This window comes from Rhodoferax bucti, from assembly GCF_005876985.1.
GTDB classification, from domain to species: Bacteria; Pseudomonadota; Gammaproteobacteria; order Burkholderiales; family Burkholderiaceae_C; genus Allorhodoferax; species Allorhodoferax bucti.
In genome coordinates this window covers 113131-170426 of sequence record NZ_VAHD01000003.1, presented here as the reverse complement: position 1 = coordinate 170426, position 57296 = coordinate 113131, and the positions used below count along the sequence as shown (strand labels likewise).

General features: G+C 59.4%; 55 protein-coding genes and 2 tRNA genes (2 of these 57 only partly in view). 29 read left to right on the top strand and 28 right to left on the bottom strand.

Features of this window, described 5'->3' with window-relative positions:
- On the top strand, window positions 1-789 hold the final stretch of the coding sequence (locus FDM28_RS11865) for a [protein-PII] uridylyltransferase (protein ID WP_138515396.1). It extends 1809 nt beyond the left edge of the window; the window shows 789 of its 2598 coding nt (coding positions 1810-2598); its start codon lies beyond the left edge, outside the window; the stop codon is at window positions 787-789.
- A gap of 5 nt (window positions 790-794) precedes the next feature.
- Window positions 795-1040 carry a hypothetical protein gene (locus FDM28_RS11860; RefSeq protein WP_138515395.1) on the top strand — a complete coding sequence of 82 codons (246 nt, stop codon included), beginning with the start codon at window positions 795-797 and terminating at the stop codon, window positions 1038-1040.
- A 19-nt stretch (window positions 1041-1059) separates the two neighbouring features.
- Here FDM28_RS11860 and def read toward each other — a convergent pair whose 3' ends face one another.
- The 6 genes from def to FDM28_RS11830 form a co-directional block, all read right to left on the bottom strand.
- Window positions 1060-1599, bottom strand: coding sequence for a peptide deformylase (def, locus tag FDM28_RS11855; RefSeq protein ID WP_138515394.1), 540 nt, complete (start codon window positions 1597-1599; stop codon window positions 1060-1062).
- Window positions 1596-3668 (bottom strand): NAD-dependent DNA ligase LigA, encoded by a 2073-nt coding sequence (gene ligA, locus FDM28_RS11850; RefSeq protein ID WP_138515393.1) that lies wholly within the window; start codon window positions 3666-3668, stop codon window positions 1596-1598. Before ligA ends, def begins: the two co-directional genes overlap by 4 nt.
- 14 nt (window positions 3669-3682) lie before the next feature.
- Window positions 3683-4720, bottom strand: coding sequence for a cell division protein ZipA C-terminal FtsZ-binding domain-containing protein (locus FDM28_RS11845; protein ID WP_138515392.1), 1038 nt, complete (start codon window positions 4718-4720; stop codon window positions 3683-3685).
- Window positions 4721-4742: 22 nt separating this feature from the next.
- The gene (gene smc, locus FDM28_RS11840) at window positions 4743-8258 is read right to left on the bottom strand and encodes a chromosome segregation protein SMC (RefSeq protein WP_138515391.1); all 3516 of its coding nucleotides are present in this window, start codon (window positions 8256-8258) and stop codon (window positions 4743-4745) included.
- Between the two features lie 123 nt (window positions 8259-8381).
- Complete coding sequence (locus tag FDM28_RS11835) at window positions 8382-8768, bottom strand: response regulator (protein ID WP_138515390.1); 387 nt, start codon at window positions 8766-8768, stop codon at window positions 8382-8384.
- A 9-nt stretch (window positions 8769-8777) separates the two neighbouring features.
- Window positions 8778-9149 carry an Hpt domain-containing protein gene (locus tag FDM28_RS11830; protein ID WP_138515389.1) on the bottom strand — a complete coding sequence of 124 codons (372 nt, stop codon included), beginning with the start codon at window positions 9147-9149 and terminating at the stop codon, window positions 8778-8780.
- An 85-nt stretch (window positions 9150-9234) separates the two neighbouring features.
- Between FDM28_RS11830 and dapC the strand changes: the two genes are divergently transcribed.
- The 13 genes from dapC (at window position 9235) to FDM28_RS11755 (ending at window position 22842) form a co-directional block, all read left to right on the top strand.
- Window positions 9235-10446 carry a succinyldiaminopimelate transaminase gene (gene dapC, locus FDM28_RS11825; protein WP_138515388.1) on the top strand — a complete coding sequence of 404 codons (1212 nt, stop codon included), beginning with the start codon at window positions 9235-9237 and terminating at the stop codon, window positions 10444-10446.
- A gap of 48 nt (window positions 10447-10494) precedes the next feature.
- On the top strand, window positions 10495-11319 hold the full coding sequence (dapD, locus tag FDM28_RS11820) for a 2,3,4,5-tetrahydropyridine-2,6-dicarboxylate N-succinyltransferase (protein WP_138515387.1): 825 nt from the start codon (window positions 10495-10497) through the stop codon (window positions 11317-11319).
- Window positions 11320-11343: 24 nt separating this feature from the next.
- Window positions 11344-12510, top strand: coding sequence for a PilT/PilU family type 4a pilus ATPase (locus FDM28_RS11815; protein WP_138515386.1), 1167 nt, complete (start codon window positions 11344-11346; stop codon window positions 12508-12510).
- The gene (gene dapE / locus FDM28_RS11810; RefSeq protein ID WP_138515385.1) at window positions 12510-13697 is read left to right on the top strand and encodes a succinyl-diaminopimelate desuccinylase; all 1188 of its coding nucleotides are present in this window, start codon (window positions 12510-12512) and stop codon (window positions 13695-13697) included. The genes FDM28_RS11815 and dapE overlap by 1 nt, the downstream gene beginning before the upstream one ends.
- Window positions 13694-14584 carry a 50S ribosomal protein L3 N(5)-glutamine methyltransferase gene (gene prmB, locus FDM28_RS11805; protein ID WP_138515384.1) on the top strand — a complete coding sequence of 297 codons (891 nt, stop codon included), beginning with the start codon at window positions 13694-13696 and terminating at the stop codon, window positions 14582-14584. The genes dapE and prmB overlap by 4 nt, the downstream gene beginning before the upstream one ends.
- A gap of 363 nt (window positions 14585-14947) precedes the next feature.
- A complete protein-coding gene (locus tag FDM28_RS11800; RefSeq protein ID WP_138515383.1) occupies window positions 14948-16900 on the top strand; it encodes an ABC-F family ATP-binding cassette domain-containing protein in 1953 nt (650 codons plus the stop codon).
- Between the two features lie 335 nt (window positions 16901-17235).
- Window positions 17236-18621, top strand: coding sequence for a tyrosine-type recombinase/integrase (locus tag FDM28_RS11790; protein WP_138515382.1), 1386 nt, complete (start codon window positions 17236-17238; stop codon window positions 18619-18621).
- A 34-nt stretch (window positions 18622-18655) separates the two neighbouring features.
- Complete coding sequence (locus FDM28_RS11785; RefSeq protein WP_138515381.1) at window positions 18656-18934, top strand: type II toxin-antitoxin system RelE/ParE family toxin; 279 nt, start codon at window positions 18656-18658, stop codon at window positions 18932-18934.
- A gap of 10 nt (window positions 18935-18944) precedes the next feature.
- On the top strand, window positions 18945-19256 hold the full coding sequence (locus FDM28_RS11780; protein ID WP_138515380.1) for a HigA family addiction module antitoxin: 312 nt from the start codon (window positions 18945-18947) through the stop codon (window positions 19254-19256).
- An 80-nt stretch (window positions 19257-19336) separates the two neighbouring features.
- Window positions 19337-20131, top strand: a complete 795-nt coding sequence (locus FDM28_RS11775; protein WP_138515379.1) for a hypothetical protein — start codon at window positions 19337-19339, stop codon at window positions 20129-20131.
- A 783-nt stretch (window positions 20132-20914) separates the two neighbouring features.
- On the top strand, window positions 20915-22012 hold the full coding sequence (locus FDM28_RS11765; protein WP_170211733.1) for a plasmid recombination protein: 1098 nt from the start codon (window positions 20915-20917) through the stop codon (window positions 22010-22012).
- Between the two features lie 9 nt (window positions 22013-22021).
- Window positions 22022-22495 carry a hypothetical protein gene (locus tag FDM28_RS11760; protein ID WP_138515376.1) on the top strand — a complete coding sequence of 158 codons (474 nt, stop codon included), beginning with the start codon at window positions 22022-22024 and terminating at the stop codon, window positions 22493-22495.
- A 68-nt stretch (window positions 22496-22563) separates the two neighbouring features.
- Entirely contained in the window at window positions 22564-22842 is a 279-nt protein-coding gene (locus tag FDM28_RS11755) for a hypothetical protein (RefSeq protein ID WP_138515375.1), read from the top strand.
- Between the two features lie 545 nt (window positions 22843-23387).
- On the opposite strand, the gene FDM28_RS11750 is transcribed toward FDM28_RS11755, so the two are convergent.
- The 7 genes from FDM28_RS11750 to FDM28_RS11720 form a co-directional block, all read right to left on the bottom strand.
- A tRNA-Lys gene (locus FDM28_RS11750) sits at window positions 23388-23463 on the bottom strand.
- 7 nt (window positions 23464-23470) lie between these two features.
- Window positions 23471-23546, bottom strand: a tRNA-Lys gene (locus tag FDM28_RS11745).
- Window positions 23547-23585: 39 nt separating this feature from the next.
- Window positions 23586-24395, bottom strand: a complete 810-nt coding sequence (locus FDM28_RS11740) for a tRNA threonylcarbamoyladenosine dehydratase (RefSeq protein WP_138515374.1) — start codon at window positions 24393-24395, stop codon at window positions 23586-23588.
- On the bottom strand, window positions 24395-25189 hold the full coding sequence (gene ybgF / locus FDM28_RS11735) for a tol-pal system protein YbgF (RefSeq protein ID WP_138515373.1): 795 nt from the start codon (window positions 25187-25189) through the stop codon (window positions 24395-24397). The genes FDM28_RS11740 and ybgF overlap by 1 nt, the downstream gene beginning before the upstream one ends.
- 2 nt (window positions 25190-25191) lie before the next feature.
- On the bottom strand, window positions 25192-25734 hold the full coding sequence (gene pal, locus FDM28_RS11730) for a peptidoglycan-associated lipoprotein Pal (RefSeq protein ID WP_138515372.1): 543 nt from the start codon (window positions 25732-25734) through the stop codon (window positions 25192-25194).
- A gap of 28 nt (window positions 25735-25762) precedes the next feature.
- Window positions 25763-27022, bottom strand: a complete 1260-nt coding sequence (gene tolB, locus FDM28_RS11725) for a Tol-Pal system beta propeller repeat protein TolB (RefSeq protein WP_138515371.1) — start codon at window positions 27020-27022, stop codon at window positions 25763-25765.
- 10 nt (window positions 27023-27032) lie between these two features.
- The gene (locus FDM28_RS11720; protein ID WP_138515370.1) at window positions 27033-27887 is read right to left on the bottom strand and encodes a glycosyltransferase family 2 protein; all 855 of its coding nucleotides are present in this window, start codon (window positions 27885-27887) and stop codon (window positions 27033-27035) included.
- Between the two features lie 97 nt (window positions 27888-27984).
- Between FDM28_RS11720 and FDM28_RS11715 the strand changes: the two genes are divergently transcribed.
- The 5 genes from FDM28_RS11715 (at window position 27985) to FDM28_RS11695 (ending at window position 33474) form a co-directional block, all read left to right on the top strand.
- Window positions 27985-28782, top strand: a complete 798-nt coding sequence (locus FDM28_RS11715; protein WP_138515369.1) for a glycosyltransferase family 2 protein — start codon at window positions 27985-27987, stop codon at window positions 28780-28782.
- Entirely contained in the window at window positions 28769-30502 is a 1734-nt protein-coding gene (gene msbA / locus FDM28_RS11710) for a lipid A export permease/ATP-binding protein MsbA (RefSeq protein ID WP_206021963.1), read from the top strand. The genes FDM28_RS11715 and msbA overlap by 14 nt, the downstream gene beginning before the upstream one ends.
- Window positions 30499-31215 carry a polysaccharide deacetylase family protein gene (locus FDM28_RS11705; RefSeq protein ID WP_138515368.1) on the top strand — a complete coding sequence of 239 codons (717 nt, stop codon included), beginning with the start codon at window positions 30499-30501 and terminating at the stop codon, window positions 31213-31215. Before msbA ends, FDM28_RS11705 begins: the two co-directional genes overlap by 4 nt.
- Window positions 31212-32099, top strand: a complete 888-nt coding sequence (locus FDM28_RS11700) for a DUF6492 family protein (RefSeq protein WP_138515367.1) — start codon at window positions 31212-31214, stop codon at window positions 32097-32099. Before FDM28_RS11705 ends, FDM28_RS11700 begins: the two co-directional genes overlap by 4 nt.
- Before the next feature lie 112 nt (window positions 32100-32211).
- Window positions 32212-33474, top strand: a complete 1263-nt coding sequence (locus tag FDM28_RS11695; protein ID WP_170211731.1) for an O-antigen ligase family protein — start codon at window positions 32212-32214, stop codon at window positions 33472-33474.
- Here FDM28_RS11695 and FDM28_RS11690 read toward each other — a convergent pair.
- Window positions 33419-34450, bottom strand: a complete 1032-nt coding sequence (locus FDM28_RS11690) for a glycosyltransferase family 10 domain-containing protein (protein WP_170211729.1) — start codon at window positions 34448-34450, stop codon at window positions 33419-33421. The two genes, FDM28_RS11695 and FDM28_RS11690, sit on opposite strands and share 56 nt — an antisense overlap.
- 4 nt (window positions 34451-34454) lie before the next feature.
- Between FDM28_RS11690 and FDM28_RS11685 the strand changes: the two genes are divergently transcribed.
- On the top strand, window positions 34455-35402 hold the full coding sequence (locus FDM28_RS11685) for a glycosyltransferase family 2 protein (RefSeq protein WP_138515364.1): 948 nt from the start codon (window positions 34455-34457) through the stop codon (window positions 35400-35402).
- Here the strand turns inward: FDM28_RS11685 and FDM28_RS11680 are convergent.
- The 11 genes from FDM28_RS11680 to FDM28_RS11630 form a co-directional block, all read right to left on the bottom strand.
- Entirely contained in the window at window positions 35399-36427 is a 1029-nt protein-coding gene (locus FDM28_RS11680) for a hypothetical protein (RefSeq protein WP_138515363.1), read from the bottom strand. The genes FDM28_RS11685 and FDM28_RS11680 overlap by 4 nt on opposite strands.
- Before the next feature lie 150 nt (window positions 36428-36577).
- Complete coding sequence (locus tag FDM28_RS11675; RefSeq protein WP_138515362.1) at window positions 36578-39028, bottom strand: glycosyltransferase family 4 protein; 2451 nt, start codon at window positions 39026-39028, stop codon at window positions 36578-36580.
- Between the two features lie 9 nt (window positions 39029-39037).
- Window positions 39038-40513: a ribonuclease G gene (gene rng, locus FDM28_RS11670; RefSeq protein WP_138515361.1), complete on the bottom strand. Its 1476-nt coding sequence runs from the start codon at window positions 40511-40513 to the stop codon at window positions 39038-39040.
- A complete protein-coding gene (locus FDM28_RS11665; protein ID WP_138515360.1) occupies window positions 40495-41115 on the bottom strand; it encodes a Maf family protein in 621 nt (206 codons plus the stop codon). Before FDM28_RS11665 ends, rng begins: the two co-directional genes overlap by 19 nt.
- A gap of 2 nt (window positions 41116-41117) precedes the next feature.
- Complete coding sequence (rlmH, locus tag FDM28_RS11660; protein WP_138515359.1) at window positions 41118-41585, bottom strand: 23S rRNA (pseudouridine(1915)-N(3))-methyltransferase RlmH; 468 nt, start codon at window positions 41583-41585, stop codon at window positions 41118-41120.
- Between the two features lie 8 nt (window positions 41586-41593).
- Window positions 41594-42310, bottom strand: a complete 717-nt coding sequence (rsfS, locus tag FDM28_RS11655) for a ribosome silencing factor (RefSeq protein WP_138515358.1) — start codon at window positions 42308-42310, stop codon at window positions 41594-41596.
- Window positions 42310-42927 carry a nicotinate (nicotinamide) nucleotide adenylyltransferase gene (gene nadD, locus FDM28_RS11650; RefSeq protein WP_138515357.1) on the bottom strand — a complete coding sequence of 206 codons (618 nt, stop codon included), beginning with the start codon at window positions 42925-42927 and terminating at the stop codon, window positions 42310-42312. The genes rsfS and nadD overlap by 1 nt, the downstream gene beginning before the upstream one ends.
- On the bottom strand, window positions 42924-43847 hold the full coding sequence (gene hemF / locus FDM28_RS11645) for an oxygen-dependent coproporphyrinogen oxidase (RefSeq protein ID WP_138515356.1): 924 nt from the start codon (window positions 43845-43847) through the stop codon (window positions 42924-42926). The genes nadD and hemF overlap by 4 nt, the downstream gene beginning before the upstream one ends.
- Window positions 43840-44529: a 1-acyl-sn-glycerol-3-phosphate acyltransferase gene (locus tag FDM28_RS11640; protein WP_138515355.1), complete on the bottom strand. Its 690-nt coding sequence runs from the start codon at window positions 44527-44529 to the stop codon at window positions 43840-43842. The genes hemF and FDM28_RS11640 overlap by 8 nt, the downstream gene beginning before the upstream one ends.
- On the bottom strand, window positions 44498-45790 hold the full coding sequence (purD, locus tag FDM28_RS11635) for a phosphoribosylamine--glycine ligase (RefSeq protein ID WP_138515354.1): 1293 nt from the start codon (window positions 45788-45790) through the stop codon (window positions 44498-44500). The genes FDM28_RS11640 and purD overlap by 32 nt, the downstream gene beginning before the upstream one ends.
- Window positions 45791-45797: 7 nt before the next feature.
- On the bottom strand, window positions 45798-46517 hold the full coding sequence (locus FDM28_RS11630; RefSeq protein WP_138515353.1) for a YebC/PmpR family DNA-binding transcriptional regulator: 720 nt from the start codon (window positions 46515-46517) through the stop codon (window positions 45798-45800).
- Window positions 46518-46575: 58 nt separating this feature from the next.
- Here FDM28_RS11630 and FDM28_RS11625 point away from each other — a divergent pair, with 58 nt between their 5' ends.
- The 4 genes from FDM28_RS11625 (at window position 46576) to FDM28_RS11610 (ending at window position 50743) form a co-directional block, all read left to right on the top strand.
- Window positions 46576-48156: a helicase HerA-like domain-containing protein gene (locus FDM28_RS11625; RefSeq protein ID WP_138515352.1), complete on the top strand. Its 1581-nt coding sequence runs from the start codon at window positions 46576-46578 to the stop codon at window positions 48154-48156.
- A gap of 19 nt (window positions 48157-48175) precedes the next feature.
- Window positions 48176-48829, top strand: coding sequence for a uracil phosphoribosyltransferase (upp, locus tag FDM28_RS11620; protein ID WP_087493997.1), 654 nt, complete (start codon window positions 48176-48178; stop codon window positions 48827-48829).
- A gap of 99 nt (window positions 48830-48928) precedes the next feature.
- Window positions 48929-50215 carry an amidohydrolase family protein gene (locus FDM28_RS11615; RefSeq protein ID WP_138515351.1) on the top strand — a complete coding sequence of 429 codons (1287 nt, stop codon included), beginning with the start codon at window positions 48929-48931 and terminating at the stop codon, window positions 50213-50215.
- A gap of 54 nt (window positions 50216-50269) precedes the next feature.
- Complete coding sequence (locus FDM28_RS11610) at window positions 50270-50743, top strand: EVE domain-containing protein (RefSeq protein WP_138515350.1); 474 nt, start codon at window positions 50270-50272, stop codon at window positions 50741-50743.
- Between the two features lie 19 nt (window positions 50744-50762).
- Here the strand turns inward: FDM28_RS11610 and FDM28_RS11605 are convergent, their stop codons facing one another.
- Window positions 50763-51161: a hypothetical protein gene (locus FDM28_RS11605; protein ID WP_138515349.1), complete on the bottom strand. Its 399-nt coding sequence runs from the start codon at window positions 51159-51161 to the stop codon at window positions 50763-50765.
- Window positions 51162-51368: 207 nt separating this feature from the next.
- Between FDM28_RS11605 and FDM28_RS11600 the strand changes: the two genes are divergently transcribed.
- The 3 genes from FDM28_RS11600 (at window position 51369) to FDM28_RS11590 (ending at window position 53802) form a co-directional block, all read left to right on the top strand.
- Window positions 51369-52205 carry an oxidoreductase gene (locus tag FDM28_RS11600; RefSeq protein WP_138515348.1) on the top strand — a complete coding sequence of 279 codons (837 nt, stop codon included), beginning with the start codon at window positions 51369-51371 and terminating at the stop codon, window positions 52203-52205.
- Between the two features lie 27 nt (window positions 52206-52232).
- The gene (locus FDM28_RS11595) at window positions 52233-53249 is read left to right on the top strand and encodes an AraC family transcriptional regulator (protein ID WP_138515347.1); all 1017 of its coding nucleotides are present in this window, start codon (window positions 52233-52235) and stop codon (window positions 53247-53249) included.
- A gap of 61 nt (window positions 53250-53310) precedes the next feature.
- Window positions 53311-53802: a heme-degrading domain-containing protein gene (locus FDM28_RS11590; RefSeq protein ID WP_138515346.1), complete on the top strand. Its 492-nt coding sequence runs from the start codon at window positions 53311-53313 to the stop codon at window positions 53800-53802.
- Between the two features lie 26 nt (window positions 53803-53828).
- Here FDM28_RS11590 and FDM28_RS11585 read toward each other — a convergent pair whose 3' ends face one another.
- Complete coding sequence (locus tag FDM28_RS11585; protein WP_138515345.1) at window positions 53829-56144, bottom strand: RelA/SpoT family protein; 2316 nt, start codon at window positions 56142-56144, stop codon at window positions 53829-53831.
- Window positions 56145-56168: 24 nt separating this feature from the next.
- Window positions 56169-57056: an alpha/beta fold hydrolase gene (locus FDM28_RS11580; RefSeq protein WP_138515344.1), complete on the bottom strand. Its 888-nt coding sequence runs from the start codon at window positions 57054-57056 to the stop codon at window positions 56169-56171.
- A 70-nt stretch (window positions 57057-57126) separates the two neighbouring features.
- On the opposite strand from FDM28_RS11580, the gene FDM28_RS11575 reads away from it, so the two are divergent.
- Window positions 57127-57296 carry the 5' portion of a 3-hydroxybutyrate dehydrogenase gene (locus FDM28_RS11575; RefSeq protein ID WP_138515343.1) on the top strand. 601 nt of this gene lie beyond the right edge of the window, so the window shows 170 of its 771 coding nt (coding positions 1-170); it begins with the start codon at window positions 57127-57129; its stop codon lies beyond the right edge, outside the window.

Genomic DNA, 57296 nt, shown 5'->3' with positions numbered 1-57296 from the left:
CGCGCGCTGGGCGGACGCGCACCGGATACCGATGCGGAGGTGGAACTGCGCAAGCGCGAAGCGCTGGTCATGATCGCACTTTATGCCCTGCCCTTTGAGGCGCACAAACCTTTGTGGGACACGCTGGATGTGGGCTACTTCATGCGCCACGATGCCGGAGATATCGCCTGGCACACCAAGCAACTCTCCCGCCTGGTGGGTACCGAGCAACCCATTGTGCGGGCACGGCGCTCCCCGGTCGGTGAAGGCTTGCAAGTGCTGGTCTACACCCAGGACCAGCCGGACCTGTTTGCCCGCATCTGCGGCTACTTTGACCAGGGCGGCTTCAGCATTCTGGACGCACGCATCCACACCACCAAGCAAGGCTATGCGCTGGACACCTTTCAGGTGGTCACCACGGCCGACATGGACGAGCACTACCGCGAAATCACCAGCCTGCTGGAAAACGGACTGGCACAAGCCATTGCCGAAGCAGGCCCGCTGCCCGCCCCGAGCCGGGGCCGGGTGTCGCGCCGGGTGAAGAGCTTTCCGATTGCGCCGCGTGTTTCGCTCAAGCCCGATGAAAAAGCGCAGCGCTGGTTGCTCAATATTTCGGCCAGTGACCGTTTGGGCTTGCTCTACAGCATCGCCCGGGTGCTGGCGCGCCACCAGATCGTGGTGCAACTCGCCAAAGTTGCCACCTTGGGCGAGCGGGTGGAAGACACCTTTCTGATCCACGGGGCGCAATTGCAACACAACCGGGCGCAAATCGACATCGAAACCGAAATATTGGACGCCCTCGCGTCCTGACCGCCATGCCCGCTACCGAAATTACCGTGACTGCGGCCGGCATGGTGGCCGGCAAAGAACTGCTGATTCCCACCGGCCAGCAGTTTGAGACCTTGCCCCACATTCAAGACTGGGTGACTGCGCAGTTGAGCGCCAAAAAGCCTGTGAAAGACGTGAGCAACCAGGTGCTGGTCAAAGGCATCAAGCAATGGGCTGCGTACGAGCGCAAGGCAGGCGGCAAGCGCGTCCTCACCGTGTTCAAAATCACCTGAGGGCTGCCTGCCCCAAGCCTCAGTCGTCTTCTGCTGCCGCGATACCCGGAAATAACACCTCGGTGTAGCCGAATTGGCTGAAGTCGCGCATGCGCATGGGGTAGAGCTTGCCCCAGAGGTGGTCACATTCGTGCTGCACGACCCGGGCGTGAAAGCCCTCCACCGTGCGGTCAATCGGGTCGCCATACGGGTCAAACCCGGTGTAGCGGATGCGCGACCACCGCGGCACCTTGCCCCGCAAACCGGGCACAGACAAGCAGCCCTCCCAGTCGCTTTCTTCGTCCTCACCTAGCGGGGTGATGACCGGATTGCAGAGCACCGTGGGTGGAACGATGGGGCGGTCCGGGTAACGGGGGTTGCGGTCGTGGGAGCCAAAAATTACCACCTGCAGGTCTACACCGATCTGCGGCGCTGCCAAGCCGGCCCCATTGGCAGCACGCATGGTGTCCAGCAGGTCGGTGATCAGCAGGTGCAGTGCATCGCTGTCAAAGTCCACCACGGGCTGCGCCGTACGCAGCAGGCGTGGGTCGCCCATTTTGAGGATGTCTCGCACGGTCATTTCAGTAACTCCAGCAGGCCGGCCTCATCCAGCACCGGCACCCCCAACTCTTGGGCTTTGTCCAGCTTGCTGCCGGCTTCCGCACCGGCAACCACGTAGTGGGTTTTCTTGCTGACCGAGCCACTGACTTTTCCGCCGGCCGCTTCAATCAGGTCCTTGGCCGCATCCCGCCCCAAAGTGGGCAAGGTGCCGGTGAGCACCAGGGTCTTGCCGGCCAAGGGCTTGGGGCCGGCGTCGGCAGGAGCCCCCTCGGGCCAGGTGACGCCGCAGGCGCGCAATTGCTCCACCACTTCCCGGTTGTGCGGCTGGGCGAAAAAGGTGTGCAAGCTCTTGGCCACGATAGGGCCTACGTCGCTAACGCCAGTCAGGGCCTCCTCAGAGGCATCCATGATGGCATCCAGGGTGCCGAAGTGGCGCACCAACTCCTTCGCAGTGGCTTCTCCCACGTGGCGAATACCGAGCCCAAACAAGAAACGAGGCAAAGTGGTTTGCTTGGATTTTTCCAGCGCGGCCACGATGTTCTGCGCCGATTTCTCGGCCATGCGGTCCAGCGCGGCCAAAGTGCTCAGGCCCAGTTTGTACAGATCGGGCAGCGTGCGGATGGTGTTGCTCTCCACCAGCTGGTCCACCAACTTTTCGCCTAGGCCCTCCACCTCCACCGCACGGCGCTGCGCGTAGTGGAGGATGGCCTGCTTGCGCTGGGCCGGGCAAAACAGACCGCCGCTGCAACGGTGATTCATCTCAGTCTTCTCGCGCACCACGGCGCTACCGCAAATGGGGCAGCTACGGGGCATACGGAAGTTGGGCACATAAGCCGGGCGGGTTGCCACCACGATGCCCACCACCTCAGGAATCACATCGCCCGCACGGCGAACAATCGCCCTATCCCCCACCCGCACCCGTTTGCGCCGCAGCTCAAACAAGTTGTGCAGCGTGGCGTTGGACACCGTGGTTCCCCCCACAAACACCGGGTCGAGGCGCGCCACCGGCGTGAGTTTGCCGGTGCGGCCGACCTGCACATCAATGCCCAGCACCTTGGTAATTTGCTCTTGGGCCGGGTATTTGTGCGCCACGGCCCAGCGTGGCTCGCGGGTGATAAAACCCAGCTGGCGCTGCAAAGCCAGGCTGTTGACCTTGTAAACCACGCCGTCAATGTCGTAGGGCAGCTGGTCACGTGCAGCGCCGATACGCTGGTGGTACGCTATTAATTCAGGAGCACCTCGCGCAATATCCACCTGCGCTGCAACCGGAAAACCCCATGATTTGAGCGTTTGCAGCATGGCGTAATGCGTACTAAATGCCGGGCCGCCCTGCTCTGTCGGTGTTACCTCGCCCAGGCCATAGGCAAAAAAGCTCAAAGGGCGCTGGGCGGCAATGCCGGGGTCGAGCTGGCGCACCGCACCGGCAGCGGCATTTCGCGGGTTCACAAAGGTTTTTTCACCCTTCTCGCGCTGCTTTTCATTCATCGCCTCGAAATCGTCGCGGCGCATGTACACCTCGCCACGCACCTCCAGCACGGCGGGTACGCCCGCTGGCAGCTTGAGGGGAATCTGTCCGATCGTGCGGATGTTTTGGGTCACATCCTCGCCGTACTCGCCGTCCCCGCGCGTAGCGGCCTGCACCAGCACGCCCTGCTCGTAACGCAGGCTCATGGCCAGGCCGTCGAATTTGAGTTCGGCCACGTACTCCACGGGTGCATCGCCCGCGTCCAGCTCTAGCTCTTTGCGCACCCGGGCGTCAAAGGCCTCCGCGCCGGTGGACTCGGTGTCGGTCTCGGTGCGGATGCTCAGCATGGGCACGACATGGCGCACGGTGGCAAAGGCATCCAGCGGCTTGCCACCCACGCGCTGGGTCGGCGAATCGGGTGTCAACCATTCCGGGTGGGCGGTCTCCAGCGCCTGCAACTCCTGGAACAGGCGGTCGTACTCGGCGTCCGGCACCACCGGCGCATCCAGCACGTAGTAGGCATGGCCGTAGGCATGCAGCCATTCGCGCAAAGCCTGCACCCGTTGGTGGGCAGCACTATCCGGCTGTGCCGGCTCGGATGAAAACAAGTCCAGCGTAGCCATAAAACCTAAAAAATTTAACTGAAGAGGCGGCGGGCAATCGGGGAGCCGGCGGCGATGTCCCGCTGCTCCAGGGTGTCGTAGAGCACCTGCAAGTCAGCGGCAATGATGTCCATGGTCTGGGCAGGCAAGGGCTGGCCGTTGTCATCGGTGACCACGCCTTCCATGGCCGTGGCGAGCGCATCGGCCGTTTCACGCATGCGTTCAAACGGACGCTCAGCCCGGTCGACCTGTGCCACATCCAGGTGCAAAGACAGTTCGCGGATAGCGCTCTGCGCCGGATCGTCCGCTAGGGCGGCCTGGGAATCAAAACCGAGCACTAGCACAGGCGGCAGCCCTTCTACCGACGCGGGCAGCACCATGCGACCAGGGATGACCCCGGCCACAAAGCCCAAACGGGCCGCATTCTGATGGATGTAGCCGGGGCTCCAGGATGCATTGCGGGCCCGAATGGTGAAGCCCAGCTGGGCATCGTGGGCGCTAGCAAAGTGGTCCAGCTCGCGGGCGCGCGCCACTTCGTCCAGCATTTCAGGGAATTCCGGGGTGGCGTTGATGGCATCAGCAAACGCCTGCGTTTTCACCACGAACTCGGAATATTCAATCTCGTTGAGCGCGCCCGAGCGGTTGGCCAGCTGCACGCCGGCTTGAAAACCACCGTAGCGCTGGCTGGGGGCAGGCACTTCCCACACCATCGATTGCAGGTTATAGCCCTCTACCGAGAAGGGCTTGGTCCCTGCGCGGCGGGTGCTGGGCATGGCGGCCAACGCGGCCTCGCCAGACACGGCAGGCGTAGCCGGGTCCAGCGCTACCGTGGCGATCACGTCAATCAGCGAGTCCATGGCCGGCCGTGCCGGCGGGCGTGGCAGGTTGAAGGCGGGCGTTTCTGCATCCACCTCGGTCAACACCGGCTCCAAAGGTGCCTCATCCCCCACAGGCTCTTGTTGTGGCAAGGCCTGGCGCGGCGCATTGCGACGCGAAGACCAAGCTCCGTGGGCAACCACCGCCGCCAGCACCACGCCACCTGCGATGGCCAATCCGATTTGTAAATTACTCATGTTGGTTTTGCTTGTGCGGTGTTCAGGCGAGTTCGGCCAGGCTGACGGCGGACTCCATGTCCACCGCCACGATGCGCGACACGCCCTGCTCTTGCATGGTGACACCGATCAATTGTTCTGCCATTTCCATGGCGATCTTGTTGTGACTGATAAACAGGAACTGGGTTCCCTTGCTCATGCTGGCCACCAATTTGGCATAGCGCTCGGTGTTGGCGTCGTCCAGCGGCGCATCCACCTCATCGAGCAAACAAAATGGCGCGGGGTTGAGCTGGAAGATGGCAAACACCAAGGCAATCGCGGTGAGCGCTTTTTCGCCGCCCGAAAGCAAGTGGATGGTCTGGTTCTTCTTGCCTGGCGGCTGCGCAATCACTTGCACGCCGGAGTCCAGAATTTCATCCCCCGTGATCACCAAGCGCGCATTGCCGCCGCCGAACAGCTCAGGGAACATGCGGCCGAAATGCGCATTCACCTGGTCAAAGGTGCCGGACAACAGCTCGCGGGTTTCTGCATCAATCTTGCGGATGGCGTCTTCCAGCGTGTTCATGGCCTGGGTCAGGTCCACGTTTTGCATGTCCAGGAATTGCTTGCGCTCACGAGCCGCAGTCAGCTCTTCCAATGCCGCCAAGTTCACGGCGCCCAGCGCGGCGATCTCGCGGTTCAAACGGTCGATATCGCCCTGCATGCCGAACAGGCGCACATTGCCGTCTTTGATGCTTTGCTCAATGGCGGCCAAGTCCGCTTGGGCATCGGCAAGTTGGGCTTCAAACTGCTCAAATCCGAGGCGGGCGGCTTGTTCTTTCAGCTGAAACTCGGTGATGCGCTGGCGGAGCGGATCGAGCTCACGCTCCAGTTGCAAGCGGCGTTCATCGCTGGCGCGCAGCTTGGCAGTCAAGTCGTCGTACTCGCTGCGCTTGGCCCCCAAAGCCTGTTCACGCTCCAGCTTCAACGCCAAGGCATTTTGCAAACCCGCTTGCGCCGCAGCGTCGGTGAGCCGGGTCAACTCGTCCTGGGCGCGCTGCTCTTCAGCCTGAATGCTTTGATTTTGCTGAATGGCAGTTTCAATCGACCGGGCCAACTCCGCATTGCGAGCCTGCAAACTGCGCTGGGCAAACACGGCCTCCTGGGCCTGGCGCTCCAGGCTGCGTTGCTGCTCACGGCATTGGCTGAGCTTGTTTTGCACCTCGATCACCCGCTCGTCCAGCTGGGCATGGCGCTCCTGGCTGTCTGCCAGCTGCATGTCCAGCGACTCGAAGCGGGCCTCGGCCTCTACGCGGCGCTCCTGCAGGTCGTCCAGTTGGGTATCCACCTCGGCCATGTCGGCCTCAATCTGGGCGCTGCGTGCACGCATTTGCTCCAGCATTTGCGACAAGCGCAGCGTTTCCACCTGCAGCTCATGCACACGGCTTTGGCTCTCGGCGGCCTCACGGCGCGCACTCACCAGGCGTTGCGCACTCTCAGCATAGGAGCTCTCCGCGCGGCTCAGCGCCACACGGGATTCGTCAGCAATCAGAACCTGGGCACGCAGTTGCTTTTCCAGGTTTTCAATTTCCTGGGCACGCGCCAGCAAACCGGCCTGCTCGGAGTCCTGGGCATAAAAGCTCACACTGTGGGCGGTGACCACATGCCCACTTTTGACGTAAATGCTCTCCCCGGCCTGCAACTTGTCGCGCTGGGCCAAGGCGTCTTCAAAACTGGAGGCGGTGTAGCAGCCCTGCAGCCACTCCGTGAGCACTGCCTTTTGCCCAGCATCGTGCACCCGCAACAAGTCGGCCAGGCGCGGGAATGCGGCCGCACGCTCCGGTGCCGAGGCGGGTGACGGGCTGTAAAACGCCAATTTGGCCGGCGGAGCATCCACCGCAAATGCGCGCAGCATGTCCAGGCGGGAGACTTCCAGCGCCCCCAAGCGCTCGCGCAGTGCGCCTTCGAGTGCGTTTTCCCAGCCTTGCTCGATATGGATGCGGCTCCACAGCCCCTGCAAATGGTCCAAGCCATGCTTGGCCAGCCAAGGTTGCAGCTTGCCGTCGGTTTTGACTTTTTCCTGCAAAGCCTTCAGCGCCTCCAGGCGTGCCGACAAATCGGCCTGCTTGGACGACTCTGCGTTCACATGGAGCTGCTGCTCCTTGCGGGCCTCGTCCAGCTGGGGCACCGACTCCTGCAAATCCTGCAAGCGGGCCTCGGCAACTGCATTGTTTTCTTGTGCCACGTCCAATTGCTCTTGCAGATGGAGTAAGCGCGCCTCGTCCGGGGCCGACAAGGCATTGCGGTCGGCCAGCAGCCTGTCACGGCGGGTGCCGAGTTGCCGGCTTTGCTCCTCAATGCCGCGTTGCTCGGCAGCCAAGACCTGAATCTGCTGCTGCACCTGCGCCACCAGCCCGCGCTGCTCATTGGCAGTGCTTTGGGCTTTGACCAAGGCGTCTTCGAGGTCCGGCAATTGCTGGGCCTGCTCTTCCACCTGCGCCGCCAGGAGTTCGGTCTGCTCTTCGCCCATGGCTGCCAGCTCGGCAAGGCGCTCTATTTCAGCCTGGGCATCGTCTTTGCGGGTAGCCCACTGGGCGATTTGTTCTTTCAGGGTGATCAGGCGCTGCTCGACCCGCTGGCGCCCCTCCACCACAAAACGGATTTCGGCTTCCAGACGGCCCACGTCCGTGCTGGCCTCGTACAACAGGCCCTGCGCCTGGTTGACCTGGTCACCGGCCGCGTAGTGCGCCTGGCGCACAGTTTCCAAATCTGCCTCGATGTGGCGCAAATCCGCCATACGCGCTTCCAGGGCATTGACGGCGGCCAGCCCTTCGGATTGCACTTTGGCCTGGTCTGCCAGTGCCTCGGCGCGCTTCAAGAACCATTGCTGGTGTTGTTTCAGCGTGACTTCGGCTTGCAGGGCGTTGTACTTCTGCGCGACCTCGGCTTGCTTCTCCAAGCGCTCCAGGTTGGTGCCCAGCTCACGCAGGATGTCTTCCACGCGGGTAAGGTTTTCGCGGGTGTCCGAAAGACGGTTTTCGGTTTCGCGGCGGCGCTCTTTGTATTTGGAGACGCCCGCGGCTTCTTCGAGAAACAAGCGCAACTCTTCCGGCTTGGATTCGATGATGCGGGAAATGGTGCCCTGCCCGATGATGGCGTAGGCCCGGGGGCCGAGGCCGGTGCCCAGAAACACGTCCTGCACGTCGCGGCGGCGTACCGGTTGGTTGTTGATGAAGTAGCTGCTGGTGCCGTCGCGGGTCAGCACTCGCTTGACCGCGATTTCGCCAAACTGGCCCCACTGCCCGCCGGCGCGGTGGTCTGCATTGTCAAACACCAACTCCACACTGCTACGGCTGGCGGGCTTGCGGGTGGTGGTGCCGTTAAAAATCACGTCCTGCATGGACTCGCCGCGCAACTCGCTGGCTTTGCTTTCGCCCAACACCCAGCGCACTGCATCCATGATGTTGGATTTGCCGCACCCGTTCGGCCCCACCACGCCGACCAGCTGACCGGGCAGCAGGAAGTTGGTGGGTTCGGCAAAGGACTTGAAGCCGGAGAGCTTGATGGAGTTAAGACGCACAGGAAAACGTAGACGAAGCTAAGTAGTTGATTTTATTGAAGTTTGCCCCTCTGGAGCGGCACTGCGACAGCGGGGAATCATACCGTGCACCCCCGGCCCTCCCTGCGCAACCCCTGAGAGACGCTAAGTGCCGAGCGCCGCCTCGATTTTTTGGCCCAAGGTCTGCCAGTTCGGGGGCTTCACGATGTAGCCCTGCACCCCGAGCAAAACGACTTGAGACACGGTGGCGGAACTGGCATCTGCCGTCAAAAAAATCACCGGTGTTCGCGACACCAGGGAGTTGCCGTGGCCCCGCAAGGTCTCCACCAGCTCCACGCCACCCATGGGTTGCATGTGCACATCGGTAATCACGATATCGGGGCGCAACTCCACCATGCGGGCCAGTGCGGAAGACCCATCGGCAAAGGCAAAAATGTCCTGGATACCCAATCGACGCAAACAGGCCATCACGAATGCCTGCATGGTCTTGTCGTCTTCCACCACGAAGACGCGGGTTTGCAACAGCCCCATGCAGAACCGTCAGGCCGGCGCGCCCAGGTAGCGGGCCACCTCGGCCTCAAACACCCTCAACTCAGGCGCCAGCAAGGCATAGGCGGCACCTACCGTGGGGGCGTCCCCCTTTTTGCTCATCTGCTCCACCTCAGACACCCGGGCGTACAAGTCCGGAGTGCAAAAAATGGGAATAAAGCCTTTGAGCGGGTGCAGCAGGTGGTTGGCACCGGTCACATCCCCTTGGGCCAACAGGTTGGCAATGGCCGGCACATCGCGCTGCAAGGAGTCCAACACCATGGGCAGCATTTCGCGCAGAGCGCCTTCGTCCCCAATCTGCTCCAAGGCGCCGGCGATATTCAGGTATTGCGGGGAATCGCCTTGGGGCGCAGCTGCTGACATGGAGGACTCCTGATAAACAAGCGGTGCAGCCCCTGGGGGCCGCGGACCCCTGAGTTTAACGACGACTCAGGGATAATGCCTCCCCATGAACCCGAATTTGTCACGCCTGCAGGCGTACCCGTTTGAGCGCCTGCGCCAGTTGTTTGCCGGTGTGGTGCCCAACCCCGCTTTCAGTCCCATCAGCCTGGGCATTGGCGAGCCACGCCATCCGACACCCCAACTCATCAAGGATGCGTATTGCCACGCCATCCAGTCCGGCGACAGTGGTTTGGCCAGTTACCCGGCAACGGCCGGAGATGTGAAGCTGCGCCAATCCATGGTGAACTGGGTCCAGCGCCGCTACGGTCTGGCACTGGATGTCGCCACCCAGGTCTTGCCCATCAACGGTTCCCGCGAAGCTTTGTTTGCGTTTGCGCAAACGGTGATCAACCCCGCAGCGCAAGCAGGCACCGTGCAAGTGGTGTGCCCTAACCCGTTTTACCAAATTTACGAAGGTGCAGCCCTCCTGAGTGGCGCGCAGCCTTACTTTGTGCCCTCGGTGCCTGCGCGCAACTTTGCGCAAGACTGGGACAGCGTGCCCGAAAGCGTGTGGGCCGCCACCCAGCTGATGTATGTGTGCTCCCCGGGTAACCCGGCAGGGGCCGTGATGCCCTTGTCCGAGTGGGACAAGCTGTTTGCATTGAGCGACCAGCACGGCTTCGTGATTGCCTCGGACGAGTGCTACAGCGAGATTTACTTCCGCGACGAAGCGCCCTTGGGCGGCCTGGAAGCCGCTGCCAAACTGGGCCGCACCGACTTTAAAAACCTGGTGTCCTTCACCAGCCTGTCCAAGCGCAGCAATGTGCCCGGCATGCGCAGCGGCTTTTGTGCCGGCGATGCCCATTGGATCAAGCAGTTTCTGCTGTACCGCACCTACCACGGCAGCGCCATGAGCCCGGTGGTGCAGGCTGCCAGCATCGCGGCGTGGGATGACGAGGTCCACGTAGTGGATAACCGCGCCAAGTACCGCACCAAATTTGCGCAGGTCACCCCCCTGTTGGCCGAGGTGATGGATGTCACCCTGCCAGATGCCGGCTTTTACTTGTGGGCGGATATTCAAGGCAGCGACACGGAGTTCGCCCGCGACCTGCTCGCTCAATACAATGTGACGGTGCTACCCGGCAGCTATCTGGCACGCGAAGCCCACGGCCACAACCCCGGTGCCGGCCGCATTCGCATGGCCTTGGTCGCCGAAACCGACGAATGCCTGGAAGCCGTGCAGCGCATCGTTCAATTTGTCAAAGGTCGCAACGCGTAAAGCGCTGCCCCACCCCGCTATTCACCCACTTACTACCCTGAAGAAACCATGAGCCAACAACTGCAAACTGTGATCGAAGCCGCGTGGGAAGACCGCGCCAACATCTCCGTCGCCTCAGCCTCCGCCGAAGTGTGTGATGCCGTGGAACATGTGCTCAACGAACTGGACGCCGGCCGCCTGCGCGTGGCAACCCGTGAAGGCGTGGGCCAGTGGACGACCCACCAGTGGATCAAGAAGGCCGTGCTGCTGAGCTTCCGCCTGAAGGACAACGAAATCATCCAGTCCGGCGACCTGGGCTTTTACGACAAGGTGCCCACCAAGTTTGCCGGCATGAGCGCCGAAGCCCTGAAGGCCACCGGTGTGCGCGTGGTGCCGCCCGCTGTGGCGCGTCGCGGCAGCTTCCAGGGAAAGGGCGTGATCCTGATGCCGTCTTACTGCAACATCGGCTCCTTCGTGGACGAAGGCACCATGGTCGACACTTGGGCCACCGTGGGCTCCTGCGCACAAATCGGCAAGCATGTGCACTTGTCCGGCGGCGTAGGCATTGGCGGTGTGCTGGAACCCATGCAAGCAGGCCCCACCATCATTGAAGACAACTGCTTTGTGGGCGCGCGCTCCGAAGTGGTTGAAGGCGTGATCGTGGAAGAGAACTCGGTCATCTCCATGGGCGTGTACATCGGCCAGAGCACCCCGATTTATGACCGCGCGACCGACACCGTGAGCTACGGCCGCGTGCCGGCCGGCTCGGTGGTGGTGAGCGGCAGCCTGCCCAAGGGCGATGGCAAATACAGCATGTACGCTGCCATCATCGTCAAGAAGGTGGACGCCAAGACGCGCTCGACCACCAGCTTGAACGACCTGCTGCGCGACTAAGCACGGCACCCCCGGGAGGCAGCCATGGCGACGACCACACCCCAAGCATCCGGCACGATGGAGCGCATTCTTCGCTTGATGAGCGAGAAGAAGGCCTCCGATGTGTACCTGTCCGCACACGCGCCGGCGCTGATCAAAATCAATGGCCAGTGTGTGCCGATCAACAGCCAGGTGCTGCCGTCTGACGCTCCCAAAAACCTGCTGGCCGAGGTGCTGACCCCGCGCCACTTGGAGGAGCTGGAGCAGACCGGGGAACTCAACATCGGCTTTCCCTTGGCGGGTGTGGGCCGCTTCCGGGTGAGCGCCATGCGCCAGCGGGGCACGATTGCAGCGGTGATTCGCTACATCAGCGTGGATGTGCCGCCGCTCAACAGCCTGCAGTTGCCGGAGGTGCTCTCAGACCTGATCATGGAGAAGCGTGGTCTGATCCTGATGGTGGGGGCCACCGGCGCGGGCAAGAGCACCACGCTGGCGTCCATGCTGGACTACCGCAATGAAAACATCTCCGGGCACATCCTGACCATCGAGGACCCGGTGGAATTCTTGTTCAAAAACAAGCGCTCGGTCGTCAACCAGCGTGAGGTAGGGACCGACACCGAGTCCCTGCATATTGCCCTCAAGAACGCCCTGCGCCAGGCTCCGGATGTGATTCTGATCGGCGAAATCCGCGACCAGGAAACCATGTCGGCAGCCATTGCCTACGCCCAATCCGGGCACCTCTGCCTGGCCACCATGCACGCCAACAACAGCTACCAGGCGTTGAACCGGATTTTGAGTTTTTATCCGGTAGAGGTGCGCCCCACCATGCTCGGTGACCTGGCCGCTGCACTGCGTGCCATCGTCTCGCAACGCCTGTTGCGCACGACCTCGGGCTTGCGCACACCGGCGGCCGAGGTGCTGCTCAACACGAAGCTGACCGCCGAGCTGATTGAAAAAGGCGACTTCTCCGGCATCCGGGAGTCCATGGAGCAGTCCATGGCAGAGGGCTCGCAAACCTTTGAGCACGACATTGCTCGCCTGATCAAAGACGGCCTGGTGGACCGCAAAGAAGGCTTGGCCCACGCCGACTCGCCCACTAACCTGATGTGGCGCCTGCAAAACGACTTCAGCCGCACCGCCAAGGCGGCTGCGGTACCGGAGGAGGATGACGAAGCCTCCTTCACCGAAATTACCCTGGACGTGAAACACTGATGACAGCGACCCTGCAGCTCACCGAGCAGCTGATCTCCATGGCCTCGGTCACACCGCTCGACGGTGGCTGCCAGGCCCTGATTGCCGACCGCTTGCGCCCCTTGGGCTTTGTGTGCGAAACCATAGAAAGCGGCCCGGCAGACTTCCGCGTCACCAATTTATGGGCAAAACGGGCTGTAGCGCCCGTAGATAGTGCGCAAGCCGCTCCTGAAAAAGTAGCAAAAACACTGGTTTTCGCTGGCCATACCGACGTGGTCCCGACCGGCCCTGTGCAACAGTGGGACAGCGCCCCCTTTGTGCCGACCCACAGGGACGGCAAGCTCTTCGGCCGTGGCGCCAGCGACATGAAAACCTCGCTGGCCGCCTTTGTGGTGGCGATTGAAGAATTTATCGCCGCGCACCCCGCTCCAGCGCTGAATATCGCCTTGCTGCTCACCAGCGACGAGGAAGGCCCTGCGCTGGACGGCACCGTGGTGGTATGCCAGCAGTTGCAAGCGCGTGGCGAGGTGCTGGACTACTGCATCGTCGGCGAGCCCACCTCGGTGGAGCGCACGGGCGACATGATCAAAAACGGCCGCCGCGGCACCATGAGCGGCAAGCTCACGGTCAAGGGCGTGCAAGGTCATATTGCCTACCCGCACTTGGCTAAAAACCCCATCCATTTGGCGGCGCCCGCGCTGGCGGAGCTGGTGGGCATTGAGTGGGACAAGGGCAACGACTTTTTCCCGCCCACCACCTGGCAGGTGAGTAACATCCACGGCGGCACCGGCGCGAGCAACGTGATCCCGGGGCAGGTGGTGATTGACTTCAACTTCCGCTTCTCCACCGAATCCACCCCGGACAGCCTGCAAAAGCGTCTGGCAAGTGTGCTGGCCAAACATGAGCTGGACTACGACCTCGCATGGACCATAGGCGGCCTGCCCTTTTTGACCACGCCCGGCCCGCTGGTCGATGCGGTGCGGGATGCCATCCGCGCAGAAACCGGACTGGAAACTCAGCTCTCCACCACCGGCGGCACCAGCGATGGGCGCTTTATCGCGCAGGTGTGCCCCCAGGTGATCGAATTGGGCCCGCCCAACGCCACCATCCACAAGATCAACGAACATGTGAAGCTCGCCGATATCGAGCCTCTGAAAAACATTTACCGCCGGGTACTTGAGAACCTGAACCAGGCGGCACGCGCATGAATCTGAAAGAACTGGTCTCAGAGGCCACCGCACAGCTCACCGCAGCCGGTGTGTCCTTCGGCCACGGCACCACCAACGCAGCAGACGAGGCGGCTTGGCTGGTGTTGCACGCGCTGGGTTTGCCGCTGGACACGCCGCTCTCTGATGACGATTCAGAGTCAAAAAGACTTGTAGCGCCCGAGGAGTATGCGCAAGCAGCTACGCTTTTAGGAGCGCGCATCAGCACCCGCAAGCCTGCGGCCTACCTGACAAACGAGGCCTGGTTGCAAGGCGTGCCGTTTTATGTGGATGAGCGGGTCATCGTGCCGCGCTCGCTGATTGCCGAGTTGCTGGTGGATGGCAACATCGACTACTGGCTCACGGAGAGCACCCACCGCGTGCTGGACCTGTGTACTGGCAACGGCAGCCTGGGCATTCTGGCCGCCATGGTCTATCCGGATGTGGCGGTGACTGGCGCTGATATCTCTGCGGATGCGCTAGCCGTCGCCCGCATCAATGTGGACAAGCACCAGTTGCAGGACCGGGTGCAGCTCATTGAATCCGATGGTTTGCAATCGGTGCCGGGCATGTTCGATCTGATTCTGTGCAACCCGCCCTACGTGAATGCTCAAAGCATGGCCGCCCTGCCCGCTGAGTATTTGGCAGAGCCTTTTATTGCGTTGGACGGCAACCAAGCCGGCGGTACGGGCGATGGCATGGACTTCATCCGGAGCCTGTTGAAGGCCGTGCCTGCGCATCTCGCCGATGGCGGGGTGTTGGTGCTCGAAATTGGAAATGAACGCGCCTTCTTTGAGGCGGCGTTTCCGGAGTTGGAAGTGGTGTGGTTGGAAACCAGTGCCGGAGAAGATCAGGTGTTGCTGGTGACCAAAGAGGCGTTGTTGCTTTAGCGCCTTTCTTGTCGGGCCTTGGTGCTGGGCTCGCAGCGGACGCAGGGTATGGGGCTCCGTTCGTGTCCCCCGCCCTTTGGGCTCCTCCTTGACCTCACTGCGCCCCACACCCTACGCCCGCTGCTGCGAACGAGTGTTTCTGGATGCACGCAATCAAGCCACTTCGGGCTGGTGGATGGGGTGTCCGGTAGCAGGCGCTGTTTGCGGTTGCCACAGAGCAAGCCCACCCACCAAGCCCTTAATGACATAACCATGGCGAACCCAAATTGTTCGCCCGCGAGATGCGCCGGATACCCAGTTCACCAGCCCTCGCCAACCCACAGGCCTGAAACGGCCTAACGAATTGATAACTGAGCCTCTCACATGATTACCTTAAAAAACGTCACCCTTCGCCGCAGCGCCAAGGTGCTTCTGGAAGGTGCTTCCGTCACCCTCAACCCCGGTGAAAAAGTCGGCTTGGTGGGGCGCAACGGTGCCGGCAAATCCTCACTGTTTGCGTTGCTCAACGGCAACTTGCATGAGGATGCGGGTGAGTACTACATCCCTGCCCAGTGGCGCATGGGCCAAGTCGCCCAGGACATGCCGGAAACCGAACAAGGCGCAACCGACTTCGTGGTCGAGGGCGATACCCAGCTGGGTGCTGCGCGCGCCGAAGTCACAGCCGCTGAGGCTACCGAGGACTACGAGCGCATGGCCAATGCCTACACGGCACTGCATGACGCGGGCGAATACGACGCCGCTGCCCGCGCACAGGCCTTGATTCTGGGCCTCGGCTTCAAAACTACAGAGCTGGACAAGCCGGTAAACAGCTTCTCCGGCGGCTGGCGTATGCGCTTGCAACTGGCCCGCGCCCTGATGTGCCCCAGCGACTTGCTGCTGCTCGACGAGCCCACTAACCACTTGGACTTGGACGCGCTGGTCTGGCTGGAGGCTTGGCTCAAAAAGTACGAAGGCACCATGGTGGTGATCAGCCACGACCGTGAGTTTCTCGATGCGGTGACCAACGTCACCTTGCACATCGACATGGGCAAGCTGGTCCGTTACGGCGGCAATTACAGCAAGTTCGAAGACATGCGCGCCGAGCAGATGGAGCTGCAACAAAACGCCTTCGCCAAGCAGCAGGACAAGATCGCCCACTTGCAGAAGTTCATTGCCCGCTTCAAGGCCAAGGCCAGCAAGGCCAAGCAGGCGCAGAGCCGGGTGAAGGCCTTGGACCGGATGGAGAAAATCGCCCCGCTGATGGCTGAGGCCGAATTCACTTTTGAGTTCAAGGAACCCGCCAACCTGCCCAACCCCATGCTGTCCATGCAGGGCGTGAGCTTTGGCTACCCTCCGCCGGAAGACGCGCCCAAAGGCACACCGCCCACCACCATCGTGCACAACGTCAGCAAATCAGTGCTGGCAGGCCAGCGCATTGGCATTTTGGGTGCCAACGGCCAAGGTAAATCGACGCTGGTGAAAACCGTGGCGCGCGACCTGGCACCGCTGGGTGGCGACGTGACCGAGGGCAAGGGCCTAAACATCGGCTACTTCGCGCAGCAGGAGCTGGATGTGTTGCGGCCCGACGAGTCGCCGCTCGAGCACATGATCCGCCTCGTGCGCGAAATGACGGCAGCCGGCAAAATTGCGGGCCAGCAAACACGCGAGCAAGACCTGCGTAGCTTCCTAGGCACCTTCAACTTCAGTGGCGATATGGTGAAGCAAGCCGTAGGCAGCATGAGCGGCGGCGAGAAAGCGCGCTTAGTGCTGTGTATGATTGTCTGGCAGCGCCCCAACCTCTTGCTGCTGGACGAGCCTACCAACCACTTGGACTTGGCGACCCGCGAAGCCTTGGCCATGGCACTCAATGAATTTGAAGGCACCGTGATGCTCGTCAGCCACGACCGCGCGCTCCTGCGTTCGGTGTGTGACGAGTTCTGGATGGTGTCGCGCGGTGGCGTGGAGCCGTTTGATGGCGATCTGGATGACTACCAACGCTACCTGTTGGACGAAGCCAAGCGCCAACGCGAGTTGGTCAAAGAGGAAGCAAAAGCCCATGCAACCCAACAGGCGGCACCCGTAGTGGCAGCCCCGGCGCTCACAGTAAAAGCAGGCCCATCCTCCGACGCCATCAAAAAATGGAAGAAAGAACTCAGCGCAGTCGAAACCCGCATGGGCGTGCTGAATGCAGAAGGCGCTGAACTGGAGGCCAAGCTATCGACCAACCCACATCCCGCAGAGATCGCAGAAGCCGGCAAGCGCTTGAAAGCGGTCAACGCGGAACTGCAGACTTTGGAAGAACAATGGCTGGAACTGACCGCTTTGCTGGAATCGTAAGTCGCTAAGCTGCGGACAGCTTGCGACTACGGTTGCGAGCTGTTTGCGTGTTGCCTACAGAGGCAAAAATAAAAAACCCCGCTACCAATTTGATAGCGGGGTTTGCAGTATCTACGGTGAGTAGATGGTGGGAACTGAGAGATTCGAACTCTCGACCTACGGATTAAGAGTCCGCTGAAAATAGTATTCCGAACCATTCGGCATTGTTGCTAGAATCCATATAAATCAACGACTTGCAAGACTTTCGCGACAAAGAAGCAAACCGGATTATTGATTGATATTCCCCAAAATAGGGCAAAAGTGGCTACATGGTGGCTACATGGAGAGGAAAAGCGATGGCAAGGCCGAGAAAAGTAGACACGCCAGACCTAGGCGAGGCGAAAGACCTGACCGCTGGGTTAATCGAACGCCTGACCTGTCCGGCAGACAAAGCCCAGGTATTCCTACGAGACACTAAAGCCCTCGGCCTGCGCGTTCGTGCGACAGCCCTCAGCGCCAAGAACCCCAAAGGCGTAAAGGCATTCGTGTTTGAGGCGAAGTTGAACCGGCAGAATATCCGGCGCACCATCGGAGATGTGCGAGTGCTGGACATTGAAGCCGCCCGCACGGAAGCCCGCCGCCTTGCCGTGGTAATCCGAAGCGATGGCGACGACCCCCGCGAACTTGAGCGCCTGAAAGACGCCGCAAAAGCCGCTGCACTCGCTGCCAGTGCTGCCAAACTGGAAGCCGCCAAAGTGGCCGCTGTAACAGTGGGCGAAGTCTGGAGCGCCTACCTAGAGGAGCGCCGCCCGCATTGGGGCGAGCGCCACTACAAAGACCACCTGAACCTATCAAAAGCCGGGGGCAAGGTCATAAAGCGGGGAACTGATGGCCGGGGGGTGACCATTGATATGCCGCTCTACCCGCTTATGACCCTCCCACTGCGTGACCTGACCGCAAGCGTTATCGAGGCATGGGCCGCGCGCGAAGCCAAGACCCGCCCTACTTCTGCCCGGCTGGCGTGGCGCTGCCTGAAGGTGTTTCTAGGCTGGTGCTCAGAGCAGCCCGCATATGCCGGCCTGCTAACTGGCAACCCGGCCAAAACCAAGAAAACCCGCGAATCACTCGGAAAAGCTGGCGTTAAGTCTGACGTGTTGCAGCGCGCACAGCTAGCCGCATGGTTTGCCGCTGTGCAACAGATTCAAAACCCCGCCATTGCCGCCTACCTGCAAATCCTGTTACTGACCGGAGCAAGACCGGGCGAAGTGATGACACTGCGACGGGATGATGTGAACACCCAATGGAAGGGCATCGCCATACGGGACAAGGTAGAGGGCGCGCGGGAAATCCCTTTAACACCCTACGTGTCGCACCTACTGGCCAGCCTGCCAAAGCGCAATGAATGGGTGTTTGCCAGCCCCACCAGTGCGACAGGACACCTAACCGAGCCAACAACCCCACACGGCCGCGCCTGCAAGGTGGCGGGATTGGAGGGCCTAACCCTGCACGGCCTGCGGCGCTCCTTCAAATCCCTGTCAGAGTGGCTGGAAATACCCGCTGGCGTGGTTGCGCAACTCATGGGACACAAACCCAGCGCCACGGCTGAAAAGCACTACACAGTGAGGCCGCTGGAGCTACTGGCGATTCACCACAACCGCATAGAGGCTTGGATTTTGGAGCAGGCCGGGGTGAAGTTTGACGCCAAAGCAGAGCCGGGCAAGCTACGCGCAGTGGCTAGTTAATTGCAAAGCGTAACGCTACAAGATACAATCAATCATGATTAAGTCATTCGGCCACAAGGGGCTTCAAGCGTTCTTTGAACGGGGCACCAAAGCCGGCATCCGGCCTGACCATGCACCTAAGTTGTCTCGCTTGCTGGCGCGTCTGGATGTGGCTACAAGCGCCCCAGATATGAACGTGCCGGGCTGGAAGCTGCACCCGCTATCAGACGACCTGAAGGGCCATTGGGCCGTGTCGGTAAACGGTAACTGGCGAATGACGTTTACCTTTGAAGGCACAGACGCTGTGCTGGTTGATTACATGGATTACCACTAGGAGCACCACTATGACCCGTATGCATAACCCACCACACCCAGGCCTGACCCTGCGTGATGACGTGTTGCCCGCATTGGGGTTGGGTGTGACCCAGGCAGCAGAGCAACTAGGCGTATCCCGTGTGACCCTCTCGCGCACGTTGAATGGCCGTGCTGCCATCTCGCCTGATATGGCGCTACGCCTTGAGGCATGGCTGGGGGTCGAACGTGGTGGAGATGCTCGTGCATGGCTGGCGGAGCAATGCGCCTACGACGTGTGGCAGGCCGAACAGCGATTCAAGACCAGCCCCATGCGTGTGAAGCCAGCGCCTGAGCACGCCTAAGAGTTTTGCCCCTGTCTAGCCAGCGCTTAATTACCGCTGGCGAAAAGTCGGACACCTTCACCGGCAGGCAGGGGTTCCCAATGAAGCGACACCTTGAAGGGGTGGCAAAGTTGAATCACGACAACAGATTGCGCAAGCTCGCTTTACACGAGCTAAAAAGGTTTGTCTCACCGGAGCATTTCCTGCATCGACAAAACGACCCAGTAGCAGACCGGGAACTGGCAGAGCCGCTACTTAGAGACCATGTCGGATTGGATGTAACCCCGAGGGAGAGTGACGCAGCGTTAGCGCTGGCCGATTTAGCAACTTACCGAATTACGAGCCGCACCATTTGGGCGAAGTATCAGGGGCCTGTTACAACTTCAGACCTCAATAATGCAACAGAGCCGATATTCAATGAGCAGCGGGAGATATGGGGGCGGTATGAAGTTTTCCGCCAACACGCATACAGTTATGCCCGCGTTCTCAACGACGCGGAGTTGATAGAGCACTACGCAACACCTACCCCGGCCCCAGAGCAAGACAGAGCGGCGCACGTGGTTGATGTAGTACCCTCCGGGCCAGTGTTGGATGTGGTCGAACTAGAGGCTGTGAGTGTTGTCAAGACTGGGCCTAAATTCAGCATGACAAAGGCGTCAATGTTGGAGCAACACAAGCACCAATGGCGCACCATTGAACGCGATATGACCGATGCAAGCACAAACGGACTTGATGCCGCAAAAGCCGGAAAAAGGGGGTGGGATGAAAATGCAGCACTAGCGTGGGCAAGAGCAAACAACAAACTCTTAAATCCTGCGAAGCCGGCTGGCGCATTGCTGCATGCAATAAACAGCATGAGCAACCTGCCAAGCCGAAAACACACGCTAGAAGGCTGATTCTCCGGACTTTGTACGGAAGTTCTCCGGGCTATCTCCGCTGTTTCTCCGCTGCGCTGATATGCACAGAATGAGTTTCCATGCATCACTATTCAGTGGTGTTTTGGAGAACCAATCTTGCAAACCGAAACTCACCATAGCGCGCAAACAGCGCAAAAATTCACCGCGCCATACCCTCCGCTGGAACTGGTGAACAAACCAAACCTCACGACCGCTGAGACTGCCTATTACCTAAACCGTAGCCCGCAAACCTTAAGAGTATGGGCTTGCCGAAGCGGTACAGGCCCAATGGCTCCTAGCCGCATTGGTGGCCTGCTGGCATGGTCTACGGCAACCGTAAAGGCATTAGCCGGGGTAGCAGCATGAAAGCCGCATTCAACCGGCTTGCGCTGTCTATCTGGTGCGCTGCACCTTCCCAATGGGTCAAGTTGTGGAGGGCTGAGAAATGAAAACGCCCGGCCCCACAAATGCAGAACCGAGCGCCCCAAACAGACGCGAGTTTACAGGTACAGACAATCCGCGCCACCTGCGCGCCATTCATGCCCTATTGCAACGCCCGCGCCGCCGTGAAGATGTGGACGCTATAGCGGGTTGCTCAAATGGCCCTGAGCTGATTGCAGAACTTCGCCGCCGGGGACTGGGAAAAGAGCACCTGCCCTGCGAGCGCGTGCACTTTATCGATAGAGATGGAAAACCATGCCGCCCCGGTGTGTACAGCTTCACCGCCAAAGGTCGCCGTATGGTCTATGCGTGGCTTGCGCGCACTCAGACGGGCGGTACAACATGAGCGCCGCCGCCTTCCTGAGAATCAAGAAGCTCAAAGGCGGCGGCATCATCACTGCGGCTGCGCGTCATAACAGGCGCGAGATTCAGGCGGAAATGGGCGCGGTGGGCTCGATTGACCCGACACGCTCCCGGCTGAATGAATCCCTTTGCGGGCCGCCTGCCGCTGCTGATGTGGGTCAACTGGCCAAAGACCTGATGACTGCCGCAGGCGTAAGCAAGCTGCGAAAAGATGCGGTGCAAGGGCTGGAGGTTGTGTTTAGCCTACCGCCCGGCCATGCTGTGGATGACCGCGCATATTTCACTGCCTGCGCCGATTGGGCCGCTAGTGCCTTTGGGGGGCATCAAAACGTCCTGAGCGTCGATATTCACAGGGATGAGGCGCAACCGCATTGCCATATCCTGCTGCTGCCCTTGGTTGATGGCCGCATGGCTGGCTCGGACCTCATTGGAGGCAAGCAAAAACTGGCTGCACTGCAAAAGGACTTTCATGCAAAGGTGGCCGGGCTCTACGGCTTCACCAAAGCGCCCGCAAAGCTACTGGGGACCACAAAGCAGGCTGCGGTAAAGGCAGTGCTTCAAAAGCTGCGCGAGACGTCTGACAGCGTATTGCTGAGCGCCGCATGGCCCGCCATACGGGAGGCCATCGAAAGCAACCCCGCGCCCTACCTGCTGGCGCTCGGAATTGAATTGCCGACAGTGAAGAAGCCAGCCCGGACCATGGAGCAAATTTTCACATCCAAAGGCAAAGGCCCGGCGCGAGAAACTGCAAACCCTATAGGGTTCACACCTCAAGAAAAAGAGCAAACCCTATGCTCTGTAGGGTTCGCAGAAAAAACACCGCTCCCTGCTGCCCGTTTACCGCTCGGTCCACCACCACCCGACACGCACTCACACACGCCGGAGAGTGACGCCATTGAAACGATAAGAGTGCGAGACAGCGAGCTTGACCCGACGCACTTCGACCCAGACACCGGCGAATACTTCACGCCACCACCACCACCACCGGCAAGACATCAAAAGCAGGCGGCTAACGAGTGGGTAAGGCAGGCGCTGGCCAAACAGACACCGCGCCCACTCCCAAACTTCACGCACTAGGACACACACATGCAACAGCTTATGCACTACCACTTCACCGCAAGCCACATCACCGACGCCCACGGCCCCGCAATCATGCTGGAGCAACAGGAAGGGATAGAGGACACCATGAGCATCATGGTTCACCCGTGGCAACTGCGCGCCGCTTGTGAGCATCTTGGAATCATTGCCACTGACCAACAGGCAGAACGCACCATTGCCACACTGACCCGCCGCATCAAGACACTGGCAGAAAGAATCGAGCGCCTAGCCGAGTACCTGGAGACGCACAGCGACACCCGCCATGCGGACCTAAGCCATGAGCAGACCTATGCACGGGCAACCGCTGACATTGCCGCGGAGTTCATTGCAGAGATGGACGCCCCTACAGTCGACGACAGCCAGCCAGAGCCAAAAGGACACAGCAAGGCCCCCACCGCCCCACGCGCGACCACGCAAGGCCAGAGGGGGCAAGACGCAAACCAACTGAGCCTAGAGGCTTAGCCCATGGTTAACAGCCTGTTAACGCCTTGCAACCCAAAAGGCAGGCGTTAACTTACGAACTCCTACGCATGAAAATCACTTTTCTGGACATTGAACGGGCCTACAAGCGCGCAGTCTATGGCGAGTCGGTGCGGTCGATAGCGATAGGCATGGGCGTAACTGAGGGGGCATTGCGGTATCACTTCAGTAAGGGCCTACAGCCCAAAGAGTTACGGGGACTGGCTTTTGAGCTATTCCATGCAGAGCAGCTACTGGAGAACTTGGACGAAGCCGAGCGCAGGCAATGCAAAGCACTTGCAGCAAAGAAGGTGCAACCAAAGGCACTACGCCAGCCCCAGGCAAAGTAAACGTGAGCGCGCCGGGCATGTCCCCAAAGCTGGGGCGGTGTCCGCGAAACTGCGGATACGGTGGATACCGGATACCCTGCGCATGGATACCGAGGCGCGCAGCTCGCGTTCCGAAGGGGGTAATCAATGTGATGGTTCCTTTGAGATTGGAACCGAGGCGCGCAGTCCGCGTTTGAAAAGCCACCTAAGAGCCAGGTCCACCTTCAATCCAGAGCTAAGGGTACGCAGAGTACGCAACGAGGTACGCGCAGAGTGCCCCTACTTGAGAAAACAAAGGGGCGCGCACTTTGGCCCCTACTAGGTCCGCATTCAGTAGCTGAGCATGAAAAGGGGGTGGATTTTGAATCCGACCCTTTGACCGCTAGCCATTCAATCTAATCGAGCCCCCGCCGTTGGGGCTTTTGTCGTTTTGGGGCTGGTGCTATCGGTGCAATTTGCCTGTACCGGTGGCTACATGGTGGCTACATGAAGCATTCAGACGACACAAAGAAAAAAGCCTGCTACCGATTTGATAGCAGGCTTTCCAGCGCCCATGAGGGCTAGCTTGGTGGGAACTGAGAGATTCGAACTCTCGACCTACGGATTAAGAGTCCGCTGCTCTACCAGCTGAGCTAAATTCCCAAATAAATGGTGGGACCAGCGGGGGTCGAACCCACGACAAACGGATTAAAAGTCCGCTGCTCTACCAACTGAGCTATGGTCCCGACAAGGCTTAACAACTTCTTATTGAACCCTGCGAAGCCTCAAATTATAGCGTCTTTTTTTGAGGCTAAATGGTTGGAGGCAGATAATTTATCAATCACCCATCCCGCTGCACACATTCCGAAGGTGGCAGTGACGCTCACCATCGAGCCGTAGCCGTGACAGTTCAGCGAACCATCGCCTTCCACCGCGCAAGATGCGTCGGGCCCCTGCACGGCTTCCTTGCTGTACACACAATGAACATGGATTTTTTTGCCATCTTTGGGTGCTGCGTGCTCTTTGCGCAATCGATAACGCAACTGGGCCAACAAGGGATCGTGCGTGCATTGGCTCAGATCTGTAATATCGACCAAGTGTGCCAAGCGCTTTCCGCCAGCGGCCCCTACCGAAATAAACGGCACCTTCATACGTCGCGCCCAAGCTGCCATTGCAACCTTGGCTTTGACCTGATCACAAGCGTCGATCACCGCATCCACATGCCCGCCCAAGACCGTTGGCCAGTTTTCCACCGAGACAAAATCATCGACGATATGCACTTTGCATTCCGGATTGATTTCCGCAATCCGCTCGCGCATTGCCTCAATTTTGGCTTTTCCGAGAGTGCTAGTCAGCGCGTGCAGCTGACGGTTGATATTGGACTCAGAAACATGGTCCATGTCTATCAAGGTCAAGGCTCCAACACCACTACGCGCCAGCGCTTCAGCAGACCAAGACCCTACACCACCAATGCCAATGACCGCAACATGGCAGGACCGAACACGCTGCGCTGGCTCGACCCCAAGCAAACGATCCATGCCGGAAAAACGGCGCGACACATCCACCGGGGCCGATTCAGCGTAAACCGAACTCATCACTTCAAGCGGGACAGGCGATCTTTGGCAGCACCGGCCGCCTCAGAAGCGGGGTAACTGGACAAAAGTTCTTCCAACGTTTTTTTGGCGGCCTTGTTTTCCTTCAACTCCAACTGACAGTTGGCCAAGGCCAGTAGCGCCTCAGGGGCACGGACGTGATCCGATGCCTGTTGAACCAGCGCTCTGAAGTTGGCCTGAGCATCCTTGTAGTCCTTCTGGGCGTACTGCGCGCTTCCCAACCAGAACAAAGCAGAGGGCCGGTAACCGGATCCGGTGTAACGATTCAAGAAGTCCAGAAAAACCACTTGGGCATTGGAGAAGTCACCCTTGCGGAACACGGCCAATGCCGCTTCGAAATCCCGCTTTTCGGCCGGCTCAGCCAGAAACTCTCGACCATCTACCATCACTTTCGATGGTTCAAATTTACGGAGCCGATCGTCAAAAGCCTGGGTTGCGTCTTTTTGCTTGCGTTGAGAGTCCGCAAGATCCCGGGCCAATTGCTCCACTTGCCCCCGCAACTTGGCCGACTCTGCGCGGTTAGCTTCCAGTTGATTCTGGAGCTCAACCAAAGAGCGACGCAACTGCGTGGAGTCTTCTGCGTTACGCCGCGCCTCGTCCGCCAATTTTTGGTCAGATTCCGTGCGCAGCGTTTCAATTTTTTGTCGCAAATCGAGAATGGCGCGTCGCGCCTCTTCGTCATCAAACAAACCCGCAGACGCCTGCCCTGCACATAAGCAAAGCAGGAGTGCCAAAGGCACAGTCCGAGTGACGAAATGCATCGAGAGCAAGCGCATGATTAGCGGTAACTGAACTCGGCGCGGCGATTTTTCTCGAGCGCAGACTCAGAATTACCCAGCACAGCAGGCTTTTCCTTGCCGTAGCTAATGGCTTCCATTTGTGCGTCGGAAACGCCCTGTACCTGCAATGCTTTGCGTACGGCCTCGGCACGCTTTTGGCCCAGTGCCAAGTTGTACTCACGACCACCGCGCTCGTCGGTGTGACCTTCGATGTTGACCTTGCGGGATTTGTCTGCCTTCAGGTACTTGGCGTGGGCCTCAATCGTGGACTGGAACTCCGAGCGAATAACAAAGCTGTCGTAGTCAAAATACACGGTTTTCAACGCAGCGCTGAGAGCTGGATCTTGGGCGTTTTTATCCAAGGCCACGGAGGTGACATTGCTCTTGGCAACGCCAGAACCGTCGCCCGCATTGCCAGTAGCACCACTGCCTGACACGGCTTGACCGGCTTTGTCTTCCACCGGTACGTTATCCAGCTTAACGGCAGAGCCGCAGGCGCTCAAAATAGCCGCGACAGACATAATCAATACCAATTTCTTCATTTTCAAACTCCAAGTTAATTAGAAAAATTCATTTTTGAACCGGGCCCCAGTCGGGCTCCCGAATATCGCCACTTTGACCCGCCAGCCGTGCTTTGATGCGGCCATCCAATGTCGTGGTCATGAGAGCCTCTCTGCCTTGCAAGAGGGTGGCGTAAATCACGAGGCGGCTGTTCGGTGAAAAGCTGGGGTTCTCATCGGCAGTGGTTTCGGTGATCGCAGATACGTTACCCGTCGCAATATCCATCACATGCAGCTTGAACGCACCGTTTACACGGGAAACATAGGCCAACCACTTGCCATCCGGGCTCAATGCAGGAGAGATGTTGTAACTGCCGGAGAAAGTGACCCGTTCGGCATTCGCTCCACTCGCAGACACCCGATAAATTTGAGGTGAGCCACCGCGATCGCTTACAAAATAGATAGTCCGCCCGTCTGGGGTGTACACCGGCTCGGTATCGATGGCAGACGACTGCATCAAGCGCTTGGGTTCGCCGCCATTCGCATCCATGACATACAGCTGCGAGCCCCCGTCACGGCTGAGGGTCAGCGCGATGGAGCGCCCATCTGGCGACCACGTGGGAGCGCTGTTAGAACCCTTGAAACTAGCGACCAATCGGCGGCGGCCACTAGCCACATCGTGAACATACACCACGGGCTTTCTGGCTTCAAAAGAAACGTAGGCCAACTGGTTGCCATTGGGCGCCCACGAGGGGGAAATGATGGGCTCAGGGCTGCTTAGGGCGCTTTGCGCATTTTCACCATCGGCGTCTGCCACCCACAAGTTGTAGGAGCTGCCGGCCTTAGTCACATAAGAAATACGCGTTGAAAAAACGCCTTTGTCCCCCGTCAAACGTTCGTAGACGAAGTCTGCGATGCGGTGGGCCGCCAAACGCAGATCACCGGCTAATACCGCATGGCTTTGCCCGCCCAAATCCTGATTGCGCACGCTGTCCCACAAGCGGAAACGCACGTCAAAACGACCATCAGCGAGTCGTGTCACGCTGCCCGCAATCAAGGCATCTGCGCCGCGCTGCCGAATCCCCGCCAGATCTGGACGGGACGACTCGTCAAGGCCCGCACCTGTGTCCAAAATCTTGAATTGCCCGCTTCGCTCCAAATCCGCTTGAACGATAGATGCCATTTTTTGAGGTGACTGCTCATCACCTCGGAGTGCAGAGAGTGCAATGGGAATTTGTGTCATCCCCACCCCAGAAACCTCAACACGGAATTGCGCTTGTGCACCTAATGCAGCGAATCCAAGTACACAGGAGATCAGTAAATTTTTCATCGTTTTGGGATTATCTCTTTCTATGGATGCGCACACCCTCGAATGCCAAACTTTGCCGATAGCCAAGGGTTGCTTGGATCTGCTTGCTGTGAATTCGTTCCCTCACTCGCTGCGCATTTTGATTTTCCATGTCGCGGCTGCTCTCACGGTGCCAGAGGTGGTAGACCTCTGTGGCGAAGAATCCATTCTTCCGGGTCAAACCCGCGTTGTGGAGCCTCAGCACAAAATCAGCGTCTTCATGACCCCAGCCAACGAAAGTCTCGTCGAAGCCGTTGATGTCAACGTAGTCACTCTTCCAAAGCGACATATTGCAGCTGCGGATACCTTTCCACTTGAAATCAGGCTGGCGGCGTAAGGAAATGTCCGGCAGACGCATCCACCCCACCCATTTACTACATTGTTTGCGGATCCGCCGCATCAACCATGTCGCCGGAGATTGATGGACCAAATCCACCCGCCCAGACAACGCCTCATGCGTGAAGGCTTCGGTTAAAAGGACCCTGCTACCGTTGATGAAGCAGCGAGGTTCTGCCAGCAAGCGGTGCCGCGCCACAAAATCAACATCGGGCACACAGTCACCGTCAAGCAAAATCAAGTAGGTGCCTGCGCTCGCAGCAACCCCGAGGTTACGCACCTTGGCAGCGGTAAAGCCCACGTCTGGGTGCCAAACATGGGTGATGGGGAAATGCAGTGATTGTTGGGCCGATTGCACTTGCGTTACATGTGCGTCTGTAGATCCGTCGTCAGCGACCACCACCTCAAAATTGGTATCCGTTTGCTGCTCTAGAGCCCTTAATACGCACTTCAGGGCATCGCTCCTGTTATAGGTCGTAATGACAATGGAAATCAGCGCGGTGGTTGGCATTTTCGAATAGACTAAGCCGCCTTTGAACTAGCTGTTCTGCAACGGAGGGGGCCTCGGCTTGGCCGGGGACCAAAAACCGGCCGAATGTTATCACTCCATGCCCACTATTTCCGTCTACATCATTGCCTACAACGAAGTCGAAAAGGTGCGTTCAGCAATTGAGAGCGTATCGTGGGCAGATGAAATCATCCTCGTGGATTCGTACAGCACGGATGGCACTTCGGAATTGGCCACTCAATTGGGCGCCAAAGTGGTGCAAGTAGATTTCAAAGGCTTTGGTGATTTGCGAAATCAAGCGTTAGCCGCTTGCACTCACGACTGGATCTTCAGCCTGGATGCTGACGAGAGATGTACGCCCGAGGTGGCACGAGAAATTCAAGATCTTGTTGCTCGAGGTGAACTAGACGCTTACCACACGCCTAGACGCAACTTCTTTATGGGACGTTGGATAAAACATTCCGGCTGGTACCCCAATTACCGTCAGCCTCAGCTGTTTCGGCGAGGAGCCATGAGCTACGATTTCAAGCCTGTGCACGAAGGCTATGTACTGCATTCACCCAAACCGATTGGGCATATGCAGTCTGCCATATGGCAATTTCCATTCAAGAACATGGCCGAAGTTATGCACAAGGCCAACCGATACTCCACCTTGGGTGCTGAGAAAATCAAACACAAGAAAATTTCAATGTGGACAGCGCTGATTCATGCAAAGTGGGCGTTCTGGAAGCACTACCTTTTTAAACTCGGCTTTTTGGATGGTTGGGCGGGGTTGGTGATTGCCGTGGGCAATTTTGAGGGTACCTTTTACCGTTATGTAAAGGCTTTGGAGATCCAAAAGGGTGAGGCTTGGCGCTCACCTACCAAGCCATCATTGCCTGAACATGACCAAAGCTGACCGCGCGCTGTACCTGCGATTACTAGGTTTCCTGCGTCCTTATTGGAAAGCCCTCACCATCGCCGTCATTTGCATGGTGTGCACTGCTGCCACCGAGCCGGTGTTTCCGGCGATCATGAAGCATCTGCTGGACAGCGGGTTTCGCACCACGGAAGAACGCATGGTTTTGCTGATTCCCGCGAGTATCGTGCTGCTATTTCTCGCTCGTGGAGTATTGTCCTTCGTGACCAATTACCTGATGACGTGGGTTTCCACGCGTTTGGTGGTGGATTTGCGACGCGCAGTCTTCGACAAACTACTCGGTGCCCCAACACAGTCATTCCAAACACAACCTGCGTCGTACTGGATTACGCGCATCCACAATGATGTGGACGGGATAAACCAAGCAGCCACCAATGTGCTCATCACTGCAGTGCGTGAGTCACTTACTGCTGTGGCGTTGTTGTCTTACCTGCTCTACTTAGACTGGAAGCTAACTCTGATCACACTCACTGTGGGGCCCGTGATTGCTGTTTTGATACAGAGCTTTGGCCACCGCATACGCAAGGCGAGCAGAGCTAGCTTGGAGTCACTGCGAGCGGTAGCCCATACCGTCGAAGAGACTACTGCAGCTAATAAAGTCATCAAAATCTACGGCGCTCAAGGGCAACAGAAAGAGCGCTTCCATAATGTCACTGAAAGCTTTCGCCGTAGCATGATGAAAGAGGCAGTACCCGCCTCCGCTCTCACGCCGATCACCCACATGACAGCCTCTATCGCGATTGCATTCATCATCTACATGGCGCTCAGCCGCTCCATGGGGCAGGCGGGAGATACTGCGGGTGGGTTCGTTTCCTTCATCACCGCTATGCTATTGCTGATCTCGCCGATCAAACAGCTCACTACTATCAGTCCTATTTTGCAGCGTGGCTTGGCTGCTTGCGAAAGCGTATTTGGGGTGTTGGATGCACCGGTGGAAGCCGACGAAGGTCAGGCGCGTTTACCGAACTGTAAGGGTGACATTCGCTTCGAAAACGTAAGCTTCCGCTATCCCGGCAACGACAAGTTGGCTTTACACAATATCAACCTGCAGATACAACCCGGCCAGACCATCGCCCTGGTGGGCGCATCTGGCGGCGGAAAAAGTACGGTGGCTGCTCTGATTCCCCGTTTTTACAAACCAGACTCTGGCCACATCACCGTGGACGGTATCGACATCGCCACACTTGCACTGTCCAACCTGCGCGAGCACATCGCATTGGTCAGTCAGGATATCGTTCTGCTCAATGACAGTATTCGTGCCAATATCGCCTTCGGCCAGTCGCTTAATGCCGATGACTCCAAAGTACAGGAAGCTGCCGTTGCGGCCCATGCTTGGGAATTTATTTGCCAACTACCCCAAGGGCTCGACACACTGACGGGGGAAAATGGCACGGCACTATCAGGTGGTCAGCGACAGCGCATTGCGATTGCGCGTGCCTTGCTCAAGGATGCGCCCATTCTCATCCTCGACGAGGCCACCTCGGCCCTGGATACCGAGTCAGAGCGCGTGGTGCAGGATGCCTTGGCCACCCTCATGCGTAACCGAACGACCTTGGTAATTGCGCATCGACTGAGCACTATTGAGCGGGCAGACCTGATCGTGGTATTGGATCAAGGGCGTATCGTGGAGTCTGGCAATCATGCGACCCTGATTCAACGCAATGGCTACTACGCCAACCTCCAGAGATTGCAGACATGAAAATACCCATCCTAATGTACCACCAGATCGACGAGCCGCCGCCGCGTGGTACGGCACTGCGCGGACTCATCGTGGCGCCCTCCTCGTTTGGCTGGCAAATGCGCATGCTGCGCCTGATGGGCTACAAAGGCCTGTCCATGCGCGATCTGGAACCCTATCTGCACGGAGAGCAGCAAGGCAAGGTAGTGGGCATCACGTTTGACGATGGCTATCAGAACAACCTGGTTCACGCTCTGCCCTCCCTAAAAGCAAACGGCTTCACCGCAACTTGCTATGGAGTCAGCAGCATGGTCGGCGGTACCAATGCCTGGGACGCAGGGAAAGTGGCGCAGAAGCCACTGATGACACAGCAAGACTGGCTGGCCTGGCACGGGGCTGGTATGGACGTGGGCTCGCACACTCAGACGCATGCCAACCTAACGGAGCTGTCCGACGAAGCAGCACAGCGGCAGATCGTGCAGTCCAAGGACGAGTTGCAGCAGGTTTTGGGCGCCGAAGTCCGGCATTTTTGCTACCCCTATGGCTGGTTCAAACCCGAGCACGAGGAGATGGTTCGAGCTGCCGGCTACCTGACTGCCACGAGCACACGCCGGGGCCGTGTGCAAACGGGCGATAACCCTTTTGCGCTAAATCGCATCATGGTGGCGCGGGCTACCAACCCGTTGCAGTTCGCTGCAAAAATCACGACGCGATACGAAGACGCTAGACAATGAAACCCTTTGCGCTCTATTGCAAAAGTTATCGCGTGGATGTCAAACGGGCCAAACGTTTGGCTTTGACTATTGAAAAATACAACGCGGACGCTATTTCCTTCTATGTGTCATGCCCGCAAGCGGACATTCCCCTGTTTCAGGAATACCTTTCCGGGATTACGGTCACCCTGATTGCTGACGAAGACATCATCCTGAGCAACCCTTCACACACGCTCGACATCGTCAATAGAATACCCGGCCATCTCTCGCAGCAAATCGTCAAGTCCGAATTCTGGCGCCTGGGCCACAGTCAGGCCTACTTATGCTTGGATTCAGACTGCCAATTCATCCGCCCCTTTCATCAGCGTGAGTTCTTGAATGCACATGGCGTGCCCTACACCGTCATCGACGAATGCCGGGATATACTCATTCCCGCCGCGATGGCGCGCAAACAAAAGGTCATAGATAACTTTCGCAGGGAGTCGATCCAGGTTCAACAAGAAATTGGGCGAGATGGCAAGTTTTATAATTTCGGTCCAAACTGTCCTGTATGGCATCGTGATGTATGGAGTAGTCTGGAAGAGAATTTCCTCAAGCCCCGCCAAATGAACTTTGCCGAGCTGATTGTGCAGCACCCAATCGAAATGCGCTGGTATGGTGAGGCGCTGCTGAAGTACCGCGCTATTCCACTCCTACCATCGCAGCCATTTTTCAAGATGTACGCCTACGCTTGGCAACTGCGCAAGGATCGTTCTGATGGCCTCAACGAAACCGACCTCGCACAGTTTTATTGCGGCGTGACCTACCAATCTGCGTGGGAGCGCGAAATGGATTGGCCCAGCGAGGGCGGCCATCTGGCGTCCAGACTAGGGCGTAGGTTACGCCGTGCCCTAGGTCGTACCTAAGCCGCTCAAAACTATGGTTAACACAAAGATCTCCGGAGCTGTGCTCGTATTTGCTGCCGCCGTCCTGTTAGCAATATGGCCTCTGCCCAACACAATGGGACTACGCCATCTTATGCTGCTCATCGGCTCCTTAGCTTCTCTACTCATCTTGGGCAAGCACCTTCAGCAACTGAAGACGCTGCAGGCATGGCCTGTCCACGTGCTGTTTTCATTTTTTCTCTGGCTTGCTTTTCATATTTTGTTTCTTGCTGGCAACCATGAAGAGCAATGGCGCGAATTAACCGGTGACTGGCTGCGCAACAGCCTGGCGGCCTGCATGGGGCTGGCCTTGGGCATCCTGGTTCGCAACCCCGCACAACACCTATCCCTTCGTTTGCAGCGAATCCACCAGTCCGTGCTAATTTGGGGCCTCGCGGGAACCACTGTAATTTTCTGCGTCCGCTACGCCTACGAGATTGCGCAAACAGGACAATGGGTGCACACCAACTTCTACATGACCCCCTACTTGGGTAAGACACCACTGGTCATTTTTGGCAGCATCTTGCTCCCCGTGATGTTCATCAAGGCTTTGTCTGCCCTGCAAAGAACGGAGCGCCCGATCTGGTATCTATACAGCTTTGCTGGGCTGATAGCAACCGTACTGATGTACTACTTCGCCAACACCAAGAATGGGTTTGCCATGTTCGCTTTGTTGATGGGTGGATTCCTCATTTCGGTATTACTGCGTCGCACCCATTTCAAGATGCACCGAATAGGTCTTGCTACATCAATAATGCTAGGTTTCTTGGTCTTTGGTTACGCGGCCAGTAAACACATTGAAACCAACCCTGCGTGGTCAAACTTGGTTTCAGATTACAAGATTAGCATCCAGATCGACCAACACAACAACTGGAAAGACAATACATCACCGTTCCCAAACAATGAAAATGGCACTATGGTAGACGTCAGCACCTACCAAAGAGTGTCTTGGGCGCGGGCGGGGCTGGAGCTGCTAAAAGATCATCCACTGGGATACGGACTCATCAAACACTCTTTTGGTGCGCTTGCAATCCAAAAGTGGAGTGACTTCCACAAACCCGATGGAAACAACCGAGGAGCCACACACAGCGGCTGGCTTGACTTCGCGCTTGCCTTTGGAATACCCGGGCTATTGCTGGTCTGGATTCCCTTGATCGCCAGTTACCTTCGAGCAAAAAAGCACACCGATTTCTGGAGTAACTATATAGTTTGGACTATCCCGCTGATCGCCATTAGTTATCTCACCACCGAAGTATGCACAGGCCACTTCATTGAACTGCTGTTCTTCCTGACAGCCCTGTTCAGCGGTCTGACTCTCCCAAACGATCGCGAAACCAGCGACGCAAACGCCGACTGAATTTGAAGTCCTTGGCCTCATGGTCGGAGTACAGCCGAGTGGGGATACTTTCCTCCAAATTGAAGTTGGGCGTTTTGTGTTGCTCAAGTTGCGGATAGAGTTTTTCCAACTCGGCAAAGATGTTGTACTCATACAGGATCCGGCGCTTGGCCTCTTGTCGCAGCTCAGAACTGGAACGGTCTAGCTCGCTGCGCAACACCTCGCGGATGGTGTCTATGGCTTGCTGCGGCTTGTCCAGGTCAATACGTGCGTAACTGCCATCCGGAAAATAGTCATCCAAATTAGGACATCCGCTGTATATGGGAAAGCACCCACGCAGAAAAGGGTCTGCCAGCTTCTCCGTCCAATAATCCCGATGCACCGAATTCTCCAGGGCGATATGGAAGCGATATTCGGACAGTGCCTCATCTTTGTCGGCCATGGTCCTGGTACCCCGACCAAAAAAATCGATCTGCCCTCCGAACTCCTGTTTTAACTGCTCAACAAATTCGATTCTCAAACGATGCCCTCGTGTTACTGCATTGCTGGAGCAAACAACAGAACACAGCTTAGTCTTGACTGGATTGCCGGCTTCAAAATCTGAAAACTTCAACATCGATCGAAAACGCTCTGCCTCACTCTGAAAACGAACACCGGCAAACCAGTTGATCCCTGGTTGCATGAGAACTGCACCTGGATGTTGCGTTCCACGTTGCGTCGTGATCACGGTCCCAAACTGCTCCAGAAACCGAGCTTGGTAACGGTGAAAGCTCTCCGGTTCGCCGGCCACAAAGATACGGCGGCTGCGGGGAACCGAGGTCAGCAGCGAGACGTCCGGCCAGGCGGAATAGACCACCAACCAGTCATACCCCCCCGTACAATCGGTAGCGAATGTATACGCGCTCTGCGCCCAGACGCCGCCCTTTTCCCGCAATTGCCTGCCCCAAGGCCAAGCGCCGCCTGACTCATCGACGAACAGCACCTTACGTTTTTTCATTGTTATGTCGCCAGTTTTTTCCATTGTGCTCTGCACCTACAACGCCCAAACCTATCTTGATGAATGCATCCAGAGCCTGCTAAAACAGACCTATACAGATTTCGAGTTGATTATCGTAGACGATGGATCGCGCGATGGCACCTTAGCCTACTTGAATGCGCTGACCGATCCGCGTGTGTACATCATTCCTCTTGAAAAGAACCACGGCTTGATTTTTGCCCGCAACAAGGGTTTTGACGAAGCCAAGGGGCGTTTCATCGCCATCATGGACGCAGATGATATTGCGCACCCCTGCCGACTGGAGGAACAGCTCAAAGTGCTGCAGAGCGGTGAGGTCGATGTATGTGGCTCGTTTCATATTTCGCTGGACAGCCAAAGTGGCAAACGGCGAGCGCAGCGATCCGCCACCTCCAACAGCGACATTCGGGCACTGCTGAGCATTTACTGCCCCTTGTGCAACCCCAGCACCAGCATCCGCACAGACATACTGCGACAACATCGCTACGACACCGCCTACCTCCATGCAGAAGACTACGGCCTATGGTGCGATATCGCTGCCCATGGCGGCAGGTTTCGCAACATAGAACAACATTTGCTCACCTACCGCCTGCATCCAAGCCAAATCAGTGTGGTGAAGAAAGAAACTGCCAACAACTCCTTCAAGGCAATCCAAACCCGCTACGTACAGGCTATTACCGGGCAAAGCATCGTGCCCCAATCCATGCCCGTGGCCCGGAGGTGGAAGCAGGCAACCGCCTTTATGCGAACCATCAACCGTCGAATACCGGGAATCTCGTTTCGAGCCAACTATGAGTTGTATGCTGAATTCCAGTACCGACGCAACGGCTGGCTCACACTCACCACGCGCTTGGAACGCGCAGTGATGGCATGGTGGGCCACACAGCTGGGACGTCGCACCAAGCCTAGTATCGCAGGCCAGCCCAAGAGCTAAACCGGTAGACTCAGTTCCATGGTCAGGCGTGCAATCTCTGCCAGCGCCTGTTCGTCGATATCATCGCCCAACTCAAACACACGGCAAGCCCCTCGGTAAGAATGCCACATGCGTGGTACGAACTTGGTGTGCTCACCAAGCATGCCAGCCAGATGGGTCATTCCGCTTTTGGACCCCACCAAGATGTCGGCACCGACCAGCACGCGGAAAGATGGGACAAAAGGACTGTCAATTAACTCGACAATCTTGCACCGGTCTGCCGGAAGGACATTGCTCCAGTCCACGGCCTGCCCTTTCTCGGAACAGTAGCGGCCGTCCAAGCCTTCGCTCACTATGTACACCACGACAGGTCGCTCACCACTCGCATCCAGAACTCTCTCAAGAATTCGCTGGTACCAGACATCGGGGAGCATGCGCTTGGACAAATCGTCAAACTGGCGCCCCGGCAACAGATCCCCGCGCCGGATATGCACAGCAACCTTCAGTGTATGAGGTATGCTGGGCACATACTGGGCAGGGAACTGGCCGCTGCCTGCGGCGTCATAACAGCGCCTGAACCAAGCCTTGCTGGCTTGGTACTCGAAATCGCCAATCCGCTTGTCCGGTAAACGGAAGACCACCCCGTCCTCTGGATGGGACCGAATGACCGCGTCCACAGCACGATACACGTCGTCATCCTCTTGGGCATTGGACGGGATGCTGATCGCTGCCTCGGGAAGCTGGACTAGTTTGAGCTGCTTCTTTCGAAGCATGCGTTCTACCCCGTCTCGATCCCCGGTGAACTGCACAAAAGCAAACAGGGCATTGATATCGTTGCCGATATCGTGCGTTTCATACACCTGCCGCAGCGTCAGACGACGTATCCACTGACGCAGCCGCCAGCCCCATTGGCTCTTGCTGGATTTGCGAACCTGCGATTCGGCATAGGCGAAAGTCAGGCCGTGGCGAAGGCAAATCTTGATGGCGTTGTTCACATGACCCAGCGAGTGACCAATGCCCGCGTCCGGATTCTCGTAATCAACCAAGAAACGCCCTAGGCCACTCATGCGCCGCCTTTCGCAGCGTACCGAGACACATCCATTTCCTCGGTCTCTCTGCATCTTGCGCTGTGCATCGCACTCGTAAAGCTCATCATGTATTGAATTCCAGATTTATTGCATTTATTTTTGATTCGTTTATTGAACAACAAATCGCACCCACTCAATCAACGAAGCAACAGCTGCGCGCGTAGTAAACCGACTCTTCCGCGCATTGTCCTGCAAGCCACTATGGGACCACCGCTCAAACAGCGTCATCAACGTTGCGGCCATATCCCGCTGCACAAGTAGATCGCCTTCCATTTCCACCGCAATATGCCCCTGTCCCCGCAGCAGGGCCGCCATCTGCGCATTGCCATGCACCGTCGCCAGAATCGGGCGTTGCATCCACAGGTACTCGTAGAGCTTGGACGGAATGTATTCGGCGCAGATCGGCTCGGTGCCGTGAAGCAGCAGTAGCACATCGGCTCTGCGCATGCGGCGCAAGATTTGCTCACGCCCGGAAAGCCCGGTCACCGGATCCGCCTCGATACGCCCCAGGTGGCGCACCAGATCACGCACGGGCGACTGGGCGATGGCCGCCTGGGACACTGCGTCCAACGGCCCGCCGGTAAGCTGCAGCTCCAGCTGACTGCGCAACTCAGGGCGCTGAGCAATCAAGGACTCCAAAGCTGAAATGATGGGCGTGAGGTTGCGTGTGGCGGACAAAGAACCAAAGTGCCCAATGACCATCTTGGGACCCGGCACATACGGCGGCAACACCGTGAATGGCGCATCAATGCCCGGCAGCATCATCTTGCCGCGTTCGCCCAGTTGCGGATGGCGACGCTTGGCACTGGCCAGGGCCTGTTCGGTGAACCAGATGGCCACCTCGGCATCGGTGCAAATCTGGCGCTCCACCTCGGCCTGCATGCGCTCCTGCGCAGTCTTGGGCGTGCTGCCCGGCATCACCAACGGGTCGTGCACCTCAGCCAGCCAGCGCACACCCAACGCCTGTTTCAAGGCGCGCCCCGCCACATGGGCAGCAAAAGCGCCACCGGTGGAATAAATGAGATCGAACTTGCGGCGCCGGGCCAGCGCACGTCCCTTGAGGTAGGCGCTGAGCCACCAGGACCAGGAGCTTTCCACAGGCCGCAGCAGCTTTTCGACAAACATGAACGGCAGCAAGGGAATGGACAGCAGCACCATAACCAAGCGATACACCCTAGGATGGGTCAAGTGCTTGCGCAGCACATGGCGCAGCTCAAACCGGAAGCCCGCTGGCCCCGCTGGCCAAAGCTGGTGGTGCTCGTAGTGTCGATCCAGAGTACCGGACACTCCGCTCAACACGACCAACTCAATGCCGGCCGCCTCCAGATGAGGCAGTTTGTCGGTGATAGTCTGACTGGCAGCGCGGCCATCCATATTGAAAGCATGGGACAGCACCAGCCAGCGCTGCTGGTAACGGCGTGCAATCTGTGCGAACAATTCTCGGTATTTGTGTCCCGCCTGATCCCACGCATTGGCGGCAGCAAACAGCAAACCACCCTCAGACAACTTTCGAGCTTGCTCAGGGTGGTCCAGCACATTCTTGATTCTGCCAAGAAGCTCTGCGGCATCAGACGGAGCGGAGAGCAGCAGCGCATTGCTGCTATGCTGCAGTTCCCGGGCAATGCCGCTGAAAGGCGCATCACTCACGATCACGGGCAAGCCATGCGCCATCGCCTCCAGCACGACCATGCCGTACGAGTCTTCCAGTGTGGGGTGAACCAAGGCGTCCGCAGCCTGGTAGGCCAGCGCCATTTCCTGCAAGCTGCCTGTGAAATGCACCCGCGATCGAACGCCCAAGGACACCGCCAGCTGCTCAAATTCAGCAGCGCGCTCCGACCGCCCGACCACGATGAGATCAACATGGGCGTCTAAAGACACCAATGCCCGCAACAAGGTGGACAAGCCTTTTTTTGCAAAGTCATTGCCCACGAACAGCAGCAGTGTTTTATCTGCAGGCAGTGCAAGCACATCTCGCGCGCGGGCTTTTTCTTCGACACTGGGAGCACCGGGCACCCGATCCACACCGGGGGTGATCACCTCGAGCATGGGCACAGACCCGGGGAATGCGGATGCCACCGCATCTCTCAGCGTCGTAGACGCGCAAACGATTTTCTTTTTGTAGGCAAAAGCAAATCGCCGCTCTTCCAACCACAGATACGCCAGCAAGCGGGGGCTGGTCACCACCTTCAACCAACGCAGGGCCAAAGCCATGCCCCGCTTACCGGCAAACAAGGCGTGCTTGACCGGAAGCACATGCACGGTGTGCACATTGCCATGCCACGTGTTTTCGTGGGAGTGAACGATGTCAAAACTGCTGCGCGTAGCCCGCCATGTTTTCCAGGCAAAGTAGAGTTGGTTGATCCAGCGCGGGCGCTGCATCGGCATGGGCACGCGGTGGTACGTTACCCCGGGGAAATCATGCGAAATGGTCTGCGCAAACACATGTACTTCATGCTGTTTGGCGAGTTGCTCCACCACCGAGATGGAGTAGCGCTCGGCTCCACCACCGGTCACCGAGAAATTGCGGCTCAAAACCGCGATACGCAAACGCTCAGTCACACGCCACCATCACAACAACACGATGTCGTATTGCTCCTGGGCCATGGCTGCCTCGCTTTGCAGCGACACCGGTTTGCCAATGAATTCAGAGAGTCCGGCAAGATGCTGACTTTCTTCGTCCAACAGAAGTTCAATCACTTTGGGAGAGGCCACTACGCGGAACTCGCGCGGGGTGAACTGACGTGCTTCACGCAAGATCTCACGCAAGATGTCATACGCCACGCTACGGGGCGTCTTGACGATACCCTTGCCTTCACACGTGGGGCATGGCTCGCACAGCATATGCGCCAAGGATTCACGCGTGCGCTTGCGCGTCATCTCAACCAAGCCCAACTGCGAGAAGCCCCCCGCCATCGTCTTCACCCGATCGCGGGCCAGTTGCTTACGGAACTCTGCCAATACGGCCTCCCGGTGGTCCTCGCGCGCCATATCGATGAAATCGACAATGATGATGCCGCCCAAATTGCGCAAGCGCAGTTGGCGTGCAATCGCCTGCGCGGCTTCGAGGTTGGTTTTGAAAATGGTGTCGTCAAAATTGCGGGCACCGACAAACCCGCCCGTGTTCACATCCACGGTCGTGAGCGCTTCGGTCTGGTCCACGATCAGGTAGCCACCCGACTTCAGCTCCACCCGCCGCGCCAAGGCCTTGGCAATTTCTTCGTCAATCGCGTACAGGTCGAATATCGGGCGCTCACCTTTGTAGTGCTGCAGCTTTTCCGCTGCGGCGGGCATGAATTCCAAGCCAAATGCCTTGAGCGCGTCAAATTGCTCGCGGGAATCCACCCGGATTGTTTGCGTACCTTCTCCCACCAAGTCACGCAGCACACGCTGTAACAAGTTCAGGTCCTGGTGCAACAGGCTTTGCGGCGGCAAACGCAGGGATGCGTCCTTGATGCGAGCCCACGCTTTGCGCAGGTAGGCAATGTCGTCACCCAGCTCTTTGTCAGACGCATCTTCACCATTGGTGCGCAAGATGAATCCGCCACCCTCTTTGCCGGCCAGCGCCTGCATGCGGTTACGCAACTCATCGCGCTGGGCGGTAGGAATTTTTTGCGACACGCCGATGTGGTCATCCTGCGGCAAAAACACCAGCAAGCGACCAGCAATGCTGATCTGGGTGGACAGACGGGCGCCCTTGGTACCAATCGGGTCTTTGATGACCTGCACCATGAGCGACTGGCCTTCGAACACCTGTTTTTCGATCGGAATCTGCGGCTGGGATGCACGTGATGCGCTCAGCGACTCCCCTTCCACTGGCGGATGCCACACATCGGCCACATGCAAAAAAGCAGCGCGCTCCAAACCGATGTCGATGAAGGCCGACTGCATGCCGGGCAGCACACGCGCCACTTTGCCGAGGTACACATTGCCCACCAGCCCGCGCTCCAGTGTGCGCTCCACGTGCAGTTCCTGCACCGCACCGTGTTCCACGATGGCGACCCGCGTCTCTTGCGGGGACCAGTTGATCAGGATGTCTTGTTGCATGCAAAGCCCACCTCGCGCAAGGCCTGCGCCGTTTCAAACAAAGGGAGACCCATGATGCCAGAGTAAGACCCCTCAATGCGCGCAATAAACGCAGCTGCCCTGCCCTGCACCCCGTACGCGCCGGCCTTGCCCATGGGCTCGCCGCTCGCCACGTAAGCGGCAATATCGTCTTCGCTCATGGCAGAGAAAGTGACCACTGATTCCGAGCACGCCTGGGCGGTCTTGTCGCCCCATGCCACCGCCACCGCAGTAAACACGCGGTGCGTTCCACCAGCCAAGGCGCGGAGCATGCGCTTGGCATCCTCTGCATCCTCCGGCTTGCCGAGGATGGTATCGCCCAAGGCGACGGTAGTGTCTGCGCAAAGAACAGGACGATTTTGGCCATTAACGCTTGTCAGACGTGCGCGAGCAGCTATCAATTTAAGAGCAGTCACGCGCTGCACATAGATGGCAGGGGTATCCCCTTCCAACACCACCTCCAGACTCTCCGGATCCTCATCCGGCGTGGGCAGCAGCAATTCATGCGCAACCCCGATCTGGGTCAACAATTCACGGCGACGTGGGCTCTGGGATGCGAGGTAAATGAAATCCGTAGCGCTCATGGTCATTCCCTGTGGTACGGGTGATTGGCGTTGACTGACCACGCCCGGTAAAGCTGCTCAATCAGCAGCACTCGCACCATGGCGTGGGGCAAGGTCAGGTCAGAGAGGCGTATGCGTTCATGCGCAGCTTGGCGAAACTCGGGGTCCAAGCCGTCCGGCCCCCCGATGATCAGGGCCACATCGGTACCACCCAGCTGCCATTCTTTCAGGCGATCGGCAAGCGCGGTCGTGCGCAAGTTGGTGCCACGCTCGTCGAGCGCCACGATGCGCGCGCCTTTGGGGATGGCTTCTTCGATGCGCTTGCGCTCGGCAGCGTAAAGCTGCTCCACCGTTTTGGAGCCACGCGGCTCCGTCTTGATGGCTTTGAGCTCTACTTTGAGTTCATGCGGAAAGCGCTTGGCGTAGTCATCCCACGCGGTTTGCGCCCAGTCCGGTACCCGCTGACCGACAGCGACGATGACCAGCCTCACGCAGAACCTCAGGCTTTACGGGGAGCGGCTTTCTTCGCAGGCGCCTTTTTGGCGGCAGCGGGCTTGGCTGCTGCTTTTTTGGCGACCGTCTTCTTGACTTCCGGCTTGACCACCACCGTCTTTACCGCCGCCTTGGCTGCGGGTTTGGCGGCTGGCTTAGCTGCAGCCTTTTTTGCAGGCGCTTTCACACCAGCGGCTTTGTCTGCCGCTTTCTTCAGAGCAGCCTTGGACGGGAATGCTTCTTCCACACCCTTCTTGGCAGCGCTGGAACGGCGCATGCTCGGCTCAGCAGTTTTCGCTGCGGCTTTCTTGGCAGCAGGCTTGGCCTCTTCGCTGGCCTTCGCCACCACCGGCTTGGCCGCGCCCAGTTTCAGGCGCACGGGCTTCTCGCCCCACAGCTCTTCGAGGTGGTAGTACTGGCGGAAGTTGGGCTGCATGATGTGGACCACGACTTGGTTGCAGTCCACAATAATCCATTCGCCATTGCCTTCGCCTTCAATGCGGGGTTTGGCAAAACCAGCCTCACGCACAGCATCGCGCACGCTGGCAGCCAGCGCTTTGGTCTGGCGGTTGCTGGTACCGGAGGCGATGATCACGCGCTCAAACAATGCAGACAGGTGCTCGGTATCGAACACCACAATATCTTGGGCCTTCACATCTTCCAGACCATCGACGACGGCACGTTGGAGTTTCTGGGTATTTTTGGCAACGGTGGAAGTAGTCATCAGTTCGGTCGGTAAAGAAGGTGTTGGTCAATATAACGCGCAACCGGCTCAAAAACCAGAGGGGCAATGCTTTCGCCCAAGGCTACACGTTGTCGGATTTCGGTGGCGCTCACGGCCATGGAAGGCATGTGGAGCACAGTCAGGCCGGGGAGTTCGGCACGCAAGGCATCAAATTGACCCTTGGCGCCCGTTGCGTCTGCGCGAGCAGCTACACAAATTATAGCAAGAGTAGGCAACTGCTCCCATGCGTGCCAAGTATGCAGCGCGCGGGCCTGGTCTTCGCCAATCAGCAAATAGAGCTGGGCGCCGGGGTTTTCAACCCGCAACTCCTTCAGGGTATCGACGGTATAGCTCGCGCCCGGGCGCCGGGTTTCACGGGCATCGACCCGCACACCGGGCACTTCGGCAAACGCCAGTTCAGCCATGGCCAAGCGGTGGGATGCTGGTGTCAAATCGCGGGATTTGTGCCACGCGTGGCCGGTCGGAATCACCACCAAGCGATCCAAGCCGAGCTGGGCCATCGCTGTGCGTGCCAACGCCACATGGCCTCTGTGCGGCGGATCAAACGCCCCGCCGAACACGCCGATGCGCTGCGGTGAAAGTGCCTCCGTCGTCAAACCCAGTCCCGCGCAGTCAAAAAGTGCGTGGTCAACGCCTCTTCCGGCGAGCCGCTGGCCGGCACCTGCTGGTAAGCCCAGGTGGCATGCGGCGGCATGGAAAGCAAAATCGATTCGGTGCGTCCACCAGACTGCAGGCCGAAATGAGTGCCCCGGTCCCACACCAGGTTGAACTCCACATAGCGCCCGCGGCGGTACAGCTGGAAGTCGCGCTCGCGTTGGGTGTACTCCATGCCTTGGCGGCGCTCAACGATGGGCAGATAGGCCTGCAAAAACGCATCCCCCAGGGATTGCAGCATTGCAAAGCTGCGGTCTTGGCCGAGCTCTGAAAAATCATCAAAAAAGATACCGCCCACGCCACGGGGCTCGTTGCGGTGCTTCAGGAAGAAATACTCGTCGCACCACTTCTTGAAGCGGGGGTATTTGTCGTCCCCAAAGCCGGCCAACGCGCTCTTGCAGGTCTGGTGGAAGTGCACAGCATCTTCCTCAAAACCGTAATAAGGCGTCAGATCCATGCCGCCGCCGAACCAGCACACGGTGTCCCCCTGCGGGTTCTTGGCAGCCAGCATGCGCACATTCATATGCACGGTGGGAACATAAGGGTTGCGCGGGTGGAAGACCAGCGAGACGCCCATGGCCTCAAAGGGCGCGCCGGACAATTCCGGGCGATGCTGCGTGGCGCTGGGCGGCAGTTTGGGGCCCCGCACATGCGAGAAGCCGCAACCGGCGCGCTCAAACACGGCGCCACCTTCCAGAATGCGGGTAACGCCATTGCCTTGCAGGGGCTCGCCCGGCGCTTTTTCCCACGCATCCGACAAAAACGCACCGCCATCGACATCGGCAATGGCCGTGGTGATGCGATCTTGCAAACCCATCAGGTAGGTGCGCACATGCGCTGGAGTTGCTGTAGTTTCAGACATGGTCTTGCTTTCTTTGAGGCTGGTCCGGCCGCTGGGCCGCCAGAAATGTCACAGGCGCTGCCGCCTCGGGATGTTTGCCGCGCACGCCTTTCAAAAGGTCCGCCATCTGGGCCAGGTCCGCTTGCCGGTCCCCACTCAAAACCATAAAGCGAGTGGCATCCACCACTTTGCGGCCGTAGTCCAAGCTCACCACTCCCACAGGCACATGGGCCTGGAGCGCCACTTGGTAAAAGCCACTGCGCCAGCCTGCGGTCCAGCGGCGTGTGCCCTCCGGCGACAAGCCAAGCCAATACAGCTCGCCCTTCTTGCGGGCTTGCTGCATGCCGTCCAGCACTTGCCCCACGACGCCGTGCGGGGCATCGCGCTTCACCGCAACACCGCCCACCCATTGCAACCAGCGGCCGAACAAGGGAATGCGAAACAAGCTGTCTTTCGCCCAGAAATTGACCGGAAAACCGATGGCCCACTTTGCCAGGATCGCCACCAAAAAATCCCAATTGCTGGTATGGGGGTAGACCACCATCACGCCCTGCAGGGCCGGCAAACCGTCGAACTCGACCCGCCAACCCCACACCGCCAGCAACCGCCGGGCCCAACCCTGGCCCCGGAACTGCACCGGATGCATGACCCGCCCCCCGGATGCCACCGGATCAGCCTTTGACGGCGCGGTACCCGATGTCACGGCGGAATTGCATGCCGTCAAACTGAATTTCGTCAATGACTTGGTAAGCGCGTTGTTGCGCCTGCTTGACGCTATCGGCCAAGGCTGTCACGCACAGCACGCGGCCGCCGGAAGTCAACACCGTGCCGTCTTGCAGGGTGGTGCCTGCATGGAACACCGCCGCGTCTTCGCTCTCCTTGGGGATACCGGTAATGGCATCACCCTTGCGCGGGTTCATGGGGTAACCATGGGCAGCCAGCACCACGCCCAGCGCTGTGCGGCGGTCCCACTGCAACTCGACTTCATCGAGCTTGCCGTGCGGGCCGGGCTCGGTGGCGGCCATCAGCACGTCCACCAGATCGGTCTTGAGGCGCATCATGATGGGCTGGGTCTCAGGGTCACCCATGCGGCAGTTGAACTCCAGCGTCTTGGGCTGGCCGTTCTTGTCGATCATCAGCCCGGCGTACAAAAAGCCGCTGAAAGGAATGCCGTCTGCTTCCATACCCTTGACCGTGGGCAGAATGATTTCGCGCATCGCCTTGGCATGCACATCCGGGGTGACCACCGGTGCGGGCGAATAGGCCCCCATACCACCCGTGTTGGGGCCCTGGTCGCCATCCTGCAAGCGCTTGTGATCCTGGCTCGTAGCCAGGGGCAGCACGTTTTTGCCATCCACCATGACGATGAAGCTGGCCTCTTCGCCTTCCAGAAACTCTTCGATCACCACACGGGCACCGCCGTCGTTGTGCGCCACGCCCAAGGTGTTATCCACCAGCATGAAGTCAATGGCTTCGTGGGCTTCTGCCACGGTCATGGCTACCACCACGCCCTTGCCGGCAGCTAAACCGTCGGCCTTGACCACGGTAGGCGCGCCCATCTTGTCCACATAAGCATGTGCAGCCACGGGGTCCGAGAAAGTGGCGTACTCGGCCGTCGGAATGCCATGGCGGCGCATGAAAGCCTTGCTGAATGCCTTGGAACTTTCCAACTGGGCGGCGGCCTTGGTTGGGCCGAAGATGCGCATGTTGTGGGCGCGGAACTCATCCACCACACCGGCGGCCAAAGGCACTTCAGGACCAACCAGGGTCAGGGTGATCTTGTTGTCCTGCGCCCACTGGCGCAGTTGCACCACATCGGTAATAGGCACATTTTTGAGGCGCGGGTCAGTGGCCGTGCCGCCGTTGCCGGGCGCCACATACACCATTTGCACCTTGGGGGACTGGGCCAGTTTCCAGGCCAGGGCATGTTCACGGCCACCGCCGCCAATTACGAGTACGTTCATATCAGTCTTACAGAGCAGCGTTGTGGAAGATGTCTTGGGTGTCGTCCAGGTCTTCCAGAACGTCCAAAAGTTTTTGCATGCGCTCGGCATCATCGCCCGAGAGCTCAATCGTGTTTTCTGCGCGCATGGTCACCGTGGCGACCTCGGCATTGAGGCCTGCGGCCTCCAGGGCGGCCTTGACCGCCTCAAAGTCAGCGGGCGCGGTTAACACCTCAATCGCGCCTTCGTCGTCGGTAATCACGTCCTCCGCACCGGCTTCCAGAGCCACTTCCATGACCTTGTCTTCGCTGGTGCCAGGAGCAAAAATCAGCTGGCCCACGTGCTTGAACTGGAAGGCCACCGAGCCTTCGGTGCCCATGTTGCCGCCGTGCTTGCTGAATGCGTGGCGCACTTCGGCCACGGTGCGCACCTTGTTGTCCGTCATGGTGTCCACGATGATGGCCGCGCCACCGATGCCGTAACCCTCGTAGCGGATTTCCTCGTAGCTGATGCCGTCCAGTGAGCCGGTGGCCTTGTCAACGTTGTATTTCACCCGGTCTGCAGGCATGTTGGCGGCTTTGGCCTTTTCGATGGCCAGACGCAAACGCGGGTTCATGGCCGGGTCGCCCCCGCCTTGTCGGGCCGCTACCGTGATTTCACGGACGATACGGGTCCAAATCTTGCCTCGCTTCTCGTCCTGACGCCCCTTGCGGTGCTGAATATTGGCCCATTTGCTATGTCCTGCCACACGAAACCCTTTAAAAATTCGTTACGCTACTCCCACGATTGTACTTTTTGAGATCTCTATGGCTTCCATTCAAGACGAAGGCATCCTGATTGCCCAGCACGCCGCAGGCAAGTCTGCAGTGCGATGTTTCCTCCGGCCCGACAAGGCCAACCGCCACGGCCTTATCACCGGCGCCACCGGCACCGGCAAAACCATCACCCTGCAAAGCCTGGCTGAAGGCTTTTCTGCCCTGGGCGTGCCGGTGTTCATGGCCGACGTCAAAGGCGACCTGACCGGCATCTCTCAAAAAGGTGCGTTGAGCGAGAAGCTGGCGAAAGTCATCAAAGAGCGTGGCTTTGAAGAACCCGCGTTCTCCGCCTTCCCCACCACGCTGTGGGACGTATTCGGCCAACAAGGCCACCCGGTGCGCGCCACCGTGAGCGACTTGGGCCCCTTGCTGCTGGCCCGCATGCTCAACCTGAACGAAACCCAGGCCGGCGTGCTGCAACTGGTGTTCAAGATCGCGGATGACGACGGCCTGCTGCTGCTCGACATGAAAGACCTGCGCGCGATGTGCCAGGACGTGGGCGACAACGCCGCCAGCTACACCACCGAATACGGCAACATCAGCGCCGCCAGCATTGGCGCCATTCAGCGCGGCCTGATGCAGATCGAGGAGCAAGGTGGCGACAAGTTCTTTGGCGAGCCCATGCTCAATATCGAAGACTTCATGCAGACCGACAGCTCGGGCAAAGGCGTGGTCAACATCCTTGCGGCAGACAAGCTGATGCAGTCGCCCCGCCTGTATGCGACCTTTTTGCTGTGGATGCTGAGCGAACTTTTCGAGGCATTGCCTGAGGTGGGCGACCTGGACAAACCCAAGCTGGTGTTCTTCTTTGACGAGGCCCACCTGCTGTTTGCCGACGCGCCCAAGGTGCTGATTGAGCGCATTGAATTGGTGGTGCGACTGGTTCGGTCCAAGGGCGTGGGTGTGTTCTTCGTGACCCAAAACCCGCTCGATATTCCGGACAGCGTGCTGGCACAGCTGGGCAACCGCGTGCAACACGCCTTGCGCGCCTTCACCCCGCGCGACCAGAAGGCCGTCAAGAGCGCTGCAGACACCATGCGCGCCAACCCCGGCCTGGACGTGGCGACCGCCATCACTGAGCTGGGCGTGGGCGAGGCCTTGGTGAGCCTGATGGATGAAAAAGGCCGCCCTTCTCTCACCGAGCGCGTGTTCGTCATTCCTCCGGCCAGCCAGATCGGCCCCATCACCCCCGAGCAACGCAAGACGCTGATCACCGAATCCATCGTGGCCGGCGTGTACGAAAAAGCGGTGGACCGCGAATCTGCATTCGAAGCACTCAAGGGCCGCACGCAAAACCGTGCACCGGCTGCTGAGGCCGAAGGCGATGCAGCCCCTGCCGCTCCGCGCACCCGCGCTGGCCGCGCAGCGCCTGCCCCCGAGCCGGAGGCGGCGCCCGCCGGCGGTGGCATCCTGGACAGCATTGGTGACATGCTGGGCGGCGGTGCCCGCCGTTCACGCGCCAGCGTGGGCGAGCAGCTCATCAAGAGTGCGGCCAGCTCCATCGGCCGCGAAGTCGGCCGCCAGATCATCCGCGGGGTGCTGGGCAGCATCCTGGGCGGCAGCAAGCGATAAACATACAAGGAACAAGAACATGGTCACCATTGATCCCGCAGCACGTGCCAACGTCACCCTCATCGACCACCCGCTGGTGCAGCACAAGCTCACCCTGATGCGCAAAAAGGAAGCCAGCACCAGCAGCTTCCGCCGCCTGCTCAACGAGCTGGCCGGCCTGATGATTTACGAAGTCTGCCGCGACATGCCGCTGCAAGACCTGGAGATTGAAACCCCGCTGGAAACCACCACCGGCAAGGTCATTGACGGCAAAAAGCTGGTGTTCGCCAGCGTGCTGCGTGCCGGCAACGGCATCCTGGACGGAGTCTTAAGCGTGGTGCCCGGCGCCCGCGTGGGCCACGTGGGCCTGTACCGCGACCCCAAAACCCTTCAGGCGGTGGAGTACTACTTCAAGATGCCCAGCAATATGGAAGAGCGCGATGTGGTCGTCGTGGACCCCATGCTGGCCACCGGCAACTCTGCGGCTGCGGCCGTGACGCGCCTGAAGGCTTGCAACCCCAAATCCATCAAGTTCCTGTGCCTGCTGACCTGCCCTGAAGGCATCAACACCATGTACAAAGAGCACCCCGATGTGCGCATCTTCACCGCTGCCATCGACCGTGGCCTGAACGACCATGGCTACATCATGCCGGGCCTGGGGGATGCGGGCGATCGCATCTTCGGCACGCAGTAAGCTGCAAACCATAAAAATGGCCGTTAGCGCCCGTGCAATAAGCGCAGGCAGCTAGGTTTTTGATAGCGCCCTGCCTCATAGGGTGCGGGAGTTTTCACCATGCTCGACCTGCTCATCCACAACGCCACCTTGCCCGATGGGCGCAGCCACATGTCGGTGGCGGTGCAAGGCGGCCGCATCACCGAGGTGACACAAGGGCTCACGCCCGAAGCCGCTCAGGCGGCGGAGGTGGTGGACGCCGGCGGCATGCTGCTGAGCAGCCCATTTGTAGACGCGCACTTCCACATGGACGCCACGCTCAGCCTCGGCCTGCCGCGTCTGAACCAGAGCGGCACTTTGCTGGAAGGCATTGCGCTGTGGGGCGAGCTCAAGCCCCACCTCACTTTTGACGCGCTGGTGAATCGCGCGCTGGCCTATTGCGACTGGGCAGTCGCCAACGGTCTGTTGGCCATCCGCAGCCATGTGGACACCAGCGACCCGAGCATGCTGGCGGTGGAAGCCCTTTTGGCTGTCAAAAAGAAAGTGGCACCCTATATCGACCTGCAGCTGGTCGCGTTTCCGCAAGACGGCGTCTTGAGAAGCAAGGGCGGCGTAGATAACCTCAAGAAAGCGCTGAGCCTGGGCGTAGACGTGGTAGGCGGCATCCCCCACTTCGAGCGGACCATGGCGGACGGCGCTGCCAGCGTCAAACTGCTGTGTGAGCTGGCTGCTGAGCAAGGCAAGCTGGTCGACATGCACTGCGACGAATCGGACGACCCGCTCTCACGGCACGTCGAAACCCTGGCTTTTGAGACCAACCGCCTGGGACTGCACGGCCGCGTGACCGGCTCCCACCTCACCTCCATGCACAGCATGGACAACTACTACGTCAGCAAACTGCTGCCGCTCATGGCGGAGGCGCAACTGAGCGTGGTGAGCAACCCGCTCATCAACATCACCCTGCAAGGCCGCCACGACACCTACCCCAAGCGCCGCGGCATGACCCGCGTGCCCGAAATCATGGCAGCCGGCATGGCAGTGGCCTTCGGGCAGGACTGTTGCATGGACCCCTGGTACAGCATGGGAAGCGGCGACATGTTGGAGGTAGCCAGCATGGGCCTGCACGTGGCGCAAATGACCAGCCAGCCAGCCATGCAGCAGTGCTTTGACGCCGTCACCACCAACCCCGCACGCATCCTGCACCTGGAGGGCTATGGCCTCGAAAAAGGCTGCCAGGCCGACCTGGTGCTGCTGCAAGCGCAAAACCCCATTGAGGCTATCCGCCTCAAAGCCACCCGCCTCAAGGTCTGGCGGCGGGGTGCTCTGGTGGCGCAAACGCCGGCGCGGACAGTGACGTTGACTCTGCCAGGCCGGCCGGCGACCACATCCTTCTTACACATCAAATAGACCGCTAGCGCCCGACCAACCTGCGCGATTAGCTATCAACTTCATAGCACGCCCATGAAAAACTACTGGCTCATGAAAGCCGAACCCGCCGAGGCCTCGATTGACGACGTGCTGGCCATGCCGAATGCCACCGTGGGCTGGACCGGCGTGCGCAACTACCAGGCACGCAACTTCATGCGCGACGGCATGCAGGTGGGCGACGGCGTGTTGTTCTACCACTCCAGCTGTGCGGAGCCGGGCATCGTTGGCATTGCGCGGGTGGCGTCCGGCAGCAAGGTGGACCCGACGCAGTTCGACCCCGCCTCGCCCTATTTCGATGCCGCCAGCAAACCAGAAGCACCGCGCTGGCTGCTGGTGGATGTGCAGGTGCTCCACAAAACACGCAACTTCACCCTGCCCCAGCTCCGGGCCGATGCCGAGCTGGCGGAATTGCTGGTGCTCAAAAAAGGAAACCGCCTGTCCATCACCTCGGTAGAGGCGCGGCACTGGCGGCATATTTTGCAAACGCTGGGAGTGGCAGCCGACTAGGGCTGTGGTGGCCAGCGGATCAGGCGGCGGGTGGCTCGGTGCCGGAGACCACCCAGGCCTTGGCCACCGATTGCCAATTCGGCGTGGTTTGCGAATTCACAAAGCGCTCCACCTTGTCAACGCCGGTGCCCCGTCCGAGGCGGCGGAACTGCATGATGGCAATCGCATCGGTCATCACCACGGCCACGCGTGTCATGCCCTTGCTTTTGTACTCCAGTTGGCCCTTGGCCATCACGGCTTGGGCGTCGGCGGCCAGGGGTTTGAGGTCGCGCATGTCCACCACCAAGCCCCAGCCCGCAGGCAAGGGGCCCGCCAGACGGTTTTTGGATTCCTCAATCCACTCTTCCAGCTCAATGGCGGTGGGGCTGCCGGCAAAAGTCAGCACAAAACCAAACGATTGGGTCGATACATTCCACATACTGGCCTCAATAAATTAATTAAATAAATAAATAACAATTTTATTGCTTTAAACAAAATTAGACAAAACATCTTTTAGCACCTAAAAACCGCGCGACGGCGCAATTTGCATGCGCCTTGGCGCGAATGGCGAGTGACGTGGCACGTGTTGCTGCCTACGATTCCAACATCCGATCCACACCCCACATTGCATTCACAGGAAACCGCCATGCCCACACCCTCCCGCCCCCAAGTCGTTCTGATCACCGGTGCCTCGTCCGGCATGGGGAAAGAGGCGGCCAAGCTGCTGCTCCGCCAGGGCCATGTGGTTTACACCGCTGCCCGCCGCATCGAGCTGATGCAAGACCTGCAGGCACTGGGCGCCCATCCGCTCAAAATGGATGTCACTGATGAAGCCCAAATGCAAGCCGGTATCGCGCAAATCACCGCAGCCCATGGCGGCGTGGACGTGCTGGTGAACAACGCCGGCTTCGGCATCTACGGTGCCATGGAAGACACCACGATGGCCGATGCGCGCTACCAGTTTGAGGTGAACTTCTTCGGCTTGGCGCGTCTGACCCAGCTGGTGCTGCCCCACATGCGCAGCCAACAGCGCGGGCGCATCATCAACATCTCGTCCATGGGCGGCAAGATGTACACCCCATTGGGCAGCTGGTACCACGCCACCAAACACGCCCTGGAAGGCTGGAGTGATTGCCTGCGCCTGGAGCTGGCGCCCTTGGGCATCCAGGTAGTCATTGTGGAGCCCGGCATCATCGCCACCGAGTTCGGAGATGTGGCCGCCGGCCCGCTGCTGGAGCGCTCCGGCACGGGCCCGTACGCCAAGCTGGCCCACAGCATGGCCAAGGCCACGCGGGATGCGTACAGCAAACCGAATGCATCATCCCCGCCCTCCGTCATTGCCGAGGTGATCGCACAAGCCATCAGCGCCCGCCGCCCCAACACCCGCTACGTGGCGGGCAAAATGGCCAAACCGCTGATGTTCATCCGCAAGTGGTTCGGCGACCGCTTCTTTGACATGGCGGTCATGAGCCAGGTGAAATAAGCATGTCCACTCCCTAGGAGACCGCCGGTGAAACACGCCAGCAAATTCGCCATTCAGCGCGGCTGGAAGCTGCTGCTGGCCGACATGGGGCTTCCAGCCAGCGAGGTCTTGGCCTGGGCCGGCTTGCCGGGTGATTTGTTTGCGCGGCCGGATGCCAGCCTGAGCCCGGCAGATTTCTTCAATTTCTGGAATGGCATGGAGCATGTGGCCGGCGGTGACGACCTGCCCCTGCGCATCAGCCGGGCCCTATCGGTGGAGGCGTTTGACCCGCCCATCTTCGCCAGCCTGTGTGCGCCCAACCTGCAGGTAGCGCTGAAGCGACTCTCCAGCTTCAAGCGCCTTATCGGGCCCATGATTCTGGAGGTGGAGGTCACTCCCCACGGCACCTCGGCAGATTTGAGTTGCTACGGCTACGAGGGGCCCCTGCCCCGCAGTCTCGCCGCTACTGAAATGGTATTTTTCACCCAGCTGGCGCGACTGGCCACCCGCAAAAAGGTGGTGCCCCTGCGCGTGGAGCTGGTGCAGCTGCCGAAACACTGCGCTCCGCTGGAGGCGTATTTCGGCTGCCCCTTGCAAGCGGCAGCATGCAACCGCATCACCTTCAGCCCGCAAGACGCCGCGCACCCGTTTTTGACGGAAGACAACGCCATGTGGGAGAGCTTTGAGCCGGCCTTGATGAAGCGCATCACGGACCTCGACCACACCGCCAAAGCCTCTGAGCGGGTGCACAGCGCCCTGCTGGAGTTGCTGCCCGGCGGGCGCAGCGGCATCGACGATGTAGCCACCAAGCTACTTACCAGCCGGCGCACTCTGCAGCGGCAGCTGCTCGCCGAGGGCCTGAGCTTTCAGGATGTGCTCAACCGTACCCGCCGCGAACTGGCAGAGCACTACCTGCGGCAAGAGGCCATTACGCCGGGCGAGGTATCTTGGCTATTGGGTTTTCAGGATGGCAACTCGTTCATCCGCGCCTTCAAGGGCTGGACGGGCAGTACGCCCGGCCAGTTCCGCAGCAACATGCCGCGCCAGAGTGCGATGAACCCATAACAAAAACGTACCTAGCGCCCATAGAATATGCGCAACCAGCTACCAAATTCATAGCAAAACCATGCCCCACGACACCGACATTGCTCGCCTCGCACTGCAAGAAGAGCGCCTGATATTCGATGCCTTTGACCAGGGCACCGCCTGGACCCTGGGCACCCGCATCAAAACCTTCAGCGAGGAGGCTGGCGTGGCCTTGGCGATTGAAATCCGCTTGGGCAAAGAGACCGTGTTTTTCTACAGCATGCCCGGCACCGGCCCCACCAACGCCGATTGGGCGCGGCGCAAGCGCAACGCGGTCGAGCTGCTGCACACCAGCTCTTACGCGCTCAACCTCAAGTTGGACAAAGAAGGCACCACCCTGGAGGCCAAGCTGGGCTTGCCCTTGCGGGACTTCACAGCGCATGGCGGCAGCGTGCCCCTGCGGGTGCGCGGCGTGGGGGTGGTGGGGGTGGTTACCGTCTCAGGCATCCCGCAGCGGGATGACCACGGCATGGTCATCCGCGCACTGGCCGAGTTGTGCGGGGTACCCTTGTCAGACGTCGCGCTGGACTGATTCGTAGCGGACTGGCCCCTCACGAACTAGCGTCGCCGCGCCGAGCGCACGCCGGAGAGCTCGTTCACGATTTTGAGCACCCGCGCCAAGCGGCCGGACTCGGCCACTTCCACGGTAAACGTCATCCACGCCGTGCCTTTGACAGACTGGGTCTGCACGCCGATGACGTTCATCTTTTCCTTGGCAAACACCTCTGAGATATCGCGCAGCAGCCCCTGGCGGTCCATGGCCTCGACCGCCACGTCCACTGGGTAGACGTTGCCATCTTTGCCACCGGGTGCGCCCCACTCCACTTCAATCAAACGGTCGCCACTGCGTTGCACCATGTTGCGCAGGTTGGAGCAGTCCGACCGGTGCACGCTCACGCCTTTACCGCGTGTCACAAAACCGCTGATCAAATCGGGTGGCGCCGGTTTGCAGCACTTGGCCAACTGGGTCATCAGCGAGTCGATACCTACCACCAGCACCCCGCCCTTGCCGCCGGACACACCGCGCGGCTTTTTGAGCGGCATGTAGTCGTCTTGTGCGCCCACAGGCTCGGGCGGGCGCAGCAGCAGTTCGATGTTGCGCAACGAAAACTCGTCTTTGCCCACCACCTCAAACAGGGCGTCGGCATGGTTGAAGCCCAGCTGGTTGGCCAGATCGTCGAGCTTGATGGCGGTTTTGCCCTCACGCTGCAGCAGCTTTTCCACCGCCTCGCGGCCCTTGGCCATGGTTTCGCCCATGGCCAGCGCATTGAACCAGGCGCGCACCTTGGCGCGCGCGCGGTGGCTGACCAGGTAGCCCAGTTCAGGGTTGAGCCAGTCGCGCGAGGGGCCGCCCTCTTTCACCGCGGTCACTTCCACGGTCTGGCCGTTTTTGAGGGGCGTATTCAACGGCACCATGGCGCCATCCACCTTGGCGCCGCGGCAACGGTGGCCCAGGTTGGTGTGCACGCTGTAGGCAAAGTCCACAGCGGTCGCGCCCTGGGGCAGTTCCACGATGGCGGCATCCGGCGTGAGCACGTAGATGCGGTCGTCAAACATGCCTTGCCCATCAGATGCGTGCGCGCCAGAGAGATCACGCTCCCAGGCCAGCAACTGGCGCAGCACGGCAATCTTGGCGTCATACGCACCCGCTGCCGTCACGCTACCGCCATAGCCTTTGGCGCCCGCCTCTTTGTAGGCCCAGTGGGCGGCCACGCCATGCTCGGCATGGTCGTGCATGGCCTGGGTGCGGATTTGCACCTCAATGGGTTGGCTGCCCGCATCGCGCACCACGGTGTGCAGCGACTGGTAGCCATTGGGCTTGGGCCGGGCGATGTAGTCGTCAAATTCTTCGGTAATGGGCGTAAAGCGGGTGTGCACCAGGCTGAGCGCCGCGTAGCAATCCGGCACCGTGGGCACTACGATGCGCAGCGCGCGGATGTCGTACACCTGATCGAAACCCAGCGATTTGCCTCGCATCTTCTTGACGATGCTATAGATGTGCTTGGGCCGGCCCTGCACGGTGGCGTGCACGCCTTGGGCGGCCAGCTCGTCGGCCAGTTGCAGGCGCAGACGCTCGACCGAGGCTTCGCGCTCGGCCCGCTTTTCGTCCAGCAGCTTGGCAACCTGCTTGTAGGTGTCGGGCTCCATAAAACGGAAAGACAAGTCTTCCATCTCCCACTTGATTTCCCAGATGCCCAGCCGGTTGGCCAAAGGTGCGAACACTTGCAGAGCCTCGGAGGCCAGCCCCGGTGGCACCGGCAGTTTGGTAGCCGCAAAGTGGCGCAAGGTCTGCAGGCGCGAGGCCAAGCGGAGCATGACCACGCGCAGGTCCTTGCTGAAGGCCAGCAGCATCTTGCGTACGCTCTCGGTCTGCAGACCAGGTGCCCCCACGCTCCATCGCTGCGCGAGTCGCTGCCCCCCAAGGGGGCTATCGGCCCCTTGGGACGGCCCGGCGGGACCGGCCGTCTGCGCCATGGGTGCCGCACTGCTGCTGTGGCTGGCCGACTGCTGCGCCAGGCGCGCCATACGCTGCAGGCGCACCAGCTTGGTGGTCTCCATTGCGAGGTCGGCAAAGTTGTCGCCAAACGCTTTGGCAATCACTTCGTGCGGCTTGTTGAGGTGGTCACAGGCATACACCAGGTAGCTGGCGGCCTGCATGGCCTCGGAGCCGCCAATGGTGCGCAAGATGGCGGCCACGGCATCCGCGTGCTGCAACACGTTTTCGCCGGTATCCACCGACTCGGTCGCCAGCAAGGGCTCGGCAAAAGCGCGGGCGCGCTGCAAGGCACCGGCCTGCTCGGGCAGGCTGTCTGCGGTGGCCGCAATCACTTGCGGGGGGGCCAAGGGAATGTCCCCGGCGTACAAACTTTTCATGAAAGGCTCACAACGCCGGGGTAGCTACCCCAGCAAAAAAGAAGTCACAGCGTCCAGTTGGTCCTGCGCAATCAGGGTCGGGGCATGGCCCACACCCGCAAACTCCACCAGGCGGGCTTTCGGGCCACGCTGGGTCATGGCTTGTGCCGTCTCGGGTGACAAAAGATCGGAATCTGCACCGCGCAGCAGCAGCGTGTCGGTGCTCAGGCTGTCATACAGCTGCCAGAGCTGGGCTTGCCCGGCTGCGGCCAACTCTTCGGTCACCGCGCGGAAAGGGATGGCAATCGCCGGGTCGTAATGCAGGCCCACCGTGCCATCAGGCAAGGACTTGACCATGTGGCGCGACAACTCCAGCCACTGCGCCGGTGTGTGCGGCCCGAAACTGCTGGAGATCGCCCACATCGCATCAGCGGCTTGTTGTACGGAACCGAAGGTGCCCGCACGCCCCAGGTAGGTGCCGATGCGCTGCAAGGATGACCACTGGATGACCGGCCCCACATCGTTGAGCACCAGCTTGCGCACCGGCACACCGACCGACGCGGCATGCGCACACACGGCGAGCCCTATCAACCCGCCCATGCTGGTGCCGACCCAATCCAGGGTGGTGGGCTTGAGGTGGGCCAGCAGCCCGAGCATGTCGCCGGCATAGGTTGGCACGCCATAGCCTGCGGGGTCTTGGAGCCAATCACTCTGGCCACGGCCGGCCACATCGGGGCACACCACGCGAATGGGCTGTGGAGAGCGGGCCACCAGCGCTTGGGCCAGCACATCAAAGTCGCGGCCCTGGCGCGAGAGACCATGCACACACACCACCGTGTGGGTGGCATCCGCCTCGCCCCACTGCCAATACGCCATGCGGCGCGGGCCGTTGGCATCAGCGCAGGGTACGTAGTTCAGCGTAGGTTCAGCCATGGTGCAATCACTCGTTTGATAATGACCACATCCTAATGGAATCCCCCCATCACTTTGAGAAGGAAGCAGCATGTTGAAAGGTAAAACCGCCCTCGTTACCGGCTCCACCAGCGGCATCGGTTTGGGTATCGCCAAGGCACTGGCCGCCCAAGGCGCCAACATCGTGCTCAACGGCTTTGGTGATGTGGAGGGCCCCAAGGCCGAAGTGGCCGCCCTGGGCGTGCAAGTGACCTACCACGG

Excerpts from the sequence above, each read along its gene's own strand:
- FDM28_RS11760 (WP_138515376.1), top strand. The coding sequence starts at position 22,022 with ATGCAACAGCTTATGCACTACCACTTCACCGCAAGCCACATCACCGAC.
- FDM28_RS11615 (WP_138515351.1), top strand. The coding sequence starts at position 48,929 with ATGCTCGACCTGCTCATCCACAACGCCACCTTGCCCGATGGGCGCAGC.
- rng (WP_138515361.1), bottom strand. The coding sequence starts at position 40,513 with ATGCAACAAGACATCCTGATCAACTGGTCCCCGCAAGAGACGCGGGTC.
- FDM28_RS11765 (WP_170211733.1), top strand. The coding sequence starts at position 20,915 with ATGAGCGCCGCCGCCTTCCTGAGAATCAAGAAGCTCAAAGGCGGCGGC.
- FDM28_RS11700 (WP_138515367.1), top strand. The coding sequence starts at position 31,212 with ATGAAACCCTTTGCGCTCTATTGCAAAAGTTATCGCGTGGATGTCAAA.
- FDM28_RS11845 (WP_138515392.1), bottom strand. The coding sequence starts at position 4,720 with ATGAGTAATTTACAAATCGGATTGGCCATCGCAGGTGGCGTGGTGCTG.
- hemF (WP_138515356.1), bottom strand. The coding sequence starts at position 43,847 with ATGTCTGAAACTACAGCAACTCCAGCGCATGTGCGCACCTACCTGATG.
- ligA (WP_138515393.1), bottom strand. The coding sequence starts at position 3,668 with ATGGCTACGCTGGACTTGTTTTCATCCGAGCCGGCACAGCCGGATAGT.
- tolB (WP_138515371.1), bottom strand. The coding sequence starts at position 27,022 with ATGAAAAATTTACTGATCTCCTGTGTACTTGGATTCGCTGCATTAGGT.
- purD (WP_138515354.1), bottom strand. The coding sequence starts at position 45,790 with ATGAACGTACTCGTAATTGGCGGCGGTGGCCGTGAACATGCCCTGGCC.
- FDM28_RS11695 (WP_170211731.1), top strand. The coding sequence starts at position 32,212 with ATGCTGCTCATCGGCTCCTTAGCTTCTCTACTCATCTTGGGCAAGCAC.
- FDM28_RS11830 (WP_138515389.1), bottom strand. The coding sequence starts at position 9,149 with ATGTCAGCAGCTGCGCCCCAAGGCGATTCCCCGCAATACCTGAATATC.
- msbA (WP_206021963.1), top strand. The coding sequence starts at position 28,769 with ATGACCAAAGCTGACCGCGCGCTGTACCTGCGATTACTAGGTTTCCTG.
- FDM28_RS11775 (WP_138515379.1), top strand. The coding sequence starts at position 19,337 with ATGAAGCGACACCTTGAAGGGGTGGCAAAGTTGAATCACGACAACAGA.
- rsfS (WP_138515358.1), bottom strand. The coding sequence starts at position 42,310 with ATGACTACTTCCACCGTTGCCAAAAATACCCAGAAACTCCAACGTGCC.
- prmB (WP_138515384.1), top strand. The coding sequence starts at position 13,694 with ATGAATCTGAAAGAACTGGTCTCAGAGGCCACCGCACAGCTCACCGCA.
- FDM28_RS11625 (WP_138515352.1), top strand. The coding sequence starts at position 46,576 with ATGGCTTCCATTCAAGACGAAGGCATCCTGATTGCCCAGCACGCCGCA.
- pal (WP_138515372.1), bottom strand. The coding sequence starts at position 25,734 with ATGAAGAAATTGGTATTGATTATGTCTGTCGCGGCTATTTTGAGCGCC.
- FDM28_RS11815 (WP_138515386.1), top strand. The coding sequence starts at position 11,344 with ATGGCGACGACCACACCCCAAGCATCCGGCACGATGGAGCGCATTCTT.
- upp (WP_087493997.1), top strand. The coding sequence starts at position 48,176 with ATGGTCACCATTGATCCCGCAGCACGTGCCAACGTCACCCTCATCGAC.
- FDM28_RS11780 (WP_138515380.1), top strand. The coding sequence starts at position 18,945 with ATGACCCGTATGCATAACCCACCACACCCAGGCCTGACCCTGCGTGAT.
- dapE (WP_138515385.1), top strand. The coding sequence starts at position 12,510 with ATGACAGCGACCCTGCAGCTCACCGAGCAGCTGATCTCCATGGCCTCG.
- FDM28_RS11600 (WP_138515348.1), top strand. The coding sequence starts at position 51,369 with ATGCCCACACCCTCCCGCCCCCAAGTCGTTCTGATCACCGGTGCCTCG.
- FDM28_RS11715 (WP_138515369.1), top strand. The coding sequence starts at position 27,985 with ATGCCCACTATTTCCGTCTACATCATTGCCTACAACGAAGTCGAAAAG.
- FDM28_RS11800 (WP_138515383.1), top strand. The coding sequence starts at position 14,948 with ATGATTACCTTAAAAAACGTCACCCTTCGCCGCAGCGCCAAGGTGCTT.
- dapD (WP_138515387.1), top strand. The coding sequence starts at position 10,495 with ATGAGCCAACAACTGCAAACTGTGATCGAAGCCGCGTGGGAAGACCGC.
- FDM28_RS11705 (WP_138515368.1), top strand. The coding sequence starts at position 30,499 with ATGAAAATACCCATCCTAATGTACCACCAGATCGACGAGCCGCCGCCG.
- FDM28_RS11755 (WP_138515375.1), top strand. The coding sequence starts at position 22,564 with ATGAAAATCACTTTTCTGGACATTGAACGGGCCTACAAGCGCGCAGTC.
- FDM28_RS11605 (WP_138515349.1), bottom strand. The coding sequence starts at position 51,161 with ATGTGGAATGTATCGACCCAATCGTTTGGTTTTGTGCTGACTTTTGCC.
- FDM28_RS11590 (WP_138515346.1), top strand. The coding sequence starts at position 53,311 with ATGCCCCACGACACCGACATTGCTCGCCTCGCACTGCAAGAAGAGCGC.
- def (WP_138515394.1), bottom strand. The coding sequence starts at position 1,599 with ATGACCGTGCGAGACATCCTCAAAATGGGCGACCCACGCCTGCTGCGT.
- FDM28_RS11740 (WP_138515374.1), bottom strand. The coding sequence starts at position 24,395 with ATGAGTTCGGTTTACGCTGAATCGGCCCCGGTGGATGTGTCGCGCCGT.
- FDM28_RS11720 (WP_138515370.1), bottom strand. The coding sequence starts at position 27,887 with ATGCCAACCACCGCGCTGATTTCCATTGTCATTACGACCTATAACAGG.
- ybgF (WP_138515373.1), bottom strand. The coding sequence starts at position 25,189 with ATGCGCTTGCTCTCGATGCATTTCGTCACTCGGACTGTGCCTTTGGCA.
- FDM28_RS11835 (WP_138515390.1), bottom strand. The coding sequence starts at position 8,768 with ATGGGGCTGTTGCAAACCCGCGTCTTCGTGGTGGAAGACGACAAGACC.
- FDM28_RS11790 (WP_138515382.1), top strand. The coding sequence starts at position 17,236 with ATGGCAAGGCCGAGAAAAGTAGACACGCCAGACCTAGGCGAGGCGAAA.
- dapC (WP_138515388.1), top strand. The coding sequence starts at position 9,235 with ATGAACCCGAATTTGTCACGCCTGCAGGCGTACCCGTTTGAGCGCCTG.
- FDM28_RS11585 (WP_138515345.1), bottom strand. The coding sequence starts at position 56,144 with ATGAAAAGTTTGTACGCCGGGGACATTCCCTTGGCCCCCCCGCAAGTG.
- FDM28_RS11610 (WP_138515350.1), top strand. The coding sequence starts at position 50,270 with ATGAAAAACTACTGGCTCATGAAAGCCGAACCCGCCGAGGCCTCGATT.
- FDM28_RS11665 (WP_138515360.1), bottom strand. The coding sequence starts at position 41,115 with ATGAGCGCTACGGATTTCATTTACCTCGCATCCCAGAGCCCACGTCGC.
- FDM28_RS11860 (WP_138515395.1), top strand. The coding sequence starts at position 795 with ATGCCCGCTACCGAAATTACCGTGACTGCGGCCGGCATGGTGGCCGGC.
- FDM28_RS11685 (WP_138515364.1), top strand. The coding sequence starts at position 34,455 with ATGTCGCCAGTTTTTTCCATTGTGCTCTGCACCTACAACGCCCAAACC.
- FDM28_RS11580 (WP_138515344.1), bottom strand. The coding sequence starts at position 57,056 with ATGGCTGAACCTACGCTGAACTACGTACCCTGCGCTGATGCCAACGGC.
- FDM28_RS11690 (WP_170211729.1), bottom strand. The coding sequence starts at position 34,450 with ATGAAAAAACGTAAGGTGCTGTTCGTCGATGAGTCAGGCGGCGCTTGG.
- FDM28_RS11785 (WP_138515381.1), top strand. The coding sequence starts at position 18,656 with ATGATTAAGTCATTCGGCCACAAGGGGCTTCAAGCGTTCTTTGAACGG.